The organism is Nocardia alba NBRC 108234 (assembly GCF_001612665.1).
Lineage (GTDB): Bacteria > Actinomycetota > Actinomycetes > Mycobacteriales > Mycobacteriaceae > Nocardia > Nocardia alba.
Genome location: NZ_BDAX01000004.1, coordinates 113,511 through 170,374 on the forward strand (window position 1 = coordinate 113,511; position 56,864 = coordinate 170,374).

Below are 56,864 nucleotides of genomic sequence, written 5' to 3' on the forward strand. Positions count from 1 at the left end.
GGTGGAGTACCTGGTGCAGGGCGAGACCGTGTCGTTCCTCGAGGTGAACACCCGCCTGCAGGTGGAGCACCCGGTCACCGAGGAGACCGCGGGCATCGACCTGGTGCGTCAGCAGTTCGCGATCGCCAACGGCGAGGAACTGAGCATCAAGGAAGACCCGACCCCGCGCGGCCACTCGTTCGAATTCCGGATCAACGGCGAGGACGCCGGTCGCGGCTTCCTGCCCGCTCCCGGCCCGGTGAACGTCTACCGCGAGCCCACTGGTCCCGGCGTACGCGTCGACTCCGGTGTGGTCCAGGGCAGCGTCATCGGTGGTCAGTTCGACTCGATGCTGGCCAAGCTGATCGTGACCGGCGAGAACCGTGAGCAGGCGCTGCAGCGTGCCCGCCGCGCGCTGGCCGAGTTCGAGGTCGATGGCCTGGCGACGGTGATCCCGTTCCACCGCGCGGTCATCGAGGACCCGGCCTTCATCGGCAGTGTCGATGAAAAGACCGGCCAGAAGTCCTTTGATATCTACACCAAGTGGATCGAGAACGAGTGGACCAACACCGTCGAGCCCTACACCGCCGGTGGCGCGTCCGCCGATGACGACGACGATCTGCCCCGGCAGAAGGTTGTCGTCGAGGTCGGTGGCCGTCGCGTCGAGGTGTCGCTGCCCGGTCAGTTCACCCTCGGCGGCGGCGCGGCCGCGGCCGGCAACGGTGTGGTGCGCAAGAAGCCGAAGGCGCGCAAGCGTGGCGGCGCGGGCGCGGGTGCCGCATCGGGCGACGCGGTGACCGCGCCGATGCAGGGCACCGTCGTGAAGGTCGCGGTCGAAGAGGGCCAGACCGTCGAAGCGGGCGACCTGATCGTGGTGCTCGAGGCCATGAAGATGGAGAACCCGGTCAACGCGCACAAGGCCGGTGTCGTCACCGGGCTGGCCGTCGCGACGGGTGCGGCGATCACCCAGGGCACTGTCCTGGCGGAGATCAAGTAGAAAATCTCACCAACGGGCGCCGGTCTCCGAGGACCGGCGCCCGTTGGCGTTCGCGGGGGTGAACGGACGGCGAAGATCACCTGTATCCACCGGGAGTGGGTGAAGATTCTGTCGTAGGGTGGGTCGGGTGACCAGTACTGCGTACACCGACCTGGACCCGCTCTCGACGCCGGGTTCGGCAACGGTGGCCGAGGTCATCCAGGCTCGCCGGGAAGCCGGTAGTCGCGCCGACGGCAATCGCCTCGCGCTGGTGATCGAGGGCGGTGGCAGCCGCGGTGTGTACTCCAGCGGCATGGTGCAGGCGCTGGAGGAGCTGGGTCTGGCGAAGATCTTCGACGCCGTGTACGGCACCTCGGCCGGAGCGATCAATGGGGCGTGGTTGCTGTGCGGGCGGGCGGCGACCGGGATGCGATCGTGGACCGATCCGGCGATCATGCGCCGTGTGGTCGACCCGGTGCGGATCTTCCGCGGTCGGCCCGTCTTCGATCTGCACTACCTGGTGCATCGCGTGTACGACGGTATCGAGCCGATGGACTTCCCCGCCATCCTGGCCAATCCCACCACCTTCCACCCCATCGCGACCGATATCCGCACCGGGCAGTCGGTGGACCTCGGGCCCTACATCACCGACAAACAGACCCTCATGACGGCGCTGCGGGCCTCCGCGGGCCTTCCACTGCTGGCGGGACCACCCGTCGCGCTCGCGGGCAGCAGCTACTTCGACGGCGGTCTCACCGAAACCATCCCGATCCGTACCGCGGTGGCCGCGGGCACCACCCACGCTCTGGTCCTGCGCACCCGCCGGACCGATGAACTGCGCCCGCCAGCTCCCCTGCTGCATCGGGTGATCGGCGGCGGTTACATGCGTGCCATCGCGCCCGGCGCGTTCCGGGCCTGGAGTAAGCGGCCGGGTCAGCAGGCGATGGAGGACAGCTACCTCGACGGCCTGGGCGAGCAAGTCCTCCAGGTCCACCCACCCGCCGGCTCCCCGGCCATCGACAGCGCGGCCCGCGACACCGACCTGCTCACGCGCGCCCTCGACATCGGCCGCACGGCGGTTCATTCCCTGCTCGGCGGCGGCACCCTCCGCACAGCCTGACCTCGGCTCGACCGCACCCGTCCGGAGCCGCGGCCTCGGCAGGCACCGCCCGGCAATCGAACACTAGGCTGCTCGTGTGGAACCGATCGAGATCAACGCAGGGTCCTGGTATCTGCGCGCGCTGCGCGCCGACGAGCGCATCGACGACCGACCCGCGCTGGCCGATGGCGGCGTCACCGATCCCGACTACGTGGCCACCCGGTCCGCGCAGTGGGCGGATGAGTCGCACTTCTCCTGGGCGGTCTGCGTGCCGACGACGGCGGAGATGGTCGCCGAGATCGGCGTGACCCCGGGCCCCGACGACACCGCGGCCGTCACCGGGTGGGCCCGTCCAGGCGAGGACGAGGCGCTGGCCGCCGGTCTGGCCTCCGTTCACCGCTTCGTCGCGGGCGCACTCGGATTGACCGCCGTGCCCGCCTGAGTTACCGGCGTTCTCGCGTGAGCACCGCGTCGAGTGCGTCGACGGCCGCACTCAATTCGTCTTCGGTAACCGTCAGCGGCGGACGGAAACGGATGCCGCGCTCGCCCGTACCGAGCAGCAGCACGTGCTCACGCTCGCGCAGTTGCGCCACCACCCGATCGCGCAGCTCGGGCGAGGCCAGCGTCACCGCGCACATCAGCCCGCGACCACGCGCCTCACCGACCGTGTCGGGGTGCGCGGCGACCAGCTCGCCGAGCCGGTCGAGCAGGAACGCGCCCAGCGGACCTACGCCCTCGATCAGCCGATCCTGTTCCAGCACTTCGAGAATGCGTCGAGTGCGCACCATGTCGGTGAGGTTGCCGCCCCAGGTGGAGTTGAGTCGTGAGCTCACCCGGAAGACATTGTCGGCCACCTCGTCGACCCGGCCGCCTGCCATGATCCCGCAGATCTGGGTCTTCTTGCCGAAGGCCACCACGTCGGGCGTGACACCCAATTGCTGGAAGGCCCAGGTGGTTCCGGTCAGGCCGACGCCGGTCTGCACCTCATCGAGGACGAACAGCGCGTCGTTGGCGTGGCACAACCGTTGCATCGCGGCGAGGAATTCCGGCCGCAGATGACGGTCGCCGCCTTCGCCCTGGATCGGTTCGGCGATGAAACAGGCGATGTCGTGCGGGCTGTCGGCGAACGCCTGTTCGGCCTGGGCCAGCGCCCGCGCTTCGAGGGCGGCGATATCGGGGCCCGCGAAGGTGTGCGGTGTGTCGATTCGCGGCCACTCGAACTTCGGGAATCGCGCGGTCTTGACGGGGTCGGTGTTGGTGAGCGACAACGTATATCCGCTCCGGCCATGAAATGCGCCCGTCAGGTGCAGCACCTTGGTACCGAGTTCCGGTGCACGACTGTGCAATTGGTTGTGCCGACTCTTCCAGTCGAAAGCGACTTTCAACGCGTTCTCCACCGCGAGCGCGCCGCCGTCGACGAAGAACAGGTGCGGCAGGCGCGGATCACCGAGCACGCGGGCGAAGGTATCGACGAAGCGGGCCATCTCGACGGTGTAGATGTCGGAGTTGCTCGGTTTGTTCAGCGCGGCGGTGGCCAGTTCGGCGAGAAAATCTTCGTCGCCGGCCAGTGCGGGGTGGTTCATCCCGAGTGCGTTCGAGGCGAAGAAACCGAACATATCGAGGTAGCTCGTGCCGTCGCGCTCGTCGACGAGCGTGCGACCGTGCGATCGGTGTAGGTCGAGCACCAGCTCGAAACCGTCCGCGAGGATGTGCGAGGACAGGATTTCGTGGACCCGGTCGGCGGGGATGACCGCCGCGCCAGGACGCTCCAGTTCGATGGTCATGAAACCGACGATACGCAAATTTTTACGGAAGTTCTACGTAATTACGAATCAAATTACGGACAATCTCTACCTGTCATAGAATGTCTGCAGGATGATGGTGCTGCGGGTGTGCACGTTGGCCGTGGCCCTGATCTCCTGCAGCAGATGTTCCAGATGCCGAGGCGAGGCCACCCGCACCAGCAGGACGTAGCTCTCCTCGCCCGCCACCGAGTGGCACCCCTCGATGCCGGGGATGTGCTGCAACAGGGCGGGCGCGTCGTCGGGCTGGGACGGATCGAGAGGAGTGATAGCGACGAACGCCGACAACAAGTGCCCCAGCGCTTCGGGGTCCACCTGCGCCGCGTACCCGCGGATCACGCCGCGCGCTTCGAGCCTGCGCACCCGCGATTGCACCGCGGAGACCGAAAGGCTGGCTTTCTCGGCCAGATTCGACAGTGTGGCGCGACCGTCTGCCATCAGTTCTTTGATCAATAGTCGATCGATGTCGTCGAGCTGGGGTCGAGCCGGTGTATCCGCCATCAGCGAAGGCTAACGCAGCGTGGGGCTCACGCGGGGAAAACTTCTTGCCGCTCCCCACCGAATTCTCCCGAACTTTTCCGTGAGTCGTACCAAACAGCAGAAGGTGAGCAGAGTACCGATGACGCAGACCGTGAACTTCTCCGAGCAGCTCTCCTTGCGGGCCAGGGCGCTACTGCACGGCCTCGGCGCCGCTGTACCGGAGCCCGGCCCGTTGCCTGCACGCACGCCGATCTCCGGCGGCGTCCTGTTGTCGCTTGCCGTCGACGCCCCCGTCGACGTCGATGCCGCGATCGGCCGCGCCGCCACCGCGTTCGAGACCTGGCGCACCGTCCCGGCACCGGTGCGAGCGGGCTTGGTGCGCAGGCTGGCCCAATTGCTGGTGGCCCATCGGGACGAACTGGCCGAGCTGGTGACCTTGGAGGCGGGCAAGATCGGCCCCGAGGCGCTGGGCGAGGTGCAGGAGATGATCGATGTCTGCGAGTTCGCGATCGGGCTCTCGCGCCAGCTCTACGGCGCCACAATGCCTTCCGAGCGCCCCGGTCACCGGCTCATGGAGACGTGGCACCCGCTCGGCGTCGTCGGGGTGATCTCGGCGTTCAATTTCCCTGTCGCGGTATGGGCTTGGAATACCGCGATCGCCCTGGTGTGCGGCGACACGGTGGTGTGGAAGCCCTCGGAAACCACACCGTTGACGGCGCTGGCCTGCCACACGCTGTTGCGGCGCGCGGCGGTCGATGTGGGCGCGGATCCCGCTGTGCACCAACTGATCCAGGGCGATGCGAGTGTCGGGGCGGCGTTGGTCGATGATGGCCGGGTCGCCCTGGTGAGCGCGACGGGCTCGGTGCGGATGGGCGCCGCCGTCGCCCCACGGGTAGCCGGGCGCTTCGGACGGTGCCTGCTCGAGCTGGGCGGCAACAACGCCGCGATCGTCGCGCCGAGCGCCGATCTGGAGCTGGCGGTGCGCGGCATCGTCTTCGCCGCGGCGGGGACGGCGGGCCAGCGGTGCACGAGTCTGCGACGGTTGATCGTGCATCGTTCGATCGCCGACCGACTGGTCGAAAGACTCGCGGCGGCGTACAGCCAACTCCCCGTGGGCAATCCACTCGACGACGGTGTGCTGGTCGGGCCGCTGATCGATGAGCGCGCCTTCGCCGCGATGCAGAAGGCGCTGGTCGGTTCGGTGGCCGAGGGCGGCGACATCATCTGCGGCGGTGAGCGAATCGAGACGCTCGGACCCGACGCCTACTATGTGCGGCCCGCCCTCGTTCGCATGCCCGGGCAGACCGAACTCGTGCGTGAGGAAACCTTCGCGCCGATTCTGTATGTGCTCACCTACGACGAACTCGACGAGGCCATCGCCATCAACAACGGTGTGACCCAGGGACTTTCCTCGTCGATCTTCACTCTCGACCAGCGTGAGGCCGAACAGTTCCTCGCCGGTTCGGACTGCGGCATCGCCAATGTCAACATCGGAACATCGGGCGCGGAGATCGGCGGCGCGTTCGGCGGGGAGAAACAGACCGGTGGCGGTCGGGAGTCGGGCTCCGATTCCTGGAAGGCCTACATGCGCCGCGCCACCAACACGGTCAACTACTCCACCGAACTCCCGCTCGCCCAGGGCATCCATTTCGGCTGATCAGGCCAGCGATTTCGCCTTCCACCCCACCCCGTGTAAAGTGGTATTTGCAACGCGGGATGGAGCAGCTCGGTAGCTCGCTGGGCTCATAACCCAGAGGTCGCAGGTTCAAATCCTGTTCCCGCTACTACGAAGAAGGCCCCGGAGTTCTTACTCCGGGGCCTTCTTCGTTATCCGTTGCCGAGCCGCAGGGTCCAGGTCCCCCGGTAGTGCAGCCGGGTGATGCTCGCGGGCGGAACATCCATGCGCCAGAACGACTTCGCCGGTGCGTCGAGCACCACGAGCAGCGCGGCGCGCACCACGGCCGGATGCGTCACCGCCACGGTGTTGCGACCCGAGGTGGCGATCTCGGCCAGCCAGAAGCGCACCCGCTCGACCAGATCGGTGATCGATTCCCCACCGTGCCCGCGGAATTCGGGATCGGTGAGCCAGGCGAACAACTGGTCCTGCGCAAGTTCGCCCATCGCACTACCCCGCCACGCCCCGGCATCGAGATCCCGTAATCGCACATCCTGTTCGCCGGCCAGGCCCAACTCCTCGGCCGTCTCGCGAACGCGCCGTTCCGGTCCGGTCCGGACCAACGCGTCCGCCAGCGGCGCGCAGGCCCGCACCGCGGCCCGCCCCGACTCGTCGAGGGCTTCATCAACAGGAAAACGCGCCTTACGTACCGCCTCGGTAAGGCCATGGCCGACAAGGTCGACTCTCAGCACCGTTTGCACGAGAGTCGAGGGTAGCGACGAATGCGATCCACGCCACAACCCGGGCGCCACGCCGCCCCGGTCATCGGATGTTCGCGCTGGTCGGGGCGCATGATGGCGGCGAAGTTGTCGGTGGGTCGGTGCACACTTGGTGCTATGGATCGGTTCTCCCCCGCGACAGCACAGTGGTTCGACGGCGCCTTCCCCAGCGCGACGTCGGCCCAGCTCGGCGCGTGGGATGCCATCGCCGCCGGCGAGAACACACTGGTGATCGCGCCGACCGGGTCGGGTAAGACCCTGTCGGCGTTCCTGTGGGCCATCGATCAGCTGGCTCACCGGGACCCACCCGAGCCGGGAGCGGCGCGGAGCACGTCGGTGCTCTATGTGTCACCGTTGAAGGCGCTGGCGGTGGACGTGGAACGCAATCTGCGGGCGCCGCTGGTAGGGGTGACGCAGACGGCGAAACGGCTGGGGCTCGACCCGCCGGACATCTCGGTGGGGGTGCGCTCCGGTGACACCCCGCCCGCCCAACGCCGGGCCATGCTGCGTACCCCGCCGGATATTCTCATCACGACCCCCGAGTCGCTGTTCCTGTTGTTGACCTCGGCCGCTCGCGAGACGCTGGCCCGGGTCCACACCGTGATCGTCGACGAGGTGCATGCCATCGCGGGCTCCAAGCGTGGCGCGCATCTGGCGTTGTCGCTGGCGCGGCTGGATCAGCTCACCGACAAGCCCGCGCAGCGGATCGGATTGTCGGCGACGGTCCGCCCGCCCGAGGAGGTGGGGCGGTTCCTGGTCGGGAACGCGCCGATCACCATTGTGCGTCCGCCCGCGCCGAAGACCTTCGATCTGTCGGTGCGGGTGCCGGTGGCCGATATGACCGATCCCGGAGGCGACTCCGACCAGCCGGGTTCGATCTGGCCGCATGTCGACGAGGCCATCGTCGAATTGGTACTCGAGCATCGGTCCTCGATCGTGTTCGCCAACTCCCGACGGCTCTCCGAACGGCTGACCGCGCGGCTCAACGAGACCTATTCCGCCCGGCTCGGCGAGCCGGTGGAGACCGAGCACAAGCCACCCGCCCAGCTCGGACCGTCCACCGAGGTGATCCACGGAGCCGACCACCTGTTGGCGCGCGCCCATCACGGGTCGGTCAGCAAGGAACAGCGCGCCATCATCGAGGACGACCTCAAGACCGGTCGCCTGCGTTGCGTGGTGGCCACCAGCAGTCTCGAACTCGGCATCGATATGGGTGCGGTGGACCTGGTGGTCCAGGTGGAGGCGCCGCCCTCGGTGGCCAGCGGGCTGCAACGGGTGGGGCGGGCCGGGCACCAGGTGGGTGAGATCTCGCGGGGCGTGCTGTTCCCCAAACACCGCACCGACGTGATCCACTGCACCGTCGCCGCCCAGCGCATGCTCGCGGGAGAGATCGAGAAGCTGCAGATCCCCGCGCATCCGCTCGACATCCTCGCCCAGCAGACGGTGGCCGCCTGCGCCCTCGAACCCGTCGACGTCGACGCCTGGTTCGATATCGTCCGCTCCACCGGAAGCTACGCGAATCTGCCCCGCTCGGCCTACGAATCGGTGCTCGACCTGCTGGCCGGGCGCTATCCGTCCGACGAGTTCGCCGAACTGCGTCCGCGCGTGGTGTGGGACCGCGACGCGGGCACCATCACCGGCCGTCCCGGCGCCCAGCGCCTGGCGGTGACCTCCGGCGGCGCGATCCCCGACCGTGGGATGTTCGCGGTGTTCATGGTGGGTGAGAAGGTCTCGCGGGTAGGCGAACTCGATGAGGAGATGGTCTACGAATCGCGGGTGGGCGATGTGTTCGCGCTGGGTGCGACGAGTTGGCGGATCGAGGAGATCACCTTCGATCGGGTGCTGGTCTCGCCCGCGTTCGGGCTGCCGGGGCGGTTGCCGTTCTGGCACGGTGACGGGCTGGGGCGACCGGCCGAGTTGGGCGCCGCACTGGGCGAATTCGTGCGAACCGCAGGTCGAGTACCCGCCGATGAGCTGAGCAGGATCGTGGCGGACATCGGAGTCGCGCCCGCCGCACGGTCATCGACGGCGTCGGAGCCGATACCACTGGTCGCCGCCATGTCGGAGCTTTCCGGCCCGCCCGACGACGTTGTGGAAACGACAGGCGACGCGAAGAGCGGTGCCCGGGCGAAAGCGTCCGGTAGGCGAACCTCCGCCGCGCCGAAGGGGTCTCGCGCGAAGTCCTCGTCGGCCACGCACAGCAGCTCGGCGGCGAGCTTCGAGGAACTGGTGCGCACTGCCGGACTCGATCAGAACGCGACGGCCAATCTGGTGAGCTTGCTCGAGGAACAGCGCAGTGCCACCGGACAATTGCCGACCGACCGGACACTGGTCGTGGAACGGTTCCGCGATGAGCTCGGCGACTGGCGCCTGGTCCTGCACTCGCCCTACGGCACCCCGGTACACGCGCCGTGGGCGCTGGCGGTGGGCGCGCGGCTCCAGGAACAGTTCGGCATCGACGCCGCCCCGACCGCCTCCGACGACGGCATCGTGGTGCGCCTGCCCGATACCACCGATCAGCCACCCGGGGCCGAGCTGTTCGCTTTCGAGCCCGACGAGATCGACGAGATCGTCACCGAACAGGTCGGTGGCTCAGCCCTTTTCGCGTCCCGCTTCCGCGAGTGCGCCGCCAGGGCGCTGCTGCTGCCCCGCCGTGACCCCGGCAAGCGCGCGCCGCTGTGGCAGCAGCGGCAGCGCTCGGCCCAATTGCTGGACGTGGCACGCAAATTCCCGCAGTTCCCGATCCTGCTGGAAACCGTCCGCGAGTGTCTGCGCGACGTATACGACCTACCCGCCCTGCGCGAGCTGCTCACCAAGGTCGCCCGCCGCGAGATCCGCTTGATCGAGGTCGAGACCGCGAGTCCGTCCCCCTTCGCGGGCGCCCTGCTGTTCTCCTACATCGGTCAGTTCCTCTACGACGGTGACAGCCCACTGGCCGAACGCCGGGCAGCGGCACTGGCTCTGGACTCCGGCCTGCTGGCCGAACTGCTCGGCCGCGTCGAACTGCGCGAACTCCTCGACCCCGACGTCATCACCCTGACCGAGCACGAACTCCAGCGCCTCACCCCCGAACGCCGAGCCCGCGATGCCGAGGGTCTGGCCGACCTGCTCCGACTGCTCGGTCCCCTCACGCCCGGCGAAGCCGCGGCCCGCTGCGTCCCTCGACCCGGCACCGCGTCCGCCGCCCGCCACGCCGAAGCCATGGAAGGCCGAGCGCCCGACGAAGACCACACGCCCGCGGCGATCGCCGCCCGCTCCGGTGAAGAGGCGGAAGGCGAACTCGCTGCCGGTCGCGATCTCCTCGACGACTCCGACGCACCCGCGTGGTTCGCACAACTGCGGGATTCGGCTCGGGCGCTGGAGGTTTCGTTCGCGGGAAGCACCTGGTGGGTGGCGGTCGAGGATGCGGCGCGCCTGCGGGACGCACTCGGGGTCCCGTTGCCGATCGGGGTGCCCGCGGCGTTCATCGAACCGGTGCCCGATCCGCTGGGCGACCTCGTCGGTCGCTACGCGCGCACGCACGCACCGTTCACCACGGCTTCGGTCGCCGCCCGATTCGGCTTGGGCGCCGCCGTGGCCGCGACTTCGCTGCACCGTCTGCTCGCCGAGAAGCGGGTTGTGGAGGGTGAGTTCACGCCGGGGACCGCCGGCGGCGAATGGTGCGACACCCAGGTCTTGCGCCGGTTGCGCCGCCGGTCACTGGCTGCCGCGCGGCACGAGGTGGAGCCGGTTTCCACGGCGGCCTTCGCGCGCTTCCTGCCGGCCTGGCAGCACGTGGGATCCGGCGAACTGCGCGGCGTCGACGGCGTCGCGACAGTGGTGGAACAGCTTGCGGGCGTACCGATTCCGGCCTCGGCGTGGGAGTCGCTGATTTTGCCCTCCCGCGTCCGCGACTACTCCCCCGCCCTGCTGGACGAGTTGATGGCCACCGGCGAGGTGGTGTGGTCCGGCCATGGCGCAATTACCGCCCGCGACGGCTGGATCGCCCTGCACCTGGCCGACCAGGCCCCTTTCACGCTGCCCCCCGCCGATGACATCGACCCCACCGATATCCAGCTCAGCCTGCTGGGCGCCCTCGGCGCGAATCTGGAGCCATCGCCTCCCTCCGACCCGCGGCCTGATCCAGCACACGACGCAACCACCGAGTCCGGTGGCGCCACACGACTACCACCGACAGTGACCGGCGGCGGCGCCTATTTCTTCCGCCAGCTCTCCGATTCCGCGGGTCTGCTCGACGACAAGGCCGCTGGGGACGCGCTGTGGCAGCTGGTCTGGGCCGGGTACGTCTCCGGTGACACCTTCGCCCCCGTGCGTGCTCTCCTGTCCGGCACCGCCAGGGCCACCACCGCGCACCGGACGCCCCGCCGCGCTCCGCGAGGTCGCGCGTACCTGCCGCGACCGTCTATGCCGACCAGGTCGGGGCCGCCGACGCTGGCCGGACGCTGGTCGATCCTGCCCGAACGCGTGCGGGACAACACCGTTCGCGCCCACGCCACCGCCGATCAACTGCTCGAACGCTACGGCGTGCTGACTCGCGGTTCGGTGCAGAACGAAGGGATCGCCGGCGGTTTCCAGCTGATGTACCGGGTGCTCACCGAGTTCGAGGATCGCGGCCGGTGCAGGCGCGGCTATTTCGTCGACACGCTGGGCGGCGCCCAGTTCTCCACCACCGACACCGTCGACCGCCTCCGTTCGTTCGACACCGACCGCGACAACACGAGAGCCGGCGTCGCCCTGGCCCTCGCCGCGTGTGACCCCGCCAACCCCTACGGCGCCGCGCTGCCGTGGCCCAAGGGCGACGGCGACAGCGGCCATCGGCCGGGCCGCAAGGCGGGCGCGTTGGTGGTTCTGGTCGGCGGCGAACTGGTGCTCTACTCGGAGCGCGGCGGCAAGACGCTGCTCAGCTTCACCGAGGACATCGGCCTGCGCCGGGCGGCGGCGTTCGCGCTGGCCGGGCTGGTGCGCGATCGCCGGGTCGACAGCCTGGTGATCGACAAGGTCAACGGAGACACGGTGCACGGCAACCTCTTCGCCGAAGTCCTGATCGAAGCCGGCTTCTCGATGACGCCGAGCGGTCTGCGACTGCGCAGGCAGGTGTAGCCCGATGCCAGAGGGCGACACCGTCTTCCGCGCCGCCGAGCGCCTGCGTACCGGGCTGGCCGGTAAAACCCTGACCCGCAGCGATTTCCGGGTCCCGCGCTACGCCACGGTGGATCTGGTCGGCGACCTCGTCGAGGAGGTCGCCAGCTACGGCAAGCACCTGTTCATCCGCACCGATCGCGTGAGCGTCCACACCCACCTGAAAATGGAGGGCGTGTGGCGGGTGTTCCATCGCGGTCAGCGCTGGACCAAGCCGCCGGTCACCGCACGCCTGGTCCTGGCCAATGACGAGGTCGAGGCCGTCGGGTTCTCGCTCGGTAAGGTTCAGGTGCTGGCGCGCGCCGACGAACACACCGTCATCGACCATCTCGGTCCGGATCTCCTCGGGCCGAACTGGGATCCGGCCGAGGCGCTACGCAGACTGACCGCCCACCCACGCCGTGCTGTCGGTCTGGCCCTGCTCGACCAGCGCAATCTGGCCGGCATCGGCAATATCTATCGCAGTGAGATCTGTTTCCTGCGTCGCGTCCACCCCACCACTCCCATCGGGGAGATTCCCGATCTCCCCGCGCTCGTCGACGAGGCTCATCGCGTCCTCGGCAAAGCCGCGCACCAACCACCGTGGCGGCCCATGGTGTACGCCCGGACCCGTCGACCATGCCCGCGCTGCGGCACCGCCATCGCCTCCCAGCCGCTCGGCGAGGACGACCCGGGCGACCGCGTCAGTCAGCGCGAACGCGGCATCTACTTCTGCCCGCGCTGTCAGCCCCGCCCGTGACCGCACCGGGTGCCGTGGCAGGACCGCTCCCGAGGGCGTCAGGCCGTTGCCGAAGCCGAGGCCGCCCGGCACCCGTGCGGCTGCGCTGGCCGCCCGTTCGCCCGGTCCGGATCAGCGGTCCTGCGGCACCGGTTCCAGTAGCTGCGGACGCGGCTCCGGAGCGGCGATCCGCAGCGCGTCGGCCGACGTGTCGTCCGGCTGGGTCTGCGATTCGATCTCGGCCCGCACACGCGCCTGGTACGTCGATACCTCGCGGTCGATGTCATCGGCGTCCCACCCGAGGACCGGTGCCACGAGGTGGGCGACCTGCTCGGCGCTGTTCGCGCCGCGATCGGAGTATTCGATCGAGATCCTGGTCCGGCGGGCCAGGATGTCGTCGAGGTGCAGCGCGCCCTCCGCGGCGACCGCGTAGACCGCTTCGACCTGCAGGTACGCCGGCGCGTCGGTAATCGGTTGCAGGAGTTCGGGTTTGCCCTCGGCCATCGCGAGCACCTCATCGACGAGGGAGCCGTAGCGGTCGAGCAGGTGCGTCATCCGATACGGATGGATGCCGTAGCGCTGCGCGAGCTGCACCGTCTGGTTGACCAGCGCGAAGTAGCCGTCGGCGCCCAGCAGCGCCACCTTCTCGGTGATCGACGGCGACACGCGCGCCGGAATGTCCTGTGCCGCTTCATCCATCGCGTCAGCCGCCATCACCCGGTAGGTGGTGTACTTGCCGCCCGCGATGCTCACCAGCCCGGGCGCGACCCTGGCCACGGCGTGCTCGCGCGAGAGCTTGGATGTCTCGTCGTTCTCCCCCGCGAGCAGGGGGCGTAGGCCCGCGTACACGCCATCGATATCGCCGTGCGTGAGCGGGGTGACCAGCACTTCGTTGACCCGGTCGAGCAGATAGTCGATATCGGCCTTGGTCGCCGCGGGGTGGGCGAGGTCGAGGTTCCAGTCGGTGTCGGTGGTTCCGATGATCCAGTGCGCGCCCCACGGGATGAGGAACAGCACCGAGCTGGTGGTGCGCAGGATGATCGCGGCATCGCTGACGATGCGGTCGCGCGGCACCACGATGTGCACGCCCTTGGACGCGCGCACATGGAATCGGCCGCGTTGACGCGACAGGCTCTGCACCTCGTCGGTCCATACGCCCGTCGCGTTGATCACCACACTCGCGCGCGCCTCGCCGGTGCGCCCGTCCTCGGTGTCACGCAGTTTCACACCGACGACCCGGTCGGCTTCGCGCAGGAATCCGACGACCTGCGTGGAGGTGCGGATGACGGCGCCGTAGTGCGCGGCGGTGCGGGCGACCGTCATGGTGTGCCGGGCGTCGTCGACGACGGTGTCGTAGTAGGTGACGCCGCCGATCATCGAATCCCGGCGCAGGCCGGGCGCCAGCCGCAGCGCGCCGTGTCGGGTCAGATGATGCTGTCCTGGGACGGATTTCGCGCCACCCATGGTGTCGTACAGCGTGAGACCCGCGGCCACATACGGGCGCTCCCACCCGCGATGGGTGAGCGGGTACAGGAAGCGGAGTGGTTTCACCAGATGCGGCGCCAGGGTGGACAACGCCAGCTCGCGTTCCTTGAGCGCTTCCCTGACCAGACCGAATTCGAGCTGTTCGAGATAGCGCAGGCCACCGTGGAACATCTTGGACGAGCGGCTCGACGTACCCGATGCGAGATCACGGGCCTCGACCAGCGCGACCGACAGCCCGCGCGTCGCGGCATCGAGGGCGATCCCCGCACCGACGACGCCGCCGCCGACAACCAGCACGTCGAACTCGTCCTTACCCAGTCGTTCCCAGGCGCTACGCCGATGCTCGGGGCCCAGATCACCGGGTCCGAGCCGGTCCTTCTTCCCGCCTGCGACCAACTCACCCGAGTGCAGGAATTCCGGTGTCTGCGACATGCTCGACTCCTCGCCGCCGACCGATTTCGGCCGGTCCCAGCCGACAGTGGGGGCAACCGCCGCGTTCGGCGGCGCCGCTGCGTACAGGCTAAACGTAGTGCCCGCCGATCGCTCGGGACGTGCGCGGCGGGCCGCGGGTCCGCACATTCTGTGCTCGCCGAACAGACCGCCGACAGGCTGGTTCGGGCCAGAGCCCTCGCACCGCCGATCCACACCGGCGGTCATCCTCGTCGACAAAGTTCGCGGGCATCGGCCCCGCTTTCGGTAGCCTGCATCAATGCGTCGCTATGTGGCCGCCATCGATCAGGGCACGACTTCGAGTCGGTGCATCATCTTCGATCGGCGGGGCCGGATCGTCGGGACCGCGCAGCGCGAGCATCGGCAGATCTTTCCCGAGCCCGGCTGGGTGGAGCACGATCCGGTGGAGGTGTGGCGCAATACCGAGTCGGTGCTCGGCGCGGCGCTGGACAACAGCCGGTGCTCGGCCGACGATCTGGCTGCGGTCGGCATCACCAATCAGCGCGAGACCACCGTGGTGTGGGATCGGGCCACCGGCGATCCCGTATACAACGCGATCGTCTGGCAGGACACGCGCACCGACCGACTGTGCACCGAGCTCGCGGGCGAGTTCGGTCCGCAGCGCTACGCGGACCGCACTGGCCTGCCGCTGTCGACCTATTTCGCCGGTCCGAAGCTGCGCTGGATCCTCGACAATGTCGACGGGGTTCGCGAACGCGCCGAAGCAGGGGATCTGTGTTTCGGCACCATGGACAGCTGGGTGCTGTGGAAGCTGACCGGTCGACACCTCACCGACGTCACCAATGCCTCGCGCACGATGCTGATGGATCTGCGCACCCTGCAATGGGATTCGCAGATCTGCGCCGATTTCGACATCCCGATGTCGCTGCTCCCGCAGATCCGCAGTTCGTCGGAGGTCTACGCCGACATCACGCGCGGGCCGTTCGAAGGCATCCCCGTCGCGGGAATTCTCGGTGACCAGCAGGCAGCCACCTTCGGCCAGGCGTGCCTGTCCCCCGGTGAAGCCAAGAACACCTACGGCACAGGCAATTTCATGCTCCTCAATACCGGAACCACGCCGGTATTCAGCAAACACGGCCTGCTCACCACCGCCTGCTACCAACTCGGCGACACCCCGGCGGTATACGCCCTCGAGGGCTCGATCGCCGTCACCGGTTCCCTGGTCCAGTGGTTGCGTGACAATCTCGGCATCATCTCCTGTGCCGAGGAAGTGGAACCATTGGCCCGCAGCGTCGACGACAACGGCGGCGCGCATTTCGTCCCCGCCTTCTCCGGCCTGTTCGCCCCCCGTTGGCGTCCCGACGCCCGCGGCGTCATCGCCGGCCTCACCCGCTTCGTCACCAAGGCCCACTTGGCAAGGGCCGCACTGGAATCCACCGCCTTCCAAACCCGCGAGGTGGTAGACGCCATGCGCGCCGATGCCGCCGCCCAGCACCTCGACCTGGAACTCACCACCCTCAAAGTCGACGGCGGCATGACCGGCAACAACCTGCTCATGCAATTCCAAGCCGACATCCTCGACGTCCCCGTGGTCCGCCCGGTAGTCCGCGAAACCACCGCTCTCGGCGCCGCCTACGCCGCAGGCCTCGCCGTCGGCTACTGGTCCGACCTCGAGGACCTCCGAGCCAACTGGACAGCCGACCACACCTGGACCCCCGCCATGCCGGAAGCCGAACGCACCCACCGCTACGCCGACTGGAACAAGGCCGTGGAACGCACCTACAACTGGGTTTGAGCGCCCCTGCCGGGCAGCTCACTCACCCCCGATTCAGACCCTCGACGCCTCGGCCAAGCGAGTGACCGCATCGGTCAGGGTGTCTTCGTCGGAGGTGGTGAAGCAGAGGCGCAGGGAGCTGTCCGCGGTGTTGGTGACGGCGAAGGCCGCACCGGGGACATAGGCGACACCTGCGTTCAGGGCGGTGGTCAGGAGGGTGGAGGTGTTGGTGTCGTCGGTGAACTCGGCCCAGATGAACATGCCGCCGGTGGGGTCGGTGCAGTGCAGGCGGTCGGCGAAGGTGGCGCGCAGGGCGGTGGTCAGGGCCCGGGCCCTGGTGCCGTAGGTGGCGCGGATCGAATCGATATGGGCTGCCAGCCACGGGGTGTCGGTGAGAAGGTCGGCGGTGATCTGCTGGGTGAGGGACGAGCCGCAGAGATCGGCACCCTGTTTCAGGAGTTCCACTGCGCGGCAGACTCTTTCGGGGGCGATCAGCCAGCCGACGCGCAGGGCCGGCGACAGGATCTTGGAGACGCTGGACAGGCGGATCACCTGGGGTGAGTACGAGGCGACGGGGGCCGGTGCGGGCTGATCGAACCAGAGTTCGCCGTAGGGATCGTCCTCGATGACCCAGAAGCCGTACTCCTCGGCCAGTTTCGCGAGTCGCCTGCGGCGTTCGGAGGCGAGGGTCACCCCGCCGGGGTTGTGGAAGGTGGCGACGGTATGGACGACGGCGGGGCGTTCGCCTGCCGCGAGGAGGTCTTCGAGGATGTCCAGGCGCATGCCCTCGCTGTCGAGGGGAACGGCGACGATTCGAGCTCCTGCGGCTCGAAACACTTGCAGCGCACCGATATACGCGGGATCCTCGACGATCACGAGCGCGCCGGGGTCGAGGAGAACCTCGGCCAGGAGCGAGAGCGCCTGCTGCGAGCCATGGGTGATGAAGACCTCGGCGACCGCGACCGTGCGGCCGATCTCGGCCGATGCGCGGGCCGCGATCACCTCGCGCAGCGCCGGCCAGCCAGAGGATTCCGTGTACTGCAGGACGGCAGGGTCACGCAGGGCGGTCTCGGCGGCGAGGGCGATGCGGTCGCGCGGCATCAGGGCACCGTCGGGCAGCCCGCCCGCGAGGCTGATGACGTCGTCGCGGGTGGTGAGTTTGAGCAGGTCACGGATCGCCGAGCTCTGCAGACCGGCGAGCTTGTTCGCCAATGCGGGAATTGTCAGCGACATGGGAACCTCCGGGGACGCCGAGAGAAGCAATCATCCTACGATTGCATATCGTCCACCAGAATATGAAATTGTTGTCTCACATTGCGAGACATTACCGAGCGGTGATGGACTTGACCTGCCACTTTCCGTCAGTGTTCGTGGTGATGATCTCCTGCTTGTAGACCACAGCCGAGCCATCGGGATGCATTTCGCGCAGTTCGACGTCGTAGCGACCCGTGCTGGTTTCACGCATCTTCACGCAGTGGGTGGTGCCGGCGGGGATCTGACCGTCGATCGCCTGCTGGATCGTCGCGGCGGGCGAGATGTTCTCGGCGTCGGGCGCCACGAAGTCGCGCACCTTCGCCCCCGAGCGGTCGGTGTAGAAGGCGTACTGGAAGCCGAGGATGGCCCTGGCGCCGGTGCTGGTGTCGCCCGGTCCATTACCGACCGTGACGGACTGTTCGGCGACGGACGGGCACTCGGCGCCCGACACCACCGAGGGCACCGGCGCGGCCGTGATACCGGGATCAGCGCCACCGCCACGCTTGACCAGCCCGATCGTCAAGACCAGCGCCACCACGAGCAGGATCGCCGCGGCCACGCCGCCGATGATCCAGCGCAGGCGCTTGTTGTCGGGCTCCGGCTCGACCGGCGCCGCGGTGACCGGCGTCTTCGGCGCGAGGCGGCGCGCGATCGGGTCATCGGCCCACGACAGGCCGGGTTCGGACGGTGGCTTCGGAATCCCACCATCATCGTCCGGGTTGTCCCACCACGCCTTGTCCGCGGCGGGCCTCGGCTTGTCCGGAATCAGCGGAGTGCGCGAGCCCTCGGGCGGCCGCACCGTGTCCGCCGCGGGCCTACCATCACGTGACGGCGCCTGCGGCGCAGGGTCTTTGGGACCGGGGCGACCACGACGGATCACCTCGGTGAGTTCCCGACCGGAGGTCACCGGCACGGAATCACCGAAGACCGAATCGCCGAAGACCGAGCTCTCGGTGCGCGACTGGTCGCCCCCGAAACGCACAGTCGGGTCCGCGGCGGGCGGACCAGCGGGAGTGGGGCCGCCGAACGGCGTTGGCGGGCCCAGCCGGGCGGGCGGTGGCGTGGCCACCGCGTCACCGAAGACCGAGGTCGGCGCGGAGCGGCGGCCTTCGGGCAGCCGAGGCGGCGCTTGACCGCTCCCCGGCACCGAGCCCTGACCCGTCGGCGTCGCGGACGGGCCCGAGAGCCGTGCTGGCGGCGAGCCGAATGGACCGCCAGGGGGCGGAGTAACGGGTGGCTGGCCGGCTACCGGGGCACCGAACGGACCCGGCGCGCCGGCAGGCGGACCGAAGGGGCCCGGTGCGCCGGAGGGCGGTTCGGCCGGTCGCCAACCCCGCTCCGGAACCCCGGACGGCGCGGACGGCGGCGCGGCCGGAACAGGCCCACCGAAACCGGCATCATCGACCGGCGGCCCGAATCCGCTTACGGGAGGCCCGAATTCCGCAGCAGGTCGTTGATCGCCGCGTTCGTTGTCGTCGCCCTCGGTGCCCACGTCCAAATCCTTTCCCGGGACACACGTGTGGGGCGGTCGAAGGCGACCGCCCCACACGACAAACTGCGTGTCAGTACTGGATCGAGCCGCCCCACTGGGTGTTCACACCCGCGACGTTCACCGTCTGAAGCAGCTCCCCCGGCACGGGAAGTGTAGCCTTCGCGGCCGCATCGAGCGCGGCGATGCCGCCCGGCTGCGCTTTGATCCAATTCTCCACCGCCGCCTTGGCCAGGTTGGCCTGCGTGGTGTCGAGCACGGTCACGGTGGTGTTGTCCGCACGACCGTCGCCACCGTTGAAGGTGGTGACCTTGACCTCGTTCGCGCCGACGTACTCGACCGAGACACCGGCGTCACCGAAACCGCCACCCGGCGTCCGGTAGCCGACGGTGCCGACGTAGCCCGAGGCGTTGTTGTAGTGATGGGTGTTGGCCAGCACTCCGGCACCGTCGATGGTGACGCCGATTTCCTGACGCGCGCCTTCCATCTCGACGACGGGCGCGGCGGGTGCGTTGGCCAGGCGTGGCGCCTGCCAGGCCGGTTCCTTCGGTTCCTGGACGAGGGTTTCCGGAGACTCGGCCTCGGCGCTGTTCCCGGTGCCCTGACCCGACGGCACGGTGGGCTGCGTCTGCTGCTGGCCCGGCGTGGTGCCCTGCTGGCCCGGGGTGGAGCCTTGCTGGCCCGGCGTGGAGCCCGGCTGACTCGGCGTGGTGCCCGTCTCGGGCTTTTCGGTGCCCGGCTGGTCGGGCGTCGCGCCCGCGCGCTCCGGCTGAACCGCGGGCTGCGTCTGTCCCGGCACCGGCAGCGGTGCGACACGGGGACTGGTGACACCCGGCTGGCTCGGGGTCGGCTTCGCGGGGGTGCCCTGCTCCGGCTGACCCGGCGCGGGGCTGGTGACACCCGGCTGGGCCGGCGTCGGCTTGGTCTCGCCCGGCTTGGTCTCGCCCGGCTTCGTCTGACCCGGCTTGACGCTCTCCGGGGTTTCCGGAACTTCTACCTCGCCCGAAGGCTGGCCCGGCTGCGCAGGAGCCGGAGTCGCGGGGGTGGTCGGCTGGTCACTGGGGACCGCGCCGGCCGGCGCCGCGAGAAGGGTTGCCACGGCCGCTGCGGCGGCCAAGGGCAATGACGTACTTGCCATCGCTCGCTGCGCCCGACTCGGCTTACGATGCTTCACTTTTCGTAATCCCTTTCCCGGAGGGAATCCCCCACTGCTCCACCACGCGACCACAAACTGATCACGCCTCGGCGGTGAGTCAACCACAAGAGCGCGGGACAGGCAACGCAGCACCGGGTTTCGAGTTCACCGGGCTCCGCCTGCGCAAACACCTGGCTCGGCGGCTGCCGAGAAGCGACGAGCGGCGTTGGTGAACAACATAATTCGAAACCCGAAAGCTCTTGTGATTCGTTTCACATTCCGGTGTCGGGCATCAGTCCAGATCGTCGTGGCGCATCAGCAAACGTCCCGCTTCGGTGAGCGAACCGGTGAGGGAGGGATACACCGAGAACGTCTGCGCCAGGTCGGTGACCGTCAGATTGTTCTGTACGGCCAGCGCGATCGGCAGGATCAGCTCCGAGGCGATCGGCGCGACCACCACACCGCCGATCACCACGCCGGTCGCCGGGCGGCAGAAGATCTTGACGAAGCCGCGCCGCAGCCCCGACATCTTCGCGCGCGGGTTGGTGTTGAGCGGCAGCATCACCGTGCGCGCGGGAACCTCACCATTGTCGATGGCGGTCTGGCTCACCCCGACGGTCGCGATCTCCGGGCGGGTGAACACCGCAGAGGCCACCGTCTTCAACCTGATCGGGCTCACCCCCTCACCGAGCGCGTGGTACATCGCGATCCGGCCCTGCATGGCGGCCACCGACGCCAGCGGCAGCAGCCCCGTGCAGTCGCCCGCGGCGTAGATGCCGGGCACCGACGTGCGCGAAACCCGGTCGACGCGAAGGTATCCGCCGCGATCGAGTTCGATACCGACCCGGTCGAGGCCGAGGTTCTGGGTATTCGGGGTCGACCCGACGGTCATCAGCGCGTGCGAGCCGGTGACGGTGCGCCCGTCGGACAGTTTCACCACGATGCCCTCCGCCGTGCGTTCCACGGCATCGGCACGGGCGTGCTTGACCAGTTCTACGCCACGTTCGGCGAGGGCTTCCTCCAGCACGAGGGCCGCGTCGGCATCCTCGCCCGGCAGCACGCGGTCGCGGCTCGACACGAGCTTCACCCGGACACCCATCTCGGTGTACGCGGACACGAATTCGGCGCCGGTGACACCGGATCCGACGACGACCAGCGTCTCCGGCAGGTCCGGCAGGTCGTAGAGCTGGCGCCAATTCAGGATCCGCACACCGTCGGGCTCGGCGCCCGGCAGCACCCGCGGGCTCGCGCCGGTCGCGATCAGCACGACCTCGGCTTCGAACTCCTCGGAGCTGCCGTCGGCCAGGTTCGCGCGCACGCGATGCGCCAAACCCGGTGCGGGCCCCACCAATTCGCCGAAACCGGGGAGCAGCTGCACACCCGCGGCCTGCAACTTGGTGCGAATATCGGACGATTGCGCCAACGCGAGCGCCTTGACGCGAGCGTTCACCTCGGGCAGGTGCACCTTCGCCTGGTCGGCGTCGATATTGATGCCGAGGTCGCGCGCGCGGCGCAGATCGGTGCGCAGCCCCGTCGAGGCGATGAACGTTTTCGACGGCACGCAATCCCACAGCACACAGGCACCACCGATACCGTCGGCGTCCACCAGGGTCACCGTGGCCCCGTGCTGAGCGGCGACCAGCGCCGCCTCGTATCCGGCCGGTCCACCGCCGATGATCGCGATTCGTGCCACCAGTCACGCTCCTTGTGCTCGCCTGATCGAACCCTGCCCCTTGTGAGGGCTCGTCCGTGCTGTCGACCCATCATTTCAGGTGCGATGTGACATGCCCGGGTCGGATCGGTGAACAACGGTGCGCGTGTTCGATGCCACGTTCCCGGCGTGAGCGGCCGACCCGTGGGCGGCGGCGAAGGCTGATCGCGCGGGGTCCTCGGCGTCACCGACGGGTGCCGCGGGACCACCGTCGAATGTGACCGTGAGCCGATCTGGGTGGGAGACAGGAATTCCGCCGCGGTTATTGGCTACAGTTCCATGGTGCCGATCTATGCCGCCTACGGGTCCAACATGGACTCGACGCAGATGCTGGAACGCTGCCCGCATTCCCCGATGTCCGGGACCGGGTGGCTGGAGGGTTGGCGCCTGACCTTCGCCGGTGACGACATCGGCTGGGAAGGGCCGTTGGCCACCGTTGTCGAGGATCCCGGTTCCCGGGTGTTCGTCGTGCTCTACGACGTGTCCCCCGAGGACGAGGACAGCCTCGACCGCTGGGAAGGTTCCGACTTCGGAATTCACAAGAAGATCCGAATCCGGGTCACCGGCACCCAGGGCGAGTCCCGCCTCGCGTGGCTCTATGTCCTCGATGCCTACGAGGGCGGCCTCCCCTCGGCCCGCTACATCGGCGTCATCGCCGACGCGGCCGAAAAGGCAGGCGCCCCAGAGGATTACGTTCACGCCCTGCGCACCCGCAACAGCAAGAACGTCGGGCCGGGAGCTTGAGCGCGGCCCGCGCCGGTCAGGTGACCGGCGCGGGTTCGCTCAGCGTGCCTGCAGGATGATGTTCGTCAGTGTTCGCACGCCTACCGCCAGCGCGCGCTCGTCGATATCGAAGGTCGGCTGGTGCAGGTCCAGCTGCTCGCCGACCCCGGACCAGACGCCCAGCCTGGCCATGGCGCCGGGCACTTCCTCCAGATACCAGGAGAAGTCCTCGCCCCCGCCCGACTGCGGGGTGTCGGCCAACGCGTCCTCGCCCATCCCCAGGATCGCGTTCTCGAACATCAGCGCCGACGTGGGGTCGTTGACGACCGGCGGCACACCACGCTTGTAGTTGAGCTGGTAGCGCACGCCCGTCGGCGCGAGCAACCCGTCGATGATCTCGCGGACCAGCGGTTCCAGCAGCAACCAGGTGGCGTGATCGCCGGTGCGCACGGTGCCGGTGAGCATGCCCGTCTGCGGAATCGCATTGGGCGCTTTGCCAGCGCTGACCGCACCCCAGACCATCACCGTGCTGGTTCGAGGATCGACCCGACGGCTCAGCAGTCCGGGCAAGCCGGTGATGACCGTGCCGATCGCGTAGACCAGGTCGCCGGTCAGGTGCGGACGCGAGGTGTGCCCACCGGGCGAATCGAGCACCAGCTCGACGGTGTCGGCCGCCGAGGTGATCGCACCGGTCCGCACACCGACCTTGCCGACCTCCAACCGCGGGTCGCAGTGCAGCGCGAAGATCCGGTCGACCCCGGTCATCCCGCCGGCCGCGACCACATCGAGCGCACCGCCCGGCATCACTTCCTCGGCGGGCTGGAACACCAACCGCACCCCGACCGGCAGCGTGTCCTGCGCCTCGGCCAGCGCGAGCCCAGCGCCGAGCAGCACCGTGGTGTGCGCGTCGTGCCCGCAGGCATGCGACACACCGGGCACCGTCGAGGCGAAGGTGAGACCGGTGAATTCCTGCATCGGCAGCGCGTCCATATCGGCGCGCAGGGCGATCCGCGGCCGATCGGCGGGGCCGAAGTCGCAGATCAACCCGGTGCCGCCCGGCAGCACCGACCAAGTCAGCCCGGCCTTGGCGAGCCAGCCGGAGACGAACTCCGTGGTGGTGAACTCCGCCCGCGACAACTCGGGGTTGGCGTGGATATGCCTACGCCATTGCACCAGGTCATCGGCGTGCTCGGCCAGCCATGCGTCGACGATCTCGGTTCCCGACATCAGAGTTCGTTCGGTGTCCGGCGTAGGCGGACACGCGGCGGTCTCGCGTGCCATCGAGTGGGTACCCATACCCATCGATAGCGCGTCGGAGCCTGCGCGTGCGGTGCCCGGATGGCCGGAAATGGTCACCGAATGTCCTCCTGTCGTTCGATCAGCCGTTGCAACAACCTGTCCCTGTGTACTTCATCGCCCGCGATAGCGACAGCGGTACGCGCCAGCGCCAGCGCGCCGTCGAGCACCGCCCGGTCCGCCGAGGCGTTCACCGCGGCGGCGGCGAACTCCGGCTGGTGGGTCACCGCACCACCCGCGTCGATGCCGATCACCGGATGGATACCCGGGACAACGTTGGTGATGTTGCCCATGTCGGTGCTCCCGAGCGGGCGCAATACCTCGAACTCGGGCGCGATCGGCACCCGTCCCAGTCCGGTGATCTGCGCGCGGTAGGCAGCGGAGATGACCGGATCGGGCGTGAGCTCGGTATAGGTGGGCGCCAGCGTCCGGATGTCGTGGGTGCAGCCGGTCGCCAGGGCGCCCGCTTCGAAGCACGCCTTCGCTCGGCGCATCAGGTCGTCGAGGGAGCCGGAATCGGCCGCGCGGAGGTAATACAGCAACTCCGCGCGTCCGGGCACGATATTGGGGGCCACGCCACCGTCGGAAACTATACCGTGCAGCTGCTGACCGGGTCGCAGATGCTGGCGCAGCAATCCGAGAGCAACCTGGGTCAGGGTCACCGCGTCGCCCGCGTTGCGGCCCAACTCGGGCGCGGCGCTGGCATGCGCCTCGCGACCGTGGAAGACGATGGCGAGGTCGGCCAGCGCCAGCGAGCGCGCGCCGACGATGTCGGTGGGCCCCGGATGGACCATCATGGCCATCGCGATGTCGTCGAAGGCGCCCGCTTCCAGCATGAGGACCTTGCCGCCGCCGCTCTCCTCCGCGGGCGTGCCGAGCACGACCACCGTCAGGCCGAGCGCGTCGGCCACGGCGGCCAGCCCGATCGCCGCGCCGACGGCGGACGCGGCGATGATGTTGTGCCCGCAGGCGTGGCCGATCTCGGGCAGCGCGTCGTATTCGGCGCAGATGCCGACGGTCAGCGGCCCGCTGCCGTACACCGCGCGAAACGCTGTCGACAGCCCGGCAACGTCGCGCGTGACGGCGAATCCGCGCTCGACCAGAGGCGCGAGGACCTTGGCGACGCTACGTGTCTCGGCGAAGGCCAGCTCGGGCTCGGCGTGGATCGCGTGCGAGAGCCCGATCAACTCGTCCGAGGCGGCCACAATCGCGGCGTCGGAGGCGGTGGCCGTGAGTTCGCCGGTGCGCGAGGGTGCCATACCCCCAGTCTTGCATCAGTGCCCGACAGCGGCGCACCGGCGAGCGTGGTCAGTTCCCGAAGGGAAGGTTCTCCGGAGTGACCGGCGTGGCCAGCGCGGCGAGGCTCTCGGCGTGTAGCGCGGTTTTGATGATCGGGGTGATGGGCTTGCGCAGGCTGGTGAGCGCGGCGGCACGAGCGATCGCGGCAGGCAACACCTCGTCGGCGTCGGCCTTGGCGTCGGCGATGCCCGCGGCGATGGCCTCGTCGGCACCGAAGCGATGACCGGTGGTCATCGCCTGAACGCACACCTGGTTACTCAGGCGACCTTTCAGCAAGCCGTTCATGCCGATGGTGAACGGCATGCCGAGGTGCACCTCCGGCAGCGACCAGAAGCCGCGATCACCGCGCATCACGCGGAAATCGTGGGACGTGGCCAGCATGGCACCCGCGCCGAACGCGTGGCCGTTGACCGCGGCGATCGTGGGCATCGGGAAGGTCAGCAAGCGGGTGTAGAGGGAGTGCACGCGGTCGAGATAGCCGTGGATCTTGTCCAGGTTGCCGAACACGAAGTCGGTGTCGAGTCCGTTGCTGTAGTACTTGCCGGTCGCGACGGTGACCAGCGCGGCAGCACCCTCGGACGCCTCGACCTCGTCGAGTGCGGCGTGAAAGGCCTCGATCCAGTCCGGCGAGAAACGATTCTCGTTGTCCGTCTCACCCTCGTTGCCGAGGTACAGGACGAAGACATCACCAGAGCGCTCCAAATACGGCATACAGGGAGAGTAAACCGCGACAGCAGGCTTACCTACTCGCGGGTACGAAACGTGCGGACCGCATCGTGGCGCCGCTGCGGCTCGGGCCAGGGACACCCACCGCCGACGCGGCTTAGACTCCACTCATGACTGCCGAACAGGCCGCTGCGGCGATTGCCGAACGTACGGGAGTGCCGCGTCATCGCGTGGCCGTGGTGCTGGGATCGGGGTGGCAGGAGGCAGCGGCCGAGATCGGCGCGCCACATGCCTCGATTCCCATGACGGAGCTACCGGGCTTCGGTAAGCCCAGTGCGCAGGGTCACGGGGGCATGGTGCATTCGGTCACCGTGAACGACAACAACGTGCTGCTGCTGATGGGCCGTCAGCACCTGTACGAGGGCTACACGCCGCAGCAGGTGGTGCATCCGGTGACCGCGGCGATCGCGGCGGGCGCCGAGATCGTGCTGCTCACCAATGCCGCCGGCGGGCTCAGGGCGGGCCTGCACGTGGGTGAGCCGGTGCTGATCGCCGACCACCTCAATCTCACCGCGCGCACCCCGCTGGTCGGTGCGCGATTCGTCGACCTGGTCGATGCCTGGGATCCCGAATTGCGTGCGCTGACAAGGGAAATCGACCCAAGCCTGACCGAGGGCGTCTATGCCGGTCTCATCGGTCCGCAGTACGAGACGCCCGCCGAGATCCGCATGCTGTCGACGATCGGCGCCGATCTGGTCGGCATGTCGACGGTGCTCGAGGCGATCGAGGCGCGGTCGCTCGGCGCGCGGGTGCTGGGGATCTCCTTGGTCACCAATATGGCCGCGGGCGTTACCGGCGAACATCTTTCGCACGCGGAGGTGCTGGCCGAGGGACAGGCCGCGGCGCCCCGGCTGGGCAAGCTGCTGCGCGGCATTCTGGAGCGCGTGTAGATGCTGCGCTTCGGGACCGCAGGCCTGCGCGGACCGCTGCGCGACGGCCCGGACGGCATGAACGTGACCACCGTGTCGCGGGCTACGGCCGGGCTGGCCGACTGGCTGCGCGAGCGGTGCCTCGGTGGTGGAGCGGTGGTGGTCGGGCGGGACGCGCGGCACGGGTCGGCGGAGTTCGCGACCGCGACCGCCGAGATCTTCACTGCCGCGGGCTTTCCGGTGACGGCGTTGCCGGATCCGGTGCCGACTCCGGTGGTGGCGTTCGCGGTGCGCGAGCTGGGCGCGGTGGCGGGGGTGCAGATCACCGCCTCGCACAATCCGCCCGCCGACAACGGATACAAGGTGTATCTCGACGGCGGGTCACAGTTGATCGCGCCCGCCGACAGCGAGATCGAGAAGCGCATCGAAGCTGTTGTCGAACCGGTTGCGCGGGAAACTGTTTCGCCCTCCGGTACCGAACTGATCGATCGCTATGTCGCACGCGTCGCGGAACTACCCCGCCTGCTCGGCGGTCCCGGCGAGCGGGCGGGTGTGCGGATCGCGCTCACCGCGTTGCACGGCGTCGGCGGTGAACTCGCGGTTCGCGCGCTGGCCGCGGCGGGGTTCACCGATGTGCGCGTGGTCGAGGAGCAGTTCGCCCCCGACCCCGACTTCCCCACTGTCTCCTTCCCCAATCCGGAGGAGCCGGGTGCGGCCGATCTGTTGCTCGCGCTGGCCGAGCGGATCGATGCCGACGTGGCGATCGCGCTGGATCCCGATGCCGATCGCTGCGCACTCGGCGTGCCGGGCCCCGATGGTTGGCAGATGTTGCGCGGCGACGAAACCGGTGTGCTGCTGGCCGATTACGTGCTGCGCACACACCCCGCCGACCCGCTGGTCGCCACGACCATCGTGTCCTCGCGCCTGCTGTCGAAACTGGCCCCCGCGCGATCGGCGCGCTACGCCGAAACCCTCACCGGCTTCAAATGGCTGGCCAGGGCGGGCGACGGACTCGTCTACGCCTACGAGGAGGCCATCGGACACTGCGTCGACCCCGCGAAGGTCCGCGACAAGGACGGCATCTCGGCCGCGGTGGCCGCCGCCGACCTCGTCGCCCTGCTGAAGGCGCAGGGCACGACGTTGCGGAACGAACTCGACTCCTACGCTGTCGAATTCGGCCTGCACGCGGGCGACCAGGTCTCGTTGCGCCTGCCCGACCAGGCCGCCGCGACGGAGTTGGTCGCCGCCCTGCGCGCGAACCCGCCCAACGACATCGCGGGCACCCCGGTGAAATTCACCGACCAGGCGCAGATCCGCGGTCGACTACGCACCGACGCGCTGATCTTCGACGCCGCCGACTTCCGCATCGTGGTCCGGCCTTCCGGCACTGAACCCAAACTCAAGTGCTACGTGGAAGTCTTCGTCCCCGTCGCCGATCGAGACGACCTGACCGATGTGAAAGAGTCCGCCGCCCAGCGTCTCTCGCAGCTCGCCAGGTTCTGCCGGTCGCTGGCCGCGAGCGAGGAATAGGTCAGCGCGGGCCGAACTGGCGGTCGCCCGCGTCGCCGAGACCGGGGACGATGTAGGCGTTCTCGTTGAGCTTGTCGTCGATGGCGGCGGTGATCAGGCGGACCGGCAGGCCCGAGGCCGCGAGGGCGGCAACGCCTTCCGGAGCCGAGACCACGCAGACCGCGGTGATATCGGTCGCGCCGCGGGCGACGAGAAGTTCGAGCGTGTGGCGCATGGAACCGCCGGTCGCCAGCATCGGGTCGAGGACGAAGACGGGCAGCCCGGTGAGGTCGGCGGGCAACGACTCCAGGTACGGCACCGGTTCGTGGGTCTGCTCGTCGCGGGCGATGCCGACGAAGCCGACACGAGCCTGCGGGACGAGTTCGGCTGCGGCATAGACCATGCCGAGTCCGGCGCGCAGCACCGGAACCAGGAGCGGGGGCGCCGCCAAGCGGATGCCGTCGGTGGGCGCGACCGGCGTGTCGATCGGCTCGCGCACCACCGGCGCGTCGCGCAGCGCCTCGTACATGAGGATGCCGGTGAGATCGGCCAGAGCATTGCGGAAGGTTGCGTTGTCGGTCCTGGCGTCCCGCATGGTGCTGAGCAGAGTCGCGGCGAGTGGATGGTCGACGGTGTCGGTGCGCATGAAAAGACGATAGGGTCGCTTGGCGCTTCGCGCCTACGACCGCCGGGGAATTTTTCGTCGTAGTAGGGAACCGAATGCGGAGTCGGTGCGTCCAAGGTAGTGAGTGACGTACTCTGCCCGGGAACTCGAGGATTGGGGGAAGTTCGATGACGAAAAAAATGTCGGCCGATGCCGAAGGCATCGTCGCGTACAGCGCGGCTGCTCAGGTGATGGCCACGGAACTGGCCACGGCAGCGGCTGGTTCGGCGGCCTCCGATCCCACCCTGCTCGGCCCCATCATGGGTCTCATCGGCGGCGATTTCACCGCCGCCTACTCCGCCGCGCACGCGGGGCACGTGGCGTCGATCGCCCAGCTGTCCGCGGTGATGGGGAGCATGGGGCTGGCCACCGCCAGCGCCGCGACCACCCTTGTCGAGACCGACCTGAACAACGCGGCCCCGCTCACCGCGGCCGCGGGCGAGCTCGGTACCGACGCATGATCGACCTCAGCGGGCTGGCCCAGCCCCTCCTCGATCTGCTGTCGAGCTTCGGCACCGGCGTACTCGGCACCGGCGGCGCGTCCGATGGTCTGCGCTCGACCTCGACCAACCTCGACCAGATCTATCAACAGGGTCGCAACAGCATCAACAACGTGAACACCGCGTGGGACGGCCAGGCCGTCGACGCGGCCACCTCCAAAGCGCTGCGCGTGCAGACCTCCTCGGCCACCCTGAGCGACAACGGCACCGAGATGGCGACCGTCGTCGACCAGGCCGCGGCCTATGTGGAGACCGGGCAGAAAGAGCTCGACGGGATCGTCAACTCGTTCCTGTCCCAGGTGTCCGCGCTCAGCCCCACCCTGGCCACACCCGCCGGCCTGACCGCCGTGGTGAGCACGGCGATCGACCACATCGGCCAGGGTATGGGCGTTGTGGGCCGGGTGCAGGACGAACTCGGCACCCAGACCGCCGCGATCCAGGAGCTCACCCCCGCGCCGTCGAGCACGTCGCTGGCGAGCGTGTCGTCCGGCGCGAGCAACCTCGTGTCCTCGGCCTCGAGCTCCGGACTGCTCTCGACCGCGGCGAGTACCGGCAGCACCGTACTCAGCGCCGTGAGCTCCGGTCTGTCGACGGCGATGGGCGGCGGCAACAGCAGCACCTCGAAGTCGACCACCACCGGCGGCACCGGTGCGGGCACCGGCGGAACGACGAGCGGATCGACGGGGTCGTCGGCCGGTTCGTCGACCGGGTCCGGCACCGGCGTCAAGATCACCCTGCCCGACGGCAGCACGGTCGAGGCGCCCAACGAGAAGGCCGCGACCGCGGTGCGCTCGGCCATCGGCGCCGTCGGTACCCCGTATGTCTGGGGCGGCAACGACCCCCAGTCCGGCATCGACTGCAGTGGGCTCACCAAGTACGCCTACGGCGAGGCGGGCGTCGAGCTGCCGCGGCTGGCGCAGGAACAGCACATCGGCAATCCTCAGGTATCCCCCGGTGACCTGATGCCCGGCGATCTGGCCGTGTGGGACGGCCATGTCGCCATGGTCGTCGGCAACGGGCAGCTCGTCGAGGCGGGCGATCCGGTCTCGATCAGTTCCATCCGAACGGAGAACAGTGGCATGGAGTTCTACGGCTTCTACAGGCCTACCTCATGAGCGGCACGCCGATCCCCGAGGTTCCCAACGTGGAATCCGCGGTCAGCAGTAACCGCTCCGGCACGATCTCGGTCCGCGCGACCAGCATGGGGCTGCCGATCGCGCTCAAGTTCGAACGCAGCGAGTACCAGTTCGGCGCCCAGGCGCTGGCCGACGAGATCCTGCGCCTGACCCGGCGCTCGACCATCGCCGCCGCTGCGCGCCTGCGCGAGGTCTACAGCGAGCAGGCGCAGATCCCCGATGAGCTGCTCGACAAGATGAACCTGCCGACCCGGCGTCAGGCGGTCGACGAGCTCGATCGCATCGACGACGCCGACACCGGTCAGACGAGTTGGATGAGGCCACTGTGAGTGCGGAAATGGATGCCCTGGTCGCGGGCGTCACCGGAAAGCTCGAGGCGCTGGAGGCCGCGCTGTACGGGTTGAAGCAGGTCAACGGGCGGTTCACCACCGAGGACGGGCTGGTCACCGCCGAGGTGAACAGCGACGGCGCCCTGGTCGGCCTGACGCTGGACGAAGCCATCACCACCCTGGCGCCCACCGAGGCCGCCGCGCTGATCCTGTCGGCCTGCAAACAGGCCACCGAGACCGCCGGTGAGGCACGTTCCAACATCATTGCGACACTGAACGAATCGCTCGCCGGACCCAGTACACAGCCCGACGGGCAATTAGCACCCGGGCCGGATAGTGCCCGGCGCTCGAGCTAGCTAGGCTTCGCGTCATGGCTTCTGGAGACATCGTCCCGATCGAGCTCGGTCTGACCGATGGCGATCTCGTCACCCTGTGGGCACCGCGCTGGCGCGACGGTGACGACGAGTGGGAGGCGTTCCTCGGTCACGAGGACGACCTCTACGGATTCGAGTCCGTTGCGGAGCTGGCGGCGTTCATTCGCACCAACTCCGACAACGACCTCGTCGACCACCCGTCCTGGGCGGTCATCGCCGGTCTTTCGGCCGCTGAGCTGGAGCCGGAGGAGAATTTCAGCTTCGATCTGGTGTCCGTGCCGGAACTGGCGGCAGGCGACCCGGACGTCGACGTCGTCGGTGAACTCGAGGACACGCTGGCGATGGTGCGCAATATCGCCGAGGTGTGTGAGCTCGACGTGGTGACCAAGTTCTTCGGGAACAACCCGGTGCTCGGCGCACTGGCCAGCGGGGCGAACACGTTCGTCGGCCGCGACGGTGAAGAGCTGTGGGACCAGGTCGGCGCCGCGATCGTCAAGGGCTGGGACGACGTGCTCGACGCGATCGACGGCGTCGTCAGCACACCCGAGGTCGACGCGGCCGCGGTGGCCGTCGCCGAGGCGGAGCTGCTGGCGGCCGAGGAGAACGAGGTCGATGCCGACGATGCCGTCGAGGAGGAGGAAGAGTTCGAGAACGTCGACCTCACCGCCGACGAAGACGACGAGGAGGAGTCCTTCTGGGACGAGGTCGGCATCGACCCCGTCAAGATCGTCACCTCCGAGGGCGAGCAGTTCACCCTGCGCTGCTACCTCGACGACGAGCCGATCTTCCTGGGCAACGGCCGCACCATCACCGTCTTCGGTTCCGAACGCGCGCTGGCCCGCTACCTGGCCGACGATCACGAGCACGAGCTGGCACGGGTGTCGACCTATGCCGAGGTGCAGACCGCGGCGGTGGACGGTTCGCTCGAGGTCGAGGTGACCGACGAGAACGTCTACGTGCTCACCGGTCTGGTCGACGATCTGGCAGAGGGCCCCGAGGCGGTCGACATCGAGCAGCTCGATCTCGCGGTCGAACTGTTCAGCGACGCTGCCGACTACGCCGATGACGACAGCGTGGAAACGGCTCTCGCGCAGTCGAACCCGCTCGGCTGGTACGTCTCGTATCTGCTCAACCCGGATCCGAACCGGATGGCGCCGAACCCGCCGTACGCGACGGAGGCCCAGCAGTTCCGCGACCTGCAGCGTGCGTTCGAGGCGCGGCTCGTCAGCGAATAAGAGGTCCCGCAGTCGGCGGTGAGGACATGGGTAACCCGTCGAGGACGAGCGAACCCGACTCCAGCGTTACCGGTAGCCGCGTCGCTACCGGTAACGCACCTGAGGCCGGCTAGAAGTCTCGGAGAGGCGGGACAGCCTAGCCGAGCAGGACGGCGTACCCCGGCTTGATCACTTCGTCGATGATCTTCAGGCGGTCCGGGAACGGGATGAAGGCCGACTTCATGGCGTTGATGGTGAAGCGTTCCAGGTCGCTCCAGCCGTAGCCGAAGGTGTCGACCAGTTTGCGCATCTCCTCGCTCATCGAGGTGTCGCTCATCAGTCGGTTGTCGGTGTTGACGGTGACGCGGAAACGCAGGCGGGCCAGCAGGTCGAACGGATGCTTGTCCAGCGAGGGCACCGCACCGGTCTGCACGTTCGACGAGGGGCACAGTTCCAGCGGTACCCGCATATCGCGCACATAGTTGGCGACCAGCCCGAGCCGCGCGTCCGCGATGTCGCCCGGGACGCTGATGTCGTCGGTGATGCGCACGCCGTGGCCGAGCCGATCACAGCCGCAGAAGGCGAGCGCCTCGTGAATCGACGGCAGTCCGAACGCCTCGCCCGCGTGAATCGTGAAGTGCGCGTGGTTGGCTCGCAGATACTCGAACGCGTCCAGGTGCCGGGTGGGAGGGAATCCCGCCTCGGCGCCCGCGATATCGAACCCGCCCACCCCCGCGTCCCGGAATCGCACGGTCAACTCCGCGATCTCGCGCGAGCGCGCCGCGTGCCGCATCGCCGTGAGCAGACAGGTCACCCGGATGACATTGCCCTGCTCCGCCGCGATCGCCTCACCCTCACGGAACCCCGCCAGGGTGTGCTCGACAACCTCGTCGAGTGTGAGGCCCTTCTCGAGGTGCTGCTCGGGCGCGAACCGCACCTCCGCGTACACCACCCCGTCCTCGGCGAGGTCGATCGCGCACTCCCGCGCCACCCTGCGCAACCCCTCCGGGGTCTGCATCACCGCGACCGTATGCGCGAACGTCTCCAGATACCGCTCGAGCGATCCACTGTCGGCGGCGTCACGGAACCACGCCCCCAGACTCTCGGCATCGGCAGCGGGTAATTCGTCATAGCCGCAGTCAGCGGCCAGCTCTAGCACCGTCGAGGGCCGCAGACCACCATCGAGGTGATCGTGCAGCAAAGCCTTCGGTGCGCGTCGGATCGAAGCAAGGTCAAGGGGCGCCGGTCCAGTCATGTATAGACGGTAGCCGCCCACACCGATCCCGGCAGCGAAGTCCCCACGTGGCAACCATCTCGTTGATTCCCCGCCCCGCACACGACTATTGCGAGCCACCCACCTTCCCGATCAGCCCACCCGCCCGAGCACCAACCCCCCAGGCTTCCCATCGGGAGCGGACTCGATCGTCACGGCCCCGGCGAGCGCCGCCAGAGCCCCACCGAACGCATCCGGAGTATCCGTATGCAGCGTCAACAACGCCTGCCCCGCCACCACCGAATCCCCCGGCTTGGCATGCATCTCGATACCGGCCCCCGCCTGCACACTCTGCCCCTGCCGAGCACGCCCGGCACCCAACCGCCAAGCGGCAACCCCCACCCCCATCGCATCGAGCCGGGTCAGCACCCCACTCGATTCCGCCCGCACGATCTCGGTATGCCGAGCGACGGGCAGCGCGGCATCCGGATCCCCACCCTGCGCCTGGATCATCGCCCGCCAGTGATCCATCGCTCGGCCGTCGGCGAGAACATCAGCGGGATCGACGGTCAAGCCGGCCTGCGCGACCATCTCCCGGGCCAGCGTCAACGTCAGCTCGACCACATCCGCGGGCCCCCCACCAGCGAGAACCTCCACCGACTCGGCCACTTCCAGCGCGTTGCCCGCGGTCCGCCCGAGCGGAGTGTCCATCGCCGTGAGCAAGGCGACCGTGTTCACTCCCGCGTCGCGCCCGAGTTCGACCATCGCCGTTGCCAGTTCGCGGGCGCCGTCCAGAGTCTTCAGGAATGCCCCCGACCCCACCTTCACATCGAGAACCAGCGCCGCCGTCCCCTCGGCGATCTTCTTGCTCATGATCGAACTCGCGATCAACGGAATCGACTCGACCGTCCCCGTCACATCGCGCAGCGCGTAGAGCCGCTTGTCGGCGGGCGCCAGATCGGCACCCGCCGCGCAGATCACCGCGCCGATCGCCGGGTCGGCCAGGATCTCCCGCATGCGCGGCACCGTCACATCGGCCCGCCACCCGGGGATCGACTCGAGCTTGTCCAGCGTCCCACCGGTATGTCCGAGCCCTCGCCCGGACAACTGCGGCACCGCGGCACCGCACGCGGCCACCAGCGGAGCCAACGGCAGGGTGATCTTGTCGCCCACCCCGCCGGTCGAGTGCTTGTCGACGGTCGGCCGCGGCAGGTCGGTGAAGTCCATCCGGCTGCCCGATCCGATCATCGCCGCCGTCCACCGCGCGGTTTCGCGCCGGGTCATCCCCCGCCACACGATCGCCATGGCCAGCGCCGACATCTGCTCGTCGGCCACGATCCCCCGGGTGAACGCGTCCACCACCCAGTCGATCTGCGCGTCGGACAGCTCGCCGCCGTCGCGCTTACCGGTAATGATCGACACCGCGTCTGTTCCGCCGCCCCGCGCCTTCGAGCCGGACTCGGGCACGGGCCGACTCGGGTCGGCGGCCTGCGGCAGGTGGGTGGAGCGTTCGTTCGTTCCCGACGAGTTACCCATGTGCACACTAAATCAGTGGTTAGGCGCCTTCGCCAGCTCGACCGGCGGCCAGATCATCCGGTCCGAAAGCGTAGGGCAGCAGCTCCGCCAGTGGCTTCGGGCCGTCGGGGTGGTCCACCAGGAGATCGCCCCCGCCGTGCTCGAACAGCAACTGACGACAGCGCCCGCACGGCATCAGGATTTCGCCGCGGGAATCGGTCACGGAGACGGCGATGAGACGGCCGCCACCCGACACAAATAAGTTACCGATGAGTACACATTCGGCACACAGGGTTAGCCCATATGAGACATTTTCCACATTGCATCCGCTCACAATTCGGCCATCCGCACTGAGAGCAGCGGCGCCGACAGCGAAACCGGAGTACGGGGCGTACGCCGACCCCATTGTCCGAATTGCCTTGTCACGCAACGTATTCCAGTCTATTTCGGGCATCGATAACCTCCAGCCGATCCCGCCGAACACCGGAAAACAGGGGCCGGAACACCAGTATCCGGCATCGGATGAGGTAAACCTAACTAGCCTGTTTTACGCGCAACGCACGGCACGCCGAATTAGTTCCGCGAAACAGAGGGGATTAGAGTTCAGCTCAGATCGGTTCAGGTTCCCGGCGGCGGGCCAGCGCTCCAGCATACAGCGCAGCCACCTGGGCATTTGCCTCTCCACGCATGCCGGCGTCGGATCTGTGACCGGGTCCATCAACGACGTTGGAGGCACCGCACTCTATGACCACGATAGAAGCTCCGGCTCCGGCCCAGCCGAAGCGGAAGACGCTGTACCGCGGCGACCCCGGCATGTGGTCCTGGGCGCTGCACCGGATCACCGGTGTCACGCTGTTCTTCTTCCTCTTCGCGCATGTGTTGGACACGGCACTGGTCCGGGTCAACCCGGATACCTACGACCACGCGATCGAGCTCTACAAGAACCCCGTCGTGGCGTTGATGGAGATGGGCCTCGTCGTCGCCGTCCTGTTCCACGCCCTCAACGGTGTCCGGGTCATCCTGGTCGACTTCTGGTCGCAGGGTCCGCGATTCCAGAAGCAGATGCTGTGGATCGTCCTGGCCATCTGGGTTCTGGTCTCCGCCGCAGGCGTCGGCCGCCAGTTCTTCTACCTGCTGACGGAGCACTGATCATGACGACATCTGCAGCGCCCGTTCTGGGCAAGTCCTACGATCGCCCGGCCAGCCTCGACTCCCCGCGTTCGCCGCGTGGCAAGTCGAACGGCAACTTCGAGAAGTACGCGTGGCTGTTCATGCGCATCTCGGGCCTGTTCCTGATCGTCCTCGTGCTCGGCCACATGTTCATCATGCTGATGATCGACGGCGGCGTGAATCGCCTGAACTTCGCGTTCGTGGCCGGCCGCTGGTCCAGCCCGTTCTGGCAGTTCTGGGATCTGTCCATGCTGTGGCTGGCTCAGCTGCACGGCGGCAACGGTCTGCGCGTCATCATCGATGACTACTCGCGCAAGGACTCCACCCGGTTCTGGCTGAAGGTCATCCTCGTGCTGTCGATGATCCTGGTCGTCGCTGTCGGCACGTACGTCATCTTCACCTTCGACCCCAACATCACAGGTTAGGAACAGGCCACCTCGCATGAGTGAATCCCGTCCGATTCAGGAGCATCGCTACGACGTGGTCATCGTCGGCGCCGGTGGCGCGGGCATGCGCGCGGCGATCGAGGCCGGCCCGCGCGCTCGCACCGCGGTCCTGACCAAGCTGTACCCGACTCGCAGCCACACCGGCGCGGCCCAGGGCGGCATGTGCGCCGCGCTGGCCAACGTCGAAGAAGACAACTGGGAATGGCACACCTTCGACACCGTCAAGGGTGGTGACTACCTGGTCGACCAGGACGCCGCGGAGATCATGGCCAAAGAGGCCATCGACGCGGTCATGGACCTGGAGAAGATGGGCCTGCCGTTCAACCGCACGCCCGAGGGCAAGATCGACCAGCGTCGTTTCGGTGGCCACACCCGTGACCACGGCAAGGCGCCCGTGCGTCGCGCGTGTTATGCCGCCGACCGCACCGGTCACATGATCCTGCAGACGCTCTACCAGAACTGCGTCAAGCATGATGTCGAGTTCTACAACGAGTTCTACGTGCTCGACCTGGTGATGACCGAGTCCGATCGTGGCCCCGTCGCCACCGGCGTCGTCGCCTACGAGCTGTCGACCGGCGAGATCCACATCTTCCACGCGAAGTCGATCGTGTTCGCCACCGGCGGCTCGGGCCGGATGTACAAGACCACCTCGAACGCGCACACGCTGACCGGTGACGGCATGGCGATCGTGTTCCGCAAGGGCCTGCCGCTCGAGGACATGGAGTTCCACCAGTTCCACCCGACAGGCCTCGCGGGCCTCGGCATCCTCATCTCCGAGGCGGTTCGCGGCGAGGGCGGCATTCTGCGCAACGCCTCCGGCGAGCGCTTCATGGAGCGCTACGCCCCCACCATCAAGGACCTCGCGCCGCGCGACATCGTCGCCCGCTCGATGGTGCTCGAGGTGGCCGAGGGCCGCGGCGCCGGTCCGAACAAGGACTACGTCTACATCGACGTGACCCACCTCGGCGCCGACGTGCTCGAGGAGAAGCTGCCCGACATCACCGAGTTCGCGCGCACCTACCTCGGCGTGGACCCGGTGACCGAGCTGGTGCCGGTCATGCCGACCTGCCACTACGTCATGGGCGGTATCCCGACCAAGATCCGTGGCGAGGTGCTGCGCAACAACACCGACGTGGTCCCCGGCCTGTACGCCGCCGGTGAGTGCGCGTGCGTCTCGGTGCACGGCGCCAACCGACTCGGCACCAACTCGCTGCTCGACATCAACGTGTTCGGCCGTCGCGCCGGCATCGCGGCCGCCGAGTACGCCAACCGCACCGAGTTCACCGAGATGCCGGAGAACCCGTCGCAGATGGTGATGGACTGGCTCGACCTGATCCTGTCCGATCACGGCAACGAGCGCGTGGCCGACATCCGCACCGAACTGCAGGCCACGATGGATGCCAACGCGGGCGTGTTCCGCACCGAGGAAACCCTCAAGAAGGTCCTCACCGACATCCACACGCTCAAGGAGCGCTACACCCGGATCACGGTGCAGGACAAGGGCAAGCGCTACAACAGCGACCTGCTCGAGGCCGTCGAGCTCGGCTTCCTGCTCGAGCTGGCCGAGGTCACCGTCGTCGGCGCGCTCAACCGCAAGGAATCGCGTGGCGGCCACGCTCGCGAGGACTACCCGGACCGCGACGACACGAACTTCATGCGGCACACGATGGCGTACAAGGAGGGCCCGGAGCTCATCTCCGAGATCCGCCTCGACTTCAAGCCGGTGGTGCAGACCCGCTACGAGCCGATGGAGCGTAAGTACTGATGACTGCTGTTATCGAACCCACCAAGCAGAAGCCGGCGCCAGTCCCCGAGGGCTCGGTCATGGTCACCGTCAAGATCGCCCGGTTCAGCACCGAGGACGACTTGGGCGCGCACTGGGACTCGTTCCAGGTACCGGTCCTGCCGACCGACCGCTTCCTCAACGTGCTCATCTACATCAAGTCCTACCTGGACGGCACCCTCACCTTCCGGCGCTCCTGCGCCCACGGTGTGTGTGGCTCCGATGCCATGCGGATCAACGGTGTGAACCGGCTGGCCTGCAAGGTGCTGATGAAGGACATGCTGCCCAAGGGCGACAAGACCCTCACCATGACCGTCGAGCCGATCCGCGGCCTGCCCGTGGAGAAGGACCTTGTGGTCGACATGGAGCCGTTCTTCGACGCGTTCCGCGCGGTGAAGCCCTACCTGATGACCTCGGGTAACGAGCCGACCCGCGAGCAGATCCAGAGCCAGGCCGACCGTGCCCGCTTCGACGACACCACCAAGTGCATCCTGTGCGCCTGCTGCACCACGTCGTGCCCCGTCTACTGGACCGACGGCAGCTACTTCGGCCCGGCCGCGATCGTGAACGCCCACCGCTTCATCTTCGACAGCCGTGACGAAGGCGCCCGCGAGCGCCTCGACATCCTCAACGACGTCGAGGGTGTCTGGCGCTGCCGCACCACCTTCAACTGCACCGACGCATGCCCCCGTGGCATCGAGGTCACCAAGGCGATCCAGGAAGTCAAGCGGGCCCTGCTCTTCACCCGCTGACCTGCTCTCTCCGCACAGGCCGTCCGCACCGAAAGGTGTGGGCGGCCTTTGTCGTTCGTGGGCACTTGCGGGGAATGACACGCAGGCGGATAGTGTTACTATCCATAGTAGATAGTGTCAGTATCCATACTGGGAGTACTTATGATCACCCTCGTCACCCTGGTGGGCTCGCTCGTCGTCTTCCGCACGCTCGGATCGCTGCGCGTGACTCGATTCGCCTCGTGGTCAGCGAGCGCCGCGCACGCACTAGCCGTCATGCTGGTGATGACCGGAACCGCGCACTTCATGCCCGCGAGTGTCACAGTGATGCCCAACTACGCCGACATGGTCGCCATGATCCCGCCCTTCGTCCCCTTCCCCGGATTCATGGTCCTGGCCAGCGGCGTATTGGAACTTCTCGCCGCGCTCGGTCTGGTCCTCACCCGCACCAGGTGGATCGCGGGCTGGGCGCTGGTGCCGCTGTTCTTGCTGTTACTGCCCGCCAACATCTACGCCGCCCTCAACGACATCCCGTTCGCGGGGGAACCCGCATCGCCCCTGTGGCAGCGAATCCCGGAGCAGGTGCTGTGCATCGGATTCGCCGTGTGGGCGACCCGTTCGGCGCCGCACACCCTGCCAGCGCTACGGCATCGGGAACCGTCGACGGTCTGATACCGATCCGCCCGAGGCCGTCACCGCCGTACTACGGTGGCGGCCTCGGCCATCCCTCCTTGGACGAACTAGCGATTGTGTGCCGCGGCGTCCAGGACGGCGCTTCGGTAGGAGCGGCCGAAGAGGACGGCGTGGGCCAGCAACAGGTGGAGTTGGCGAAGGGGGATGCGGGTTGGCCGGTCAGAACCTAGGTCATCGAGGAAACCTCCACCTGGATTTTTCCGCCATGCGGCCCTCCGCACTCACGAACACGCGCATAGCGAGCAAACTGGGGCCGATGCCCGATTCAGCTCGAAGCATCGGAGCCGGTCAGTAGGTCACATCCGCTGCGGCGCCGCAATTCCCAACTGGCCCAAGCCGAGCTCGAGGATTCGGGCAGTCAACCCGCACAGGGCAATTCGGTTCGATCGAATTGGCTCGTCGGCCGCGATGACCGGGCACGCGTCGTAGAAGGTGGTGTAGGCACGGGCGAGCTCGTAGAGGTACCCCGCCAACCGATGCGGCTCCAGCGTGTCGGCCACCTCCGCCAGGACGGTCCCGTAGCCATCGAGCACCAACGCTAGTTCCCGCTCTGCTGGTTCGAGTGGGCCGGCGGTGTCGACTGTGGGCAGCGTCGTGGCATCGGCCTTGCGCAGGATCGAGCGCACTCGAGCATGGGCATACTGCAGATAGACGCCGGTATTGCCGTTGAGCGTCGTCATACGGTCCAGATCGAAGGTGTAGTCCTTGACCCTGGACGTCGAGAGATCCGCGTACTTGACCGCACCGATGCCCGCTTGCTCGGCGATGGTGTCGAGTTCAACGGCAGTCAGGTCGGGGTTCTTCTCGGCGACAACCGCGCGAACACGGGCAGACGCCTCGTCGAGCAAGCCCATCAACCGAACCGTCCCACCCGCACGGGTTTTGAACGGTTTGCCATCGGGTCCCAGGATCGTGCCGTACGCCACATGATCGACGCGGATCGCGTCAGTGAGCCAACCCACCCGCCGCGCCGCTTCGAAAATCAGCTGAAAGTGCAGGGCCTGCCGCGAGTCGGTGACATACAACAACCGGTCCGCGTGGAGCGAAGCGATCCGGTATCGGATGGTGGCCAGGTCGGTGCTGTCGTAGCCATAGCCACCGTCGCGTTTGCGGGCCATCAACACAACAGGCTGATCGTCCGGTCCTGTAACCTGCTCGGACAGCACGACAACGTCGCCGTCGCTATCGACGGCGACACCCTTGTCTACTAGTTCGGCAACGGTGTCAGCGAGCTGATCGTTGTAGAACGACTCGCCGACGTAGTCATCCGGGGTGAGCAGGACATCGAGCCGGTCATAGATCGCGCCGAACGCCTTCTCGGATTCCGCGACGATTTCCCGCCACCGCGCAACCGTGTCGGGGTCGCCGGCTTGCAACGCAACCACCCGGGTCCGCGCCCGGCCAGCGAACGACGGGTCTGAGTCGAATTCGGCGCGGGCAGCCTTGTACAGGCTGTCCAGCGCTGATACCGCGCTCGTATCAGCACCGAGTTCTTCTGTGTGCCAGGGCGATTCGGGATGCTCGTCGATGTACTGGATGAGCATCCCGAACTGGGTACCCCAGTCGCCGAGGTGGTTGGCACGGACGACGTCAGCGCCGAGGAAGCCGAAAACCCGGGCGAGGCTGTCACCGATGATCGTGGTCCGCAGATGCCCGACGTGCATCTCCTTCGCCACGTTCGGCGCGGAGTAGTCGATGACCACTCGATGCCCGTTCTCGGTGGCGGGTACACCGAGCCGGTCGTCAGCCAGCCGTGCGGCGACGCTTTCCCAGATCGCCCGATCAGTGAGGGAGATGTTCAAGAATCCAGGGCCCGACACCTGCACATCGGCTATCACACCATCGGTGAGATCGAGGTGAGTCGCGAGTTCGCCACCGAGTTGAGCCGGCTTCATTCCGACCTTCTTCGCCAACGGCAGCGCGGCATTGGATTGGAAATCTGCCCGATCGGATCGTCGCACTACCGGGTCCGCATCCGCCATCTCCGGGCGGACTCGCACGATCGCCTCCGACACAGCGGCAGCGACACGTCCGAGCAGCGGCAAAATACCGGCAGAGCTCACCTTGGATTCCTTTCGTGGGGATAGTGAGCCCATTGTCGCAGGTGCGTCATGCGGCCGGTGATCTCCGCGAGTTGCGGACCCTCATCGAGTTCGAGACGAAGCGAATCCAAATCCACTGAGGCGGTGAGCATCCAGCCGTCGCGAGTGATCAGCGATGTCCTCGGCAGCCGGTATTCGTCCGGGTACCACGCGGTCGCAGTTTCGCCAGTTCGTCGCGGTGGTGATTCAACCAGTTGCGTTGAACTCGCCATCGACCTCGGCTGGTGGCCACCGCGGGGGTGTCGACCTGGCTCAGGAACTGCTGCGTGATCCCCAACGCATCAGCGACCGCGGTCGGATTGGCCCGCCGGCAAGCCGGTACTCCCGACCGTCGGCGCCGCAGCACCGGTCCCCATCGCGCCGCAACCATCCAGACGACGTTTGCATCCCATCCACGATCGGCTCCTACCCAGCCAGTTCGTGACCGTCGAGAGTCGCGGTCGATGATTATTCGAGCAGATAAAAGGGCTCCCGCCACCGTTTTTCATTGCTGAGCAATCATTCGGTTGCAGGGCACCAGCCAATCACTACCGCTCGGCAAGGCCGTCCGTACCGAAAGGTGTGGGTGGCCTTTGTCGTTCACTAGGATCGTCAGGTGTCGCAGACGTGGATGCCGATATTCGGCTACAACAACAAGGTCGCCCCTGCGAGCGGAATGCTGCTCGGCGGGTCCATCGCCATTCTCATGGCGCACTGGCTCCCACTCTTCGAGATCGACGGCAGACGAGGCCGACGAAGCTACTCATTGTGGGATCTGCGCGAAGTCGGCGCCCCCGGCTTACCTCTGCTGGTCTTCGGCGCGGCCCTGCTGGTCGTTGCGGGTTCAGTCGCCTACCGCCGACACGTACCGAAAATATTGCTGTCCTGCCTCGTGGTCGCTGAAGTCCTCGGAATCCTGATCGCGCTGAGCACCGGATTCACGATCGCCTTCGCGAGCCTGGACTATCCAGCGTCCACTCCCATCGCGTTCAACCCCTGTCTGCTGATCCTCGTCGGCGGGCTCGCCGCCGCCCTTGTCGGCGCATGGCAGCAGCCGAAAATCCACGATCACCGACCCGAACCGGCCGAGTAGAACAGCTCTCCCCGCGATGAGCTAGCGGTAGTGGGCCGCGGCATCCAGGACGGCGGTTCGGTAGGAGGGGCCGAAGAGGGCGGCGTGGGCCAGCAGCAGGTGGAGTTGGTGGAGGGGGATTCGGGTCTGCCAGTCGGGAGCTAGGGGCTGAACTTCGTTGTAGGACGCGATGATTCGGACGAAGTGGGGGGCGCTGCCGAAGAGGGCGAGGGTGGCCAGGTCGGTTTCGCGGTGGCCGCCGTGGGCGGCGGGGTCGATCAGCCAGGGGGTGTCGGACGGGCCCCAGACGATGTTGCCGGGCCAGAGGTCGCCGTGGATTCGGGCGGGAGGTTCGGTGGGGGCTTCGATGTGGATCGACTCGATGAGGGTGGCGTCGGCGGCGTCCAGGGTGCCCGCGTCGACGGCGAGTTTCAGGTACGGCAGGATTCGGCGTTCGCGGTACCAGGTGGGCCAATCGTCACCGGGGGTGTTGTCGAGGGGCAGGCTCGCGAGGAAACCTTCTGTGACAGAGCCGAATTCGGGGGCGCCTGCGTGATGGGTGAGTGCCAGTCCCGCGCCGAATCGCTCGGCGGCGACGACGGTCGGCTCGGCATGGTCGATCCACTGCATCAACAGCAGTTCGTCGGTCTGCGCGTACAGCTGCGGCACCGCCACACCATCGGCCGCTCGCAGCCAGCGAAGCCCGTGCGCCTCCGCCGCGAAGAGACCTGGCGGGGCGGGCGCGGGCTCGGCGGTCGGGGCCGCGGATACCCCGCCGGGCCAGGTCTTCAGGAATAGCTGCGTCCCGTCGTCGAGTCCGATCCGCTCGGCGACGCTGATCGACCCGCCCGCGACGGGCGTCGTCCGTAGGCGCTGGTGCGCGAGAAAGGTCGGCAGCAGATGCGGGTTCGCGCGCAGATACGGCAGGTCCACGCCGCCATCTTGCCCACAACCGCCGACAACGATCAGCGAATCGGGAGATCCCCGGCCACACCATCGGCGCCGAAGCGCTGGAACCAGTTAGTGAACAGGTATTACTAAACACTGTTCATAAATATTGATGGCGTGGTTTCATCAAGGGGAACGTGTTCCACATCACGGTGCGAAGCCCGCGCACCGGATCGAAGGAGACTGCCGTGACCAGTACGAACATCCCCGCGGGATTCGATTTCACCGATCCCGATCTGCTCGCCACCCGATTGCCGATCGAGGAGTTCGCGCAGTTGCGGCGCACCGCACCGGTCTGGTGGTGCGCGCAGCCCGACCGCGCCAGCGGGTTCGACGACGGCGGGTACTGGGTGGTGTCCACGCTGGCCGACATCAAGGAGATATCGAAGAATCCGGAGGACTTCTCCTCACACGAGAACACCGCGATCATCCGCTTCAACGAGGAGACCACGCGCGAGCAGATCGACATGCTCGGCAATATGCTCATGCTGAACCTTGATCCGCCGCAGCACACCAAGATCCGGCGGATCGTGTCGAAGGGCTTCACCCCGCGTGCGGTGGAGAACCTGCGGGCCGCGCTCACCGAGCGGGCCGAGCGGATCGTCTGGGAGGCCAAGAAGTCCGGTCGCGGCGACTTCGTCGAGCAGATTGCGTGCGAGCTGCCGCTGCAGGCCATCGCCGAGCTGATCGGCGTGCCGCAGCAGGACCGGATGAAGCTGTTCGACTGGACCAATCAGATGATCTCCTACGACGATCCGGAGTTCGAGGGCAATCATCACACCGCGACCGCCGAGGTGATGGGCTACGCCTGGAACATGGCCGAACAACGGCGCGGCTGCCCCGCCTCCGACATCGTCACCCAGCTGGTCAACGCCGATGTCGACGGTGAGCACCTCGGTTCGGACGAGTTCGCGTTCTTCGTCATCCTGCTCGCGGTGGCGGGCAACGAGACCACCCGCAATTCGATCACCCACGGCATGAAGGCCTTCGTCGACAACCCGGACCAATGGGAGCTCTACAAGCAGCAGCGCCCGCGCACCGCGCCGGACGAGATCGTGCGCTGGGCGACACCGGTGACCGCGTTCCAGCGCACCGCGACGCGCGACCTGGAACTGGGCGGGCAGCAGATCAGGAAGGGCCAGCGAATCGGATTGTTCTACAGCTCGGCCAATTTCGACGAGACCGCGTTCGCCGACCCGTTCAGGTTCGACGTCCTGCGCGATCCCAATCCGCACGTCGGCTTCGGCGGCACCGGAACCCACTACTGTGTCGGCGCGAATCTCGCCCGCCTGGAGATCGACCTGATGTTCAATGCCATTGCCGACGCGATGCCGAACCTGCGCCAGGTCTCGGACCCGGTCCGGCTGCGCAGCGGCTGGCTCAACGGCATCAAGCGGTGGGAAGTCGAATACGCTTGAACCGAATCCGGATCGAAGGGGTGGCCGTGTGACGGGCAAGGCGCGTGGCCGGGTACCCGTCGTGACCGAGGCCGATATCCGGCGGGTCACGCGGGCGCTGCTGGCCGAGCACGGCCCCGATTCGGTGACGCTGCGCGCGATCGCGCGCGAACTCGGCGTCACCGCGCCCGCGCTGTACCGGCACTATTCCTCACGCGAGGAGTTGATCGAGCGGATGCGGGTGGAGTTCTGCGCTGATCTGGCCGAGTACCTCTCGACCGAGATCGAACCGCTGCCCGACGACGGCGCGGCGCAGTTCCTCGCCATCTGCCGGGGCTTCCGGCACTGGGCGTTGGCCAACCCGAGGGAATTCACCCTGGTGTTCGCCTCGCCCACCTCCGAGCGGTCGATGATGCACCGATTCGACGAACCCTTCGGGCGGATCTTCCTCGCCGCGGCGGGCAGGCTGCTGGCGAACTTCGAGATCGCGACCCCGCCGGGCGAGACCATCCCGGCCGCGCTGCGTGAGGACCTCATCGGCTTCCAGACCGAACTGCTCGCCATGCTGTCGGAGTCGGGACAGAAGTTCCCCGCCGAGAAGCTGGACCTGGGGGTGACGTATCTGATGGTGCAGATCTGGGTTCGACTGTTCGGCCACGTCACCCTCGAGGTGTTCGGCAACTATCCGATCCCCCTGGAAGATCCGGAGGTCATGTTCGACGCCATGCTCGCGGATCTGGCTCGCACCACCGGTTTCGCGGGCTGAGCCCCGCGTTCAGGGGAAAGGTGCCGCGGTGGACCAGCTTTCGCCCGCGACGACAACGTGGTCGAGGTAGCGCAGGCCGACCGTGCGGGCCGCTTGCTGGAGCAGGGTGCTGGCTCGGCGGTCATCGGGGCTGGGGGTCGGGTCGCCGGAGGGGTGGTTGTGGACCACGGCGAAGGCCCGGCCGTCGTGGCGCAGGACGGTATTGAGGATTTCCCGAACGGGAACGGCGACATGGTCGATGGCGCCCTCGGCGACGAAAGTCCGGTGGCGCAGGCGATTCTGGGTGTCGCAGACGAGAACGAGCAGTCGCTCCACGCGAGCACCCGCGAAGAGTGGGATCGCCACTGCCGCGATGTCTTCGGGGGTGGTGAGCTGAGGTAGCGCGTCGGTCGGCGTGCGAGAACGGGTGCCGAGGTGGAAAGCGGCGACGACGGTGGCGGCTTTGGCCGGGCCGATGCCCGCGCGGGCCGCCAGCTCTTCCGGACGCGCGCAGGCGAGTTCGGCCAATCCGCCGTAGTCGCCGATCAATCGGGCGGCGACCTCCAATGCGGAGCGACCACGAGTGCCCTGGCCGAGCAGCAAAGCCAGTAGCTCACCGTCGCTGAGCGCGTGCGGGCCGAGCGACAGCAAGCGCTCGCGCGGGCGTTGGGCGAGCGGCAAACTCGCGATCGGAACCGACATCGTTTCCCCCTGCGGATCGGTGACTGCTGTCGATGATCGCAGGGGGTACCGACAAGTCCGGGCTACCCCTCAGTCACCGTGTCGGTGACGAAACCCGAACCTGAATCCATCCCGTCAGGCGGGCTCCGCGCTGAAGACCGAATCGGCCATCAAACGTTCCAGATTGCGGAGCTGACGCTCGTGCACCACGATGCGACGCAGCGCCTCGTTGACGGTGGCGTTGCTATCGGCGGTGCCCATGATGTCGGCGGCGGCGGCCAGCAGACGCTGATCGAGATCTATTCGCAGGGTGCGCACGCATCCTCCTCTTCTTCGACCGCAATCTTGCGCGATGGCCGCTCGGCTCGTCCGCTAATTCACCGCGTCGTTACCGAAACCATGTGTTCGCAAGTCCGCACACCGGGGGATGACATCGGTCAGCAAGCACCGAGAAAACACTGTTCATCGCCGGAATTCACCGGTAGCCATCCCCGCAACTGCGCAGTTTGCGTAGTTGCGCGCGTCGTTGTTGTCGAGACGGCACGGCGGTGCTTGCCTGGAGTCATGTTCACCGAGGCCAAGCTCTACTCGCCGGTGACGCGCGAGCGTGACGGCGACGTGACGGTGCACCTGAGCGATGACCACCCCGGCAGCCGCGACGAGCACTACCGCGCGCGCCGCAACGCCATCGCCGCCATCGCGCTCGACTACTCCCCCGGCGCCCCCGTACCCCACATCGACTACACCGACGACGAACAGCGGGTATGGCGGATCGCCTCGACGGAGCTGGCCCGCAAACACGAGATCTACGCCTGCCGCGCGATCAGGCAGGCAGCGGGCAACCTCGCCCTCCCCAGCGATCACATTCCGCAACTCGACGAGGTGTCACGGCTGCTGACCCCCCTCACCGGCTTCCGCTACGTGCCCGCCGCCGGCCTCGTTCCACTACGCGAGTTCTTCGGTTCCTTCGCCGAGCGCACCTTCCACTCCACCCAGTACATCCGCCACCACCGCGCCCCGCTGTACACCCCGGAACCCGACGCGATCCACGAGATCATCGGCCACGCCAGCCAGCTCGCCGACCCGCGTTTCGCCGCACTGTACGAGACGGTCGGCACCGCGGTGGCGCGGCTGGAAACCGACAGCGCGCTGAAGTTCCTCGCCGATGTCTTCTGGTTCTCGCTCGAGTTCGGCGTGGTCCGGGAGAACGGCGAAATCCGCTGCTACGGAGCCGGACTGCTGTCCTCCTATGGCGAGATCGACGAATTCCGACAGGCGCGATTACATCCGCTCGATGTCGCGGTGATGGGCACCATCGCCTACGACATCACTCATTACCAGCCGGTACTGTTCTGTGCGGATTCGGTGGATCAGATCGTCGGCGTGCTCGGCGAATTCTTCGCGACCATGACCGACGAGACACCGGCCGAGCTCGGCCTTCGCGCCCAGCCCGTCTCGTAGCTATCTTTCGAAATCGTTGCTACAGAACACAGTTCGACATTCCGCGTTTCTCACTTATTGGGACCCGGCACGCGCGGCCGTTGCTCGGCTGTTACCTTCGACCCGTTCTTCGAGCTTTTGAAAGGGTCGGGTAGACCGAAAATGACTGTGGACGCGACAGATACGCAGGCCGAGCAGAACCCGGAACCGGAAGCACCCCTGTGGCTACAGGGCCGGGAAGCCGTGATCGCCGCCGCGACGCCGGAGCAATGGCGTGGCGACGTTCCCGACTATCACCTGAGCCACGAGGTGATCCCGCGCGAGCGCAGCGTCGAGCACGCGCCCGGTTCGCTGGAGGCGATCGTCGAGGACCTGGTGAAGGTCTTCGAGATGGAGGTCTCGCACAAGGCCGACCCCGCGACCTGGCTGTCGGTGGTGGCCGAACACTACCGGGGCCGGGTCAACGGCGGGACGTGGCAGGACGCCGAGGAGTTCGCTCGGATCGGCAGCTACAACATCCTGATCGGCGACAACCCCTACTACGAATCCGCGAACGAGACCTTCGAGTCCTCGCACCACATCTTCCACACCGCCTTCCCCGGCGGGTTCTTCTGGGAGGTTCAGGAAGTGCTGTCGGGCCCGCCCACGGTGAGCTTCCGCTGGCGGCACTGGGGCAAGTTCGAGGGCGAGTACAAGGGCCACCAGCCCACCGGTGAGCGGATCGAGATGTTCGGTGTGACCATCGCGCGGGTCAGCGAGGATCTGCGCATCCTCGAGCTGGAGCACTTCTACGACAACAACCAGCTGCTCGGCCCGCTGGCCCACGGCTGCCCGGTGCAGCGCTCCTGAGGTGACTCAGCGCCCTTCGGCGGTTGCGTCGAAGGGCATCCCGGCGGCGAGGAAATCCAAGATCTCGCCGATGTTCTCGCTGGTGATCGGCGTGCGGTTCGCGGTGGCGAGCAGCGCGCCGACCATCGCGCCCGCGGCCGCGCGCACCTCGAAGTCGTCGGCGGGGCGGCCGAGATACTCAGCCATCAGTTGACTGCCGAGGTCGATATTGCGCTGGAACTCCAGCCCGACGGCCGACCGTAGCTCGGGCACATGAGTGAGCAGCGCTTGCCGTTCCTCTTCGAACGCGGCGTCGGCGGGCGACAACGCCGCGAACACCTCGATGGTCGCCGCGCGCAGAACCACGAACGGGTGCAGTCCGCGCGGTTGCGCCGCGATGGCCTCGTACAGGAGTGCGTCCAGGTCGTCGGCGACGACCAACTGTTCCTTGGTCGGGAAATAGCGGAAGAAGGTACTCGGCGAGACGTCGGCGGCCGCGGCGATCTGTTCGATCGTCGTCGCGTTGTAGCCCTGTTCGCGAAACAGCGCGAACGCCTCGACCCTGATCCTGCGACGGGTCCGCTCCTTCTTCCGCTCCCGGAGCGACATCTCAGGCTGCATGCACCGATTCTGCCGCATGCGGTGCGTCGTCGGCACCGCCCGCCCGCAGCCGCACGAACAACGCGGCCGCGATCGCCGACGCCAGGCACAGCGCCGCGCACACCCACAGCATGACGTCCATCCCGGTAACGAACGCCTGCTGCACCTGAGCGAGCATCGCCGCGTCCTGCGCGTGCCGGGCCACCGCGACACCGGCGGCGATCCCGTCGGAGATCGGTTCCCGGTTCAGCTCCCCGAGATCCCCGCGATACGCGGTGACGAGCACACTGCCGAGCACCGCCACCCCGATCGTGCCGCCTGCCTGGCGCAGCGCCTGCATCAGCGCCGAGCCCGAACCCGCCCGTTCGGCCGCGAGGTCACCCATCGCCAGGCCCATCGCGGTCGGCATCACCAGTCCCATGCCCGCGCCGAGAACGGTGATCCACAACGCGGTGAGGCCGTAGCCACTGTCGACCCGGGTGAGCGCGCCGAGCGTGGTCCCCGCGGCGAGCACGAGGAACCCGGCCACCAGCACAACCCGTGCGCCCAGGCGCGGCAACAGCCGGTCGACCACTCTGCTGCCCACGATCAGGCCGCCGATCATCGGCAACAACCGCAGTCCACTGCCGAGCGCGTCCACGCCGAGCACCGCCTGGAAATACTGCGGCACGGTGAAGAACATGCCGAACATCGCGAAGTTGACCAGAATGAGAAACGCTGTTCCCCAACAGAATCTCGCGGATCGGAAGAGGCCGAGGTCGATCAGCGGATGAGGGGCGCGACGCTGCCACCACAGGAACCCGGCCGATGTCGCGACGGCGGCGGCGATGATCGCCCAGGACGTGCTGTCACTCCAGCCCTTCTCCCCGATTCGAATGAAGCCGTACGTCAGTCCGAGCATTCCGACCGCCGAGGCGATCGCACCGGGAACATCGACCGGAAAGCGGTTGTCGGCGCGCGACTCCGGGACGAGCAGCGCAACGGCCAGCGCCCCGACGATCACCATCGGCACATTGAGCAGGAACACCGATCCCCACCAGAAATGGTTGAGCAGCCAGCCGCCGACGATCGGTCCGAGCGGCAGTCCGATCGCCGTCGAGGTGATCCAGATCGTCAGCGCGCGCTGCCGTTGCGCCGGATCGGGAAACAGCACCGGCAGCACGGCCATCGACAGCGGCATCGTCGCGGCCGCGGCGATGCCGAGGACAGCGCGCGCGGCGATGAGGACCGCCGACGAGTCGGCGAACGCGCAGGCGATCGACGAGAGACCGAACAGCACGAGAGCGCCGAGCAGGAATCGCTTACGACCGTATCGGTCGCCGAGCGCGCCCGCGGGCAGCATGAAGGCGGCGAGGGCAAGGGTGTACGCGCCGCTGAACCATTGCAGCGCACCGGTATTCGCGTGAAGGTCGACCGCCAGGGTCGGTAGCGCGACGGTGAGCACGGTGACGTCGAGTCCGATGGTGAGCATCGCCACGGCGAGCGCGCCGAGCGCGAGCCAGCGGCGGGCGTCTTCTGTCCGCATTTCTCCTCCGATATGATAGTTACTACCTTTTGATAGTAGCTCTCATTTGATGGTTGATGTCAATACCTCGTCGATAGTCGGGCCTGTCGGCGCGTGGACCGGCGAACGCGCCACCGCGGCGACTATTAGGCTGCGAGGCGATGAGAATTCGTGAAGTCGGCCTGCGCGCCGCATGCTTTCTCGGCGCTGCCGTCGCTGTCACCGCTCTCGCAGGCGCTCCCGCGGTCGCCGTCCCCGCCACCGACCGGCCACCGGTCAGCGGCCCGACGACCACACCCCCGTTCACCACCCCGAACACCGACGACTGCCCGCAGAAGACACAACCGCCCGCCCCGATCGACGAGTCGGAGGTTCCCGAACCCGGCGATCCGACGCCGAGCCCGCTGCCGGTTCCCGCCACCGCCATCGGCGGTCAGCGCATGGGCGAGTGCGGCGTGCTGCTGCCCGCCGGCGCGCCCCCGCCGCCCGCCGAGATCTCCGCGACGTCCTGGATGGTGTCGGATCTCGACACCGGGCGCGTACTCGCCGCCAAGGATCCGCACGGCCGCTACCGCCCCGCCAGCACCATCAAGGTCGCTCTCGCCATCGTGGCGCTGCGCAGTCTGGATCTGAACAAGGTCGTGGTCGGCACCCAGGCCGACGCCGACGTCGACGGCACCAGGGTGGGCATCGGACCCGGCGGGCGCTACACCAATCGCCAGCTCATGCAGGCCCTGATCATGTGCTCGGGCAACGACGCCGCCCACGCCATCGCCACCCAACTCGGTGGCGACAAGGCCGCCGTGGCGAAGATGAACGAGGTCGCGAAGACATTGCGCGCGTTGGATACTCGCGCGGCGACCCCGTCCGGCCTCGACGGCCCCGGCATGAGTACCTCGGCCTACGACCTGTCGGTGCTGTTCCGCGAGGCGATGAGCATCCCATTGTTCGCCGAACTGATCCACACCGAACAGGTGGACTTCCCCGGCTTCCCGGCCGACCCCAAGATCCCCGGCGACGTGGACCACCCCGGGTTCCCGATCGCCAATGACAACCAGCTGCTCTACAACTACGCGGGCGCGATCGGCGGCAAGACCGGTTTCACCGACGACGCCCGTCAGACCTTCGTCGCCGCCGCCGAACGCGACGGCCACCGCCTCGTCGTCACCCTGCTCAAAGCCGACGTGCGCCCGATCCGCCCCTGGGAGCAGGCCGCCCGGCTACTGGACTACGGTTTCACCCTCGACACCGACGCCCGAGTGGGCAAACTCCCCGAATCAGGCAGCGCGGCAGTACAACCCAGCGTCCCCCTGGCATCGCCCCCACCGCGCGCCGACGGCACCCGAACCGAGCCCGAACAACCGGCACACCAGGGCGCCCGCATCGCCACCCTGATCGGCGGCCCCGTGCTGATCCTCGTACTGCTGCTCCTGGCGCGTAAGGCATTGCGCCGCAGGCCCTGACACCTGGCGCTACCGCCGCCTGCCGACGAGCATCAGGGCGAGCGCCGCCACCGCCCCGGCGCCGAAATAGGCGGCGCCGGTTCCGGTCGACATGCCGTGGTCGACCGCGCGAGGCCGGATGACCACCGCGTCCGGCGGCGCGATCGCCGCGGCGCGTTCGTTGTCCGAGGACGTCGCCGCCCACGCCGTCGCGAACAACAGGATCCGATAGGACATGTAGCTGAACACCATCAGGCCGATGATCGACCCGAAGGTCGCGCCCACCGGGCTGGACAGCACCGCCCGCAGGTAGATCGCACCGATGATCTTGAAGATCTCGAAGGCCACCGCCGCCAGCATCGCCGCCCGCGCCGCGCTGCGCAACGAGACCGGTTCGCGGGGCATTCGCGCGATGATCCAGGCGAACACCGCCCACGACGCGAGCAACCCGAGCGCGATCGAGATCAGCCGCAACACCAGCGACGAACCGGGCAGATGATCCGCCCCCAGCAGTTCGAGCAGCCCCTTGCCCAGCCCGCTCGCGGACACCGCCGACAGGCCGAGCGACACCACGAAGGCCAGCCCGAGGCCGACCAGGGCGCCGAGATCGGACAGTTTGGCCAGCCACCAGGGCTTTTCCGGGCTCTGGCTCGCCCACTGTTCGGTGAGCGCGGCCCGCAGATTCGAGATCCAGCCGAGCCCGGTGTAGAGCCCGACCAGCAGGCCGATGACGCCGACCGTGCCCCGGGAGTTCATCGCCTGGTCGATGAGGTCGTTGATCTGAGTACCGAAGGAGCTGGGAATCTTCTCGACGACCTTGTCCTGAAGCTCGGCCAGCAGGTCCGGCTGTCCGGCCAGAATGAAACCGGCCACCGAGAACGCGACCATCAGCAGCGGAAACAGCGACAGCACAGTGAAATACGTGATGCCGGCGGCGAAGAAGTCACCGCGCTGGCTCTGGAACCGCCCACCGGCCCTGACCAGATGATCCAGCCAGGGCCTGCGTCCGATCTGCCTCTCGATCGCCGCCGAGATGTTCTCGATCAACTGCATGACACGCGCCCCTTCAGCGAAAATCCCAGGTGCGCAACGGGTCAGCGAGCGAGGAAGCCAACCCGGTCGTACACCTGAGCGAGTGTGTTGCCTGCGATCTCACGCGCCCGCTCGGCACCCGCGGCCAGCACCCGGTCCAGTTCCGCCTGATCGGACAGGTAGTCCTGCACCCTCTTCTGCACCGGTGTCACGAATTCGACGAGCGCGTCGGCCACCTCGGCCTTGAGATCACCGTAGCCCTTACCCTCGAAGTTAGCCTCGAGGTCGACGATCGGGGTTTCGCGCAGCGAGCTCAGGATCACCAGCAGGTTGCTCACACCCGCCTTGTTCTCCGGGTCGTAGCGGATCTCGCGTTCGGTGTCGGTGACCGCCGAGCGGACCCGCTTGGCGGTGATCTTCGGGTCGTCGAGCAGGTTGATCAGCCCGGCGTCGCTGGCGGCCGACTTGCTCATCTTCGAGGTCGGATCCTGCAGATCGAAGATCTTCGCGGTGCCCTTCACGATGTGCGGTTCGGGCACGACGAAGGTCTTCTTGTAGCGAGTGTTGAAGCGCTGGGCCAGATTTCGGGTCAGTTCGAGGTGCTGACGCTGATCTTCGCCGACCGGTACCTGGTGCGGGCGGTAGAGCAGGATGTCGGCGGCCATCAGAACCGGGTAGGTGAACAGGCCGACGGTCGCGTTGTCGGCGCCCTGTTTGACCGACTTGTCCTTGAACTGAGTCATCCGGCCCGCTTCACCGAAACCGGTGATGCAGCTCAGCACCCACGCCAGCTCCGCGTGCTCGGGCACCTGGCTCTGCACGAACAGCGTGGACTTGGCGGGGTCGATGCCGAGCGCGAGCAGCTGGGCCGCGGCGGACTTGGTGCGCGCGCGCAACGCCTTGGGATCCTGGCTGACGGTGATCGCGTGCATATCGGGAATGAAGTACAGCGCGTCGTACTCGTCCTGCATCGTCACCCAGTACTGCAGCGCACCCAGGTAGTTGCCGAGGTGGAAGGAGTCGCTGGTGGGCTGGATGCCCGACAGCACCCGCTGCTTGCGGTCGGCCGTCGCGGCCGGGGCAGGACTGGACATACCCCAATCTTTCCATGGGCGTCGAGCGGTATTTTCCGGCGGCCCTCCCGAGGCCCCCGCGTGGTTACGCCGCGCCGGGGCCGCCGGTTCGCACCGCGGAATGTCGCTGCGCCCAGTTGCGCGGATCGACGCCGGGCATGCTCGGGTGCCCCGTCTTCACCATGTGTTGCTCGCGACGGGCCAGCAGCTTGTAGGAGGGGGCGCTCGGTCCGGCGAGGGTGCTCGCGAGTACCCGGGGCGCCAACGGTGGGGCGAGGTGGGCGGTCCGGATGCCGGTGCACAACGCGCGGTGGGCGAGTTCGTCGGCGATGCCCCATTCGATGCCGTACATCTGCCGGATCCGGGCCGGGAGGCTGCCCTGCACGAGCAGATACAGCGCCGTACCGACCTGCTCGGCGGGCGGACGCTGCCGGTAGGCCTTGCGATGGCCGGCCAGGTAGGAACCGACCAGGGCCGCCTCCTCGGTGAGGAACAGTTCGGTGGAGTTCAGGTAGGTGTCGAAGTAGCGGCGGAAGGCCGGGTAGTCGGCGGGCGCGGCGTCGCGCGGCATGCCGAACAGCTCGCCCCAGCGAACGTAGTCCTGGTAGAGGTCTTCGCGTTCGGTGGCGGTGAGTTCGCGCACGAGCCGGTCGTGCATCACCTCGGCCGAATCGAAGGTGAAGGCCATGGTCATGAACATCAGGTGCGGATCGTGGGCGGCGTAGGCGGTGCCCGCGCGATGGTGCGCGCCCGCGTCTTCGGGCAGGGTGCCGACCACCGCGTCGTGCTTGCGCCGGGTGAAGGCCAGCGCGCGATCGGCCTCTGCCTTGCTGCCGAGGAAGACCGCTTCGAACAGCGCTCCGGTGACGGCCAGCCGGGTATAGGGGGTTGCCCGATGGGTGGTGTGTTCACTGGTGCCGACGAACAGCAGCGGGTGCACCGCGCCGATCACCAACGCCCGCACGCCGTAGGTCAGACCGACCGCGCGCTTGCTCATCACCCGCCGGATCATCGAATCGTCGGCGAAATATCCGGGTTCGCCGTGCCTGGTAGACATGCTGCGCCTCCTCGTCGAGTGCATCTGGCAATAGAGTCCCCCAGATTTGTAATTCTGACAAGAGCCTCCACCGAAACACCATGAGAGATTGGCGGCACGCACAATGGACGCTGTGGCAGCACAACGGACATACGGTGGCGTTTCGGCACAGGAGCGACAGGCCCAGCGACGGACCGCACTGCTGGACGCGGCACTCGACCTGGTCTCCACCGATGCCAAGCTCACCGTCGCCGGTCTCTGCGCGCGCGCCGGCCTGAACGAGCGGTACTACTACGAGAGTTTCGACAAGCGCGACGACGTACTGGAAGCCCTGCTCGACCGCATCGCGCACGAACTCACCACGGCGATCGCGACCGCACTGGCCGCCGCGCCCGCGGACAGCCGCCTGCAGGCCCACGCCGCGATCGACGCGGGCATCTCGGTGCTCGTCGACGACCCACGCAAGGCCCGCACCGCGCTGATCGCCGGAATGGCGACGCCGGAACTTCGCGCCCGCACCGCCAGGACGGTGCGCGCGTTCGCCCGGCTGGTCGCCGCCGAGGGCACCGGCTTCTACGGCGGCGACGTCCCACGGAATGTGGTCGACTTCCGGGCGATCTACCTGGTCGGCGGCATGACCCAGGCCCTCACGACCTGGCTCGCGGGCGATCTCGACCTCACCCGCGAGGAACTGGTCGACCAGATCACCGACGTCTTCGTGCTCCTCGGCGACGATCTGGCCGACCGCTACCGCTGAGAGCACTGCTTTGCCGCTATCGGCTACGCCTATCCGGCTAACGCGGCAGGCAGTAGCCGGGCGGAACGTCGCACTCCGAGGAGCCCGAGGCGATCTCGACAATATCGAGGAGAATCCCGTCGATGAGCGCGCTCGACCCCGAGGACGGTTCCCCGATCAGCGCAGCCTGCTGCGTGCTCGCGGGCTGAGCCG

The 56,864-nt window shown here is 67.7% G+C and carries 52 protein-coding genes and 1 tRNA gene (2 of these 53 cut by a window edge); 28 read left to right on the forward strand and 25 right to left on the reverse strand.

Features of this window, described 5'->3' with window-relative positions; all coding sequences use genetic code 11:
- The 3 genes from NA12_RS07880 to NA12_RS07890 form a co-directional block, all read left to right on the forward strand.
- Window positions 1-976, forward strand: the 3' portion of a protein-coding gene (locus NA12_RS07880; protein ID WP_067447866.1) for an acetyl/propionyl/methylcrotonyl-CoA carboxylase subunit alpha. It extends 839 nt beyond the left edge of the window; the window shows 976 of its 1,815 coding nt (coding positions 840-1,815); its start codon lies off the left edge, out of view; it ends in the stop codon at window positions 974-976.
- A 127-nt stretch (window positions 977-1,103) separates the two neighbouring features.
- Window positions 1,104-2,075, forward strand: a complete 972-nt coding sequence (locus tag NA12_RS07885) for a patatin-like phospholipase family protein (protein ID WP_084472486.1) — start codon at window positions 1,104-1,106, stop codon at window positions 2,073-2,075.
- A gap of 76 nt (window positions 2,076-2,151) precedes the next feature.
- Window positions 2,152-2,496, forward strand: coding sequence for a hypothetical protein (locus NA12_RS07890; protein ID WP_067447868.1), 345 nt, complete (start codon window positions 2,152-2,154; stop codon window positions 2,494-2,496).
- 1 nt (window position 2,497) lies between these two features.
- Here the strand turns inward: NA12_RS07890 and lat are convergent, their stop codons facing one another.
- A complete protein-coding gene (gene lat, locus NA12_RS07895; RefSeq protein ID WP_067448008.1) occupies window positions 2,498-3,838 on the reverse strand; it encodes an L-lysine 6-transaminase in 1,341 nt (446 codons plus the stop codon).
- A 66-nt stretch (window positions 3,839-3,904) separates the two neighbouring features.
- Entirely contained in the window at window positions 3,905-4,357 is a 453-nt protein-coding gene (locus tag NA12_RS07900) for an Lrp/AsnC family transcriptional regulator (protein ID WP_056818059.1), read from the reverse strand.
- Between the two features lie 118 nt (window positions 4,358-4,475).
- On the opposite strand from NA12_RS07900, the gene amaB reads away from it, so the two are divergent.
- Together amaB and NA12_RS07910 are read left to right on the forward strand one after the other, a co-directional pair.
- Entirely contained in the window at window positions 4,476-5,993 is a 1,518-nt protein-coding gene (gene amaB / locus NA12_RS07905; RefSeq protein WP_067447870.1) for an L-piperidine-6-carboxylate dehydrogenase, read from the forward strand.
- Window positions 5,994-6,046: 53 nt separating this feature from the next.
- A tRNA-Met gene (locus tag NA12_RS07910) sits at window positions 6,047-6,120 on the forward strand.
- A 43-nt stretch (window positions 6,121-6,163) separates the two neighbouring features.
- Here NA12_RS07910 and NA12_RS07915 read toward each other — a convergent pair.
- Window positions 6,164-6,712 (reverse strand): histidine phosphatase family protein, encoded by a 549-nt coding sequence (locus NA12_RS07915; protein ID WP_067447872.1) that lies wholly within the window; start codon window positions 6,710-6,712, stop codon window positions 6,164-6,166.
- A gap of 135 nt (window positions 6,713-6,847) precedes the next feature.
- On the opposite strand from NA12_RS07915, the gene NA12_RS35025 reads away from it, so the two are divergent.
- Complete coding sequence (locus NA12_RS35025) at window positions 6,848-11,830, forward strand: Lhr family ATP-dependent helicase (RefSeq protein ID WP_084472487.1); 4,983 nt, start codon at window positions 6,848-6,850, stop codon at window positions 11,828-11,830.
- 4 nt (window positions 11,831-11,834) lie between these two features.
- On the forward strand, window positions 11,835-12,608 hold the full coding sequence (locus tag NA12_RS07930) for a DNA-formamidopyrimidine glycosylase family protein (RefSeq protein ID WP_067447874.1): 774 nt from the start codon (window positions 11,835-11,837) through the stop codon (window positions 12,606-12,608).
- A gap of 111 nt (window positions 12,609-12,719) precedes the next feature.
- On the opposite strand, the gene glpD is transcribed toward NA12_RS07930, so the two are convergent.
- Entirely contained in the window at window positions 12,720-14,504 is a 1,785-nt protein-coding gene (gene glpD / locus NA12_RS07935) for a glycerol-3-phosphate dehydrogenase (RefSeq protein ID WP_067447876.1), read from the reverse strand.
- A 277-nt stretch (window positions 14,505-14,781) separates the two neighbouring features.
- On the opposite strand from glpD, the gene glpK reads away from it, so the two are divergent.
- A complete protein-coding gene (gene glpK / locus NA12_RS07940) occupies window positions 14,782-16,278 on the forward strand; it encodes a glycerol kinase GlpK (protein ID WP_067447878.1) in 1,497 nt (498 codons plus the stop codon).
- A 33-nt stretch (window positions 16,279-16,311) separates the two neighbouring features.
- Here the strand turns inward: glpK and NA12_RS07945 are convergent, their stop codons facing one another.
- From NA12_RS07945 to NA12_RS07960, 4 genes are all read right to left on the reverse strand, one after another.
- Window positions 16,312-17,490 (reverse strand): aminotransferase-like domain-containing protein, encoded by a 1,179-nt coding sequence (locus tag NA12_RS07945; RefSeq protein WP_067447880.1) that lies wholly within the window; start codon window positions 17,488-17,490, stop codon window positions 16,312-16,314.
- A 91-nt stretch (window positions 17,491-17,581) separates the two neighbouring features.
- Window positions 17,582-18,658: a DUF8176 domain-containing protein gene (locus tag NA12_RS07950; protein WP_132370165.1), complete on the reverse strand. Its 1,077-nt coding sequence runs from the start codon at window positions 18,656-18,658 to the stop codon at window positions 17,582-17,584.
- 415 nt (window positions 18,659-19,073) lie between these two features.
- Window positions 19,074-20,138: a hypothetical protein gene (locus NA12_RS07955; protein WP_243655059.1), complete on the reverse strand. Its 1,065-nt coding sequence runs from the start codon at window positions 20,136-20,138 to the stop codon at window positions 19,074-19,076.
- Between the two features lie 289 nt (window positions 20,139-20,427).
- Window positions 20,428-21,828 (reverse strand): NAD(P)H-quinone dehydrogenase, encoded by a 1,401-nt coding sequence (locus NA12_RS07960; protein WP_067447884.1) that lies wholly within the window; start codon window positions 21,826-21,828, stop codon window positions 20,428-20,430.
- Between the two features lie 300 nt (window positions 21,829-22,128).
- On the opposite strand from NA12_RS07960, the gene NA12_RS07965 reads away from it, so the two are divergent.
- A complete protein-coding gene (locus tag NA12_RS07965) occupies window positions 22,129-22,590 on the forward strand; it encodes a gamma-glutamylcyclotransferase family protein (RefSeq protein ID WP_056819179.1) in 462 nt (153 codons plus the stop codon).
- A 39-nt stretch (window positions 22,591-22,629) separates the two neighbouring features.
- On the opposite strand, the gene NA12_RS07970 is transcribed toward NA12_RS07965, so the two are convergent.
- The 3 genes from NA12_RS07970 to NA12_RS07980 all read right to left on the reverse strand — a co-directional run bounded on the left by NA12_RS07970 (window position 22,630) and on the right by NA12_RS07980 (window position 25,875).
- A complete protein-coding gene (locus NA12_RS07970) occupies window positions 22,630-23,796 on the reverse strand; it encodes a M20 family metallopeptidase (protein ID WP_067448012.1) in 1,167 nt (388 codons plus the stop codon).
- A gap of 125 nt (window positions 23,797-23,921) precedes the next feature.
- Window positions 23,922-25,124: a M20 family metallopeptidase gene (locus tag NA12_RS07975; RefSeq protein WP_067447886.1), complete on the reverse strand. Its 1,203-nt coding sequence runs from the start codon at window positions 25,122-25,124 to the stop codon at window positions 23,922-23,924.
- A 49-nt stretch (window positions 25,125-25,173) separates the two neighbouring features.
- Window positions 25,174-25,875, reverse strand: coding sequence for an enoyl-CoA hydratase-related protein (locus NA12_RS07980; protein ID WP_067447888.1), 702 nt, complete (start codon window positions 25,873-25,875; stop codon window positions 25,174-25,176).
- A 125-nt stretch (window positions 25,876-26,000) separates the two neighbouring features.
- Here NA12_RS07980 and NA12_RS07985 point away from each other — a divergent pair, with 125 nt between their 5' ends.
- Window positions 26,001-26,780 carry a purine-nucleoside phosphorylase gene (locus NA12_RS07985; protein ID WP_067447890.1) on the forward strand — a complete coding sequence of 260 codons (780 nt, stop codon included), beginning with the start codon at window positions 26,001-26,003 and terminating at the stop codon, window positions 26,778-26,780.
- Window positions 26,781-28,289, forward strand: coding sequence for a phospho-sugar mutase (locus tag NA12_RS07990; RefSeq protein ID WP_067447892.1), 1,509 nt, complete (start codon window positions 26,781-26,783; stop codon window positions 28,287-28,289).
- A 1-nt stretch (window position 28,290) separates the two neighbouring features.
- On the opposite strand, the gene upp is transcribed toward NA12_RS07990, so the two are convergent.
- Entirely contained in the window at window positions 28,291-28,914 is a 624-nt protein-coding gene (upp, locus tag NA12_RS07995; RefSeq protein WP_067447894.1) for a uracil phosphoribosyltransferase, read from the reverse strand.
- Between the two features lie 146 nt (window positions 28,915-29,060).
- On the opposite strand from upp, the gene NA12_RS08000 reads away from it, so the two are divergent.
- From NA12_RS08000 to NA12_RS08020, 5 genes are read left to right on the forward strand one after another with little or no spacing between them, the layout of a single operon-like run.
- Window positions 29,061-29,393 (forward strand): hypothetical protein, encoded by a 333-nt coding sequence (locus tag NA12_RS08000; protein WP_067447896.1) that lies wholly within the window; start codon window positions 29,061-29,063, stop codon window positions 29,391-29,393.
- Window positions 29,390-30,547 carry an NlpC/P60 family protein gene (locus NA12_RS08005; RefSeq protein WP_067447898.1) on the forward strand — a complete coding sequence of 386 codons (1,158 nt, stop codon included), beginning with the start codon at window positions 29,390-29,392 and terminating at the stop codon, window positions 30,545-30,547. The genes NA12_RS08000 and NA12_RS08005 overlap by 4 nt, the downstream gene beginning before the upstream one ends.
- Complete coding sequence (locus NA12_RS08010; protein WP_067447900.1) at window positions 30,544-30,897, forward strand: hypothetical protein; 354 nt, start codon at window positions 30,544-30,546, stop codon at window positions 30,895-30,897. Before NA12_RS08005 ends, NA12_RS08010 begins: the two co-directional genes overlap by 4 nt.
- Entirely contained in the window at window positions 30,894-31,253 is a 360-nt protein-coding gene (locus NA12_RS08015) for a YbaB/EbfC family nucleoid-associated protein (RefSeq protein ID WP_067447901.1), read from the forward strand. The genes NA12_RS08010 and NA12_RS08015 overlap by 4 nt, the downstream gene beginning before the upstream one ends.
- A 14-nt stretch (window positions 31,254-31,267) precedes the next feature.
- On the forward strand, window positions 31,268-32,506 hold the full coding sequence (locus NA12_RS08020) for a SatS C-terminal domain-containing protein (protein WP_067447903.1): 1,239 nt from the start codon (window positions 31,268-31,270) through the stop codon (window positions 32,504-32,506).
- Window positions 32,507-32,642: 136 nt separating this feature from the next.
- Here NA12_RS08020 and NA12_RS08025 read toward each other — a convergent pair whose 3' ends face one another.
- From NA12_RS08025 to NA12_RS08035, 3 genes are all read right to left on the reverse strand, one after another.
- Window positions 32,643-33,740, reverse strand: coding sequence for an adenosine deaminase (locus NA12_RS08025; RefSeq protein ID WP_067447905.1), 1,098 nt, complete (start codon window positions 33,738-33,740; stop codon window positions 32,643-32,645).
- A 111-nt stretch (window positions 33,741-33,851) separates the two neighbouring features.
- Entirely contained in the window at window positions 33,852-35,234 is a 1,383-nt protein-coding gene (locus NA12_RS08030; RefSeq protein WP_084472490.1) for a thymidine phosphorylase, read from the reverse strand.
- A 19-nt stretch (window positions 35,235-35,253) separates the two neighbouring features.
- A complete protein-coding gene (locus NA12_RS08035; RefSeq protein WP_067448016.1) occupies window positions 35,254-35,667 on the reverse strand; it encodes a cytidine deaminase in 414 nt (137 codons plus the stop codon).
- Between the two features lie 290 nt (window positions 35,668-35,957).
- Here NA12_RS08035 and sdhC point away from each other — a divergent pair, with 290 nt between their 5' ends.
- The 5 genes from sdhC to NA12_RS08060 all read left to right on the forward strand — a co-directional run bounded on the left by sdhC (window position 35,958) and on the right by NA12_RS08060 (window position 40,015).
- Window positions 35,958-36,362: a succinate dehydrogenase, cytochrome b556 subunit gene (gene sdhC, locus NA12_RS08040; RefSeq protein WP_084472492.1), complete on the forward strand. Its 405-nt coding sequence runs from the start codon at window positions 35,958-35,960 to the stop codon at window positions 36,360-36,362.
- A 2-nt stretch (window positions 36,363-36,364) separates the two neighbouring features.
- A complete protein-coding gene (locus NA12_RS08045) occupies window positions 36,365-36,808 on the forward strand; it encodes a succinate dehydrogenase hydrophobic membrane anchor subunit (RefSeq protein WP_067447909.1) in 444 nt (147 codons plus the stop codon).
- A gap of 16 nt (window positions 36,809-36,824) precedes the next feature.
- Window positions 36,825-38,594: a succinate dehydrogenase flavoprotein subunit gene (gene sdhA, locus NA12_RS08050; RefSeq protein ID WP_132370163.1), complete on the forward strand. Its 1,770-nt coding sequence runs from the start codon at window positions 36,825-36,827 to the stop codon at window positions 38,592-38,594.
- Complete coding sequence (locus tag NA12_RS08055) at window positions 38,594-39,364, forward strand: succinate dehydrogenase iron-sulfur subunit (protein WP_067447911.1); 771 nt, start codon at window positions 38,594-38,596, stop codon at window positions 39,362-39,364. Before sdhA ends, NA12_RS08055 begins: the two co-directional genes overlap by 1 nt.
- Window positions 39,365-39,505: 141 nt before the next feature.
- On the forward strand, window positions 39,506-40,015 hold the full coding sequence (locus NA12_RS08060) for a DoxX family protein (protein WP_174551057.1): 510 nt from the start codon (window positions 39,506-39,508) through the stop codon (window positions 40,013-40,015).
- A gap of 317 nt (window positions 40,016-40,332) precedes the next feature.
- On the opposite strand, the gene argS is transcribed toward NA12_RS08060, so the two are convergent.
- On the reverse strand, window positions 40,333-42,099 hold the full coding sequence (gene argS, locus NA12_RS08065; RefSeq protein ID WP_067447913.1) for an arginine--tRNA ligase: 1,767 nt from the start codon (window positions 42,097-42,099) through the stop codon (window positions 40,333-40,335).
- A gap of 634 nt (window positions 42,100-42,733) precedes the next feature.
- On the opposite strand from argS, the gene NA12_RS08070 reads away from it, so the two are divergent.
- Complete coding sequence (locus NA12_RS08070; RefSeq protein WP_067447915.1) at window positions 42,734-43,210, forward strand: hypothetical protein; 477 nt, start codon at window positions 42,734-42,736, stop codon at window positions 43,208-43,210.
- Between the two features lie 21 nt (window positions 43,211-43,231).
- Here the strand turns inward: NA12_RS08070 and NA12_RS08075 are convergent, their stop codons facing one another.
- Window positions 43,232-44,122 (reverse strand): fructosamine kinase family protein, encoded by an 891-nt coding sequence (locus tag NA12_RS08075; protein ID WP_067447917.1) that lies wholly within the window; start codon window positions 44,120-44,122, stop codon window positions 43,232-43,234.
- Between the two features lie 203 nt (window positions 44,123-44,325).
- Between NA12_RS08075 and NA12_RS08080 the strand changes: the two genes are divergently transcribed.
- Entirely contained in the window at window positions 44,326-45,555 is a 1,230-nt protein-coding gene (locus tag NA12_RS08080) for a cytochrome P450 (RefSeq protein ID WP_067447919.1), read from the forward strand.
- Between the two features lie 28 nt (window positions 45,556-45,583).
- A complete protein-coding gene (locus NA12_RS08085) occupies window positions 45,584-46,300 on the forward strand; it encodes a TetR/AcrR family transcriptional regulator (RefSeq protein WP_067447921.1) in 717 nt (238 codons plus the stop codon).
- Window positions 46,301-46,309: 9 nt separating this feature from the next.
- Here the strand turns inward: NA12_RS08085 and NA12_RS08090 are convergent, their stop codons facing one another.
- Both NA12_RS08090 and NA12_RS08095 read right to left on the reverse strand, forming a co-directional pair.
- Window positions 46,310-46,981 (reverse strand): JAB domain-containing protein, encoded by a 672-nt coding sequence (locus tag NA12_RS08090; protein WP_067447923.1) that lies wholly within the window; start codon window positions 46,979-46,981, stop codon window positions 46,310-46,312.
- 114 nt (window positions 46,982-47,095) lie between these two features.
- Entirely contained in the window at window positions 47,096-47,278 is a 183-nt protein-coding gene (locus NA12_RS08095) for a type II toxin-antitoxin system VapB family antitoxin (protein WP_067447925.1), read from the reverse strand.
- A gap of 246 nt (window positions 47,279-47,524) precedes the next feature.
- On the opposite strand from NA12_RS08095, the gene NA12_RS08100 reads away from it, so the two are divergent.
- Window positions 47,525-48,421, forward strand: coding sequence for a phenylalanine 4-monooxygenase (locus NA12_RS08100; protein ID WP_067447927.1), 897 nt, complete (start codon window positions 47,525-47,527; stop codon window positions 48,419-48,421).
- Window positions 48,422-48,562: 141 nt separating this feature from the next.
- On the forward strand, window positions 48,563-49,249 hold the full coding sequence (locus NA12_RS08105; protein ID WP_067447929.1) for an ester cyclase: 687 nt from the start codon (window positions 48,563-48,565) through the stop codon (window positions 49,247-49,249).
- A gap of 6 nt (window positions 49,250-49,255) precedes the next feature.
- Here NA12_RS08105 and NA12_RS08110 read toward each other — a convergent pair whose 3' ends face one another.
- Both NA12_RS08110 and NA12_RS08115 read right to left on the reverse strand, forming a co-directional pair.
- The gene (locus NA12_RS08110; protein WP_243655058.1) at window positions 49,256-49,849 is read right to left on the reverse strand and encodes a TetR family transcriptional regulator; all 594 of its coding nucleotides are present in this window, start codon (window positions 49,847-49,849) and stop codon (window positions 49,256-49,258) included.
- Window positions 49,839-51,353, reverse strand: coding sequence for an MFS transporter (locus NA12_RS08115; protein WP_067447933.1), 1,515 nt, complete (start codon window positions 51,351-51,353; stop codon window positions 49,839-49,841). The genes NA12_RS08110 and NA12_RS08115 overlap by 11 nt, the downstream gene beginning before the upstream one ends.
- A gap of 140 nt (window positions 51,354-51,493) precedes the next feature.
- On the opposite strand from NA12_RS08115, the gene NA12_RS08120 reads away from it, so the two are divergent.
- Window positions 51,494-52,795, forward strand: coding sequence for a D-alanyl-D-alanine carboxypeptidase family protein (locus NA12_RS08120; protein WP_067447935.1), 1,302 nt, complete (start codon window positions 51,494-51,496; stop codon window positions 52,793-52,795).
- A 9-nt stretch (window positions 52,796-52,804) separates the two neighbouring features.
- Here the strand turns inward: NA12_RS08120 and yhjD are convergent, their stop codons facing one another.
- The 3 genes from yhjD to NA12_RS08135 all read right to left on the reverse strand — a co-directional run bounded on the left by yhjD (window position 52,805) and on the right by NA12_RS08135 (window position 55,936).
- Window positions 52,805-53,827, reverse strand: coding sequence for an inner membrane protein YhjD (gene yhjD, locus NA12_RS08125; protein WP_067447937.1), 1,023 nt, complete (start codon window positions 53,825-53,827; stop codon window positions 52,805-52,807).
- Between the two features lie 41 nt (window positions 53,828-53,868).
- Window positions 53,869-54,900 (reverse strand): tryptophan--tRNA ligase, encoded by a 1,032-nt coding sequence (gene trpS, locus NA12_RS08130; protein WP_067447939.1) that lies wholly within the window; start codon window positions 54,898-54,900, stop codon window positions 53,869-53,871.
- Window positions 54,901-54,964: 64 nt separating this feature from the next.
- The gene (locus tag NA12_RS08135; protein ID WP_067447941.1) at window positions 54,965-55,936 is read right to left on the reverse strand and encodes an oxygenase MpaB family protein; all 972 of its coding nucleotides are present in this window, start codon (window positions 55,934-55,936) and stop codon (window positions 54,965-54,967) included.
- A gap of 103 nt (window positions 55,937-56,039) precedes the next feature.
- Between NA12_RS08135 and NA12_RS08140 the strand changes: the two genes are divergently transcribed.
- The gene (locus tag NA12_RS08140) at window positions 56,040-56,672 is read left to right on the forward strand and encodes a TetR/AcrR family transcriptional regulator (protein WP_067447943.1); all 633 of its coding nucleotides are present in this window, start codon (window positions 56,040-56,042) and stop codon (window positions 56,670-56,672) included.
- 37 nt (window positions 56,673-56,709) lie between these two features.
- On the opposite strand, the gene NA12_RS08145 is transcribed toward NA12_RS08140, so the two are convergent.
- On the reverse strand, window positions 56,710-56,864 hold the 3' end of the coding sequence (locus NA12_RS08145) for a hypothetical protein (RefSeq protein WP_067447945.1). It continues 223 nt past the right edge of the window; only the last 155 of its 378 coding nucleotides appear in the window; its start codon lies beyond the right edge, outside the window; it ends in the stop codon at window positions 56,710-56,712.

What these genes read in the sequence shown, in the direction of transcription:
- NA12_RS07955 (WP_243655059.1), bottom strand. Translation starts at nt 20,138, where the DNA reads ATGGCAAGTACGTCATTGCCCTTGGCCGCCGCAGCGGCCGTGGCAACC.
- trpS (WP_067447939.1), bottom strand. Translation starts at nt 54,900, where the DNA reads ATGTCCAGTCCTGCCCCGGCCGCGACGGCCGACCGCAAGCAGCGGGTG.
- NA12_RS08135 (WP_067447941.1), bottom strand. Translation starts at nt 55,936, where the DNA reads ATGTCTACCAGGCACGGCGAACCCGGATATTTCGCCGACGATTCGATG.
- glpK (WP_067447878.1), top strand. Translation starts at nt 14,782, where the DNA reads ATGCGTCGCTATGTGGCCGCCATCGATCAGGGCACGACTTCGAGTCGG.
- NA12_RS07930 (WP_067447874.1), top strand. Translation starts at nt 11,835, where the DNA reads ATGCCAGAGGGCGACACCGTCTTCCGCGCCGCCGAGCGCCTGCGTACC.
- NA12_RS08010 (WP_067447900.1), top strand. Translation starts at nt 30,544, where the DNA reads ATGAGCGGCACGCCGATCCCCGAGGTTCCCAACGTGGAATCCGCGGTC.
- NA12_RS07990 (WP_067447892.1), top strand. Translation starts at nt 26,781, where the DNA reads ATGCTGCGCTTCGGGACCGCAGGCCTGCGCGGACCGCTGCGCGACGGC.
- NA12_RS08045 (WP_067447909.1), top strand. Translation starts at nt 36,365, where the DNA reads ATGACGACATCTGCAGCGCCCGTTCTGGGCAAGTCCTACGATCGCCCG.
- NA12_RS08105 (WP_067447929.1), top strand. Translation starts at nt 48,563, where the DNA reads ATGACTGTGGACGCGACAGATACGCAGGCCGAGCAGAACCCGGAACCG.
- amaB (WP_067447870.1), top strand. Translation starts at nt 4,476, where the DNA reads ATGACGCAGACCGTGAACTTCTCCGAGCAGCTCTCCTTGCGGGCCAGG.
- NA12_RS07980 (WP_067447888.1), bottom strand. Translation starts at nt 25,875, where the DNA reads ATGCCGTATTTGGAGCGCTCTGGTGATGTCTTCGTCCTGTACCTCGGC.
- NA12_RS08000 (WP_067447896.1), top strand. Translation starts at nt 29,061, where the DNA reads ATGACGAAAAAAATGTCGGCCGATGCCGAAGGCATCGTCGCGTACAGC.
- sdhA (WP_132370163.1), top strand. Translation starts at nt 36,825, where the DNA reads ATGAGTGAATCCCGTCCGATTCAGGAGCATCGCTACGACGTGGTCATC.
- NA12_RS07985 (WP_067447890.1), top strand. Translation starts at nt 26,001, where the DNA reads ATGACTGCCGAACAGGCCGCTGCGGCGATTGCCGAACGTACGGGAGTG.
- NA12_RS08020 (WP_067447903.1), top strand. Translation starts at nt 31,268, where the DNA reads ATGGCTTCTGGAGACATCGTCCCGATCGAGCTCGGTCTGACCGATGGC.
- NA12_RS08110 (WP_243655058.1), bottom strand. Translation starts at nt 49,849, where the DNA reads ATGCAGCCTGAGATGTCGCTCCGGGAGCGGAAGAAGGAGCGGACCCGT.
- NA12_RS35025 (WP_084472487.1), top strand. Translation starts at nt 6,848, where the DNA reads ATGGATCGGTTCTCCCCCGCGACAGCACAGTGGTTCGACGGCGCCTTC.
- NA12_RS07975 (WP_067447886.1), bottom strand. Translation starts at nt 25,124, where the DNA reads ATGGCACCCTCGCGCACCGGCGAACTCACGGCCACCGCCTCCGACGCC.
- NA12_RS07945 (WP_067447880.1), bottom strand. Translation starts at nt 17,490, where the DNA reads ATGTCGCTGACAATTCCCGCATTGGCGAACAAGCTCGCCGGTCTGCAG.
- NA12_RS08100 (WP_067447927.1), top strand. Translation starts at nt 47,525, where the DNA reads ATGTTCACCGAGGCCAAGCTCTACTCGCCGGTGACGCGCGAGCGTGAC.
- NA12_RS08115 (WP_067447933.1), bottom strand. Translation starts at nt 51,353, where the DNA reads ATGCGGACAGAAGACGCCCGCCGCTGGCTCGCGCTCGGCGCGCTCGCC.
- NA12_RS08030 (WP_084472490.1), bottom strand. Translation starts at nt 35,234, where the DNA reads ATGGGTAACTCGTCGGGAACGAACGAACGCTCCACCCACCTGCCGCAG.
- NA12_RS07900 (WP_056818059.1), bottom strand. Translation starts at nt 4,357, where the DNA reads ATGGCGGATACACCGGCTCGACCCCAGCTCGACGACATCGATCGACTA.
- NA12_RS08025 (WP_067447905.1), bottom strand. Translation starts at nt 33,740, where the DNA reads ATGACTGGACCGGCGCCCCTTGACCTTGCTTCGATCCGACGCGCACCG.
- yhjD (WP_067447937.1), bottom strand. Translation starts at nt 53,827, where the DNA reads ATGCAGTTGATCGAGAACATCTCGGCGGCGATCGAGAGGCAGATCGGA.
- lat (WP_067448008.1), bottom strand. Translation starts at nt 3,838, where the DNA reads ATGACCATCGAACTGGAGCGTCCTGGCGCGGCGGTCATCCCCGCCGAC.
- NA12_RS07970 (WP_067448012.1), bottom strand. Translation starts at nt 23,796, where the DNA reads ATGTCGGGAACCGAGATCGTCGACGCATGGCTGGCCGAGCACGCCGAT.
- NA12_RS08055 (WP_067447911.1), top strand. Translation starts at nt 38,594, where the DNA reads ATGACTGCTGTTATCGAACCCACCAAGCAGAAGCCGGCGCCAGTCCCC.
- NA12_RS08060 (WP_174551057.1), top strand. Translation starts at nt 39,506, where the DNA reads ATGATCACCCTCGTCACCCTGGTGGGCTCGCTCGTCGTCTTCCGCACG.
- NA12_RS08005 (WP_067447898.1), top strand. Translation starts at nt 29,390, where the DNA reads ATGATCGACCTCAGCGGGCTGGCCCAGCCCCTCCTCGATCTGCTGTCG.
- NA12_RS08140 (WP_067447943.1), top strand. Translation starts at nt 56,040, where the DNA reads ATGGACGCTGTGGCAGCACAACGGACATACGGTGGCGTTTCGGCACAG.
- glpD (WP_067447876.1), bottom strand. Translation starts at nt 14,504, where the DNA reads ATGTCGCAGACACCGGAATTCCTGCACTCGGGTGAGTTGGTCGCAGGC.
- upp (WP_067447894.1), bottom strand. Translation starts at nt 28,914, where the DNA reads ATGCGCACCGACACCGTCGACCATCCACTCGCCGCGACTCTGCTCAGC.
- NA12_RS08120 (WP_067447935.1), top strand. Translation starts at nt 51,494, where the DNA reads ATGAGAATTCGTGAAGTCGGCCTGCGCGCCGCATGCTTTCTCGGCGCT.
- NA12_RS08035 (WP_067448016.1), bottom strand. Translation starts at nt 35,667, where the DNA reads ATGCCCGAAATAGACTGGAATACGTTGCGTGACAAGGCAATTCGGACA.
- NA12_RS08090 (WP_067447923.1), bottom strand. Translation starts at nt 46,981, where the DNA reads ATGTCGGTTCCGATCGCGAGTTTGCCGCTCGCCCAACGCCCGCGCGAG.
- sdhC (WP_084472492.1), top strand. Translation starts at nt 35,958, where the DNA reads ATGACCACGATAGAAGCTCCGGCTCCGGCCCAGCCGAAGCGGAAGACG.